Origin of the sequence: Streptomyces sp. NPDC085946, assembly GCF_044540485.1 — a bacterium.
Classification (GTDB): Bacteria; Actinomycetota; Actinomycetes; order Streptomycetales; family Streptomycetaceae; genus Streptomyces.
Map to the genome: position 1 here is coordinate 1 of NZ_JBITSF010000038.1, position 48,680 is coordinate 48,680.

The window sequence follows — 48,680 nt, forward strand, 5'->3', positions numbered from 1 at the left end:
CGGGGAGGACTGAATGCACGCTGTGTTGGGGGGGGGGGGGGCGCGGGGGGGGGGGGGGGGGGGGGGGCCGGGGGGGGGGGGGGGGGGGGGGTGCCCCCCCCCCCCCCCCCCCCCCCCGCCGGACCGGCACGGCGACGGAGCTGCGGCCGGTGGCCTACGGCACCACCGGCCCGCGCCGTTCGCGGGCTCCGCCCGCCGGACTCATCGGCCGGGTCCCTCCCGGGTGAGCGCCTTCGCCCGTTCGTCACCGCTGCCGCTGCCGCTGCCGCTGCCGCTGCCGCTGCCGCGTCGCGGAGTGCCCGGCTCCGTGCCGCGCGGGGCGGAGCCGCGGACGTCGAGCTCGATGGCCAGCGGGGTGGCGGTGAAGACCGACGAGTAGGTGCCCACCGCGAGCCCGATCAGCAGGGCGAGGGCGAAGTCGGTGAGGGAGTCCCCGCCCAGCACGGCCAGCGCGGTGAGGACGAACGCGGCCCCGGTGCCGGTGTTGACGGTGCGCGGGAGCGTCTGAAGGATCGCCCGGTCGGCGACCCGGGCCGGCGGAGCCCCGCGGTCCCGCCGCCACAGCTCACGGATGCGGTCGAAGACCACGACCGAGTCGTTCACGGAGTAGCCGATCACGGTGAGGAGCGCGGCCAGGAACACCCCGTCGACGGGCTTGCCCAGCCAGGCGAAGACCCCGGTGAGGATCACCACGTCGTGCACCAGGGCGCCCACCGCCGCCGTGCCGAACATCCAGCGGAACCGGACGGCGAGATACAGCAGTTGCGCTCCCAGGGCCAGGCCGAGCGCGATCAGGGCGTTGCGGCGCAGCTCCTCGCCGAGGCTCGGGCCGATCAGCTCGTCGCGGACCTTCTCCGCCCCGCCGCCGAGGTCGCCGACGGCTTCGGCGACCTCGGCGGCCTCGGCGTCGCTCAGCTCCGCGGTGCGCACCGTCAGCCCGTTGTCCCCGGAGGACTGGACGACGGCCTGGGGGAAGCCCGCGTCGGCCAGGGCGGCGCGCGCCCGGTCGGGATCGACGGGCCGGGTCGTGGAGTACTCGATCAGCCGGCCCCCGGTGAACTCCACGCCGAAGTCCAGGCCGCGCACCGCGATGCCCGAGGCGGCGAGGACGAGCACACCGGCGGAGACCGCGAGCCAGCGGCGCGGGCGGCGCATCAACCGGGGGTCGCGGCGGGTGAGATGGTCGCGAACCCGGCCGGTGGAGGCGATGCCGGTGGAGCGGGGCCGGCGGTGCACCCAGCGGCGGTCCACGGCGTACTCGGCGAGCACGCGGGTGACGACCAGCGTGCTGATCATGGAGGCGAGGACACCGATGCCCAGGGTCACGCCGAAGCCGCGCACCGGGCCGGAGGCGAGCAGGAAGAGCAGCACCGCCGCGATCAGCGTGGTGATGTTGGAATCGGCGATGGCGCTGAACGCGCCCCTGAACCCGGCGGTCAGGGCGGAGCGGCCGCTGGGCCGGTCGCGGGCGGCGTACTCCTCGCGGGCGCGCTCGAAGACCAGGACGTTGGCGTCCACCGCCATGCCGATCGTCAGCACGAAGCCGGCCAGGCCCGGCAGGGTGAGCGTGGCGCCGAGGGCGGCCAGGGCGGCGTAGGAGATCAGGCCGTAGCAGACCAGCGCGACCGTGGCCAGGATGCCCAGGAGCCGGTAGACGACGACGATGAACACCGCGGTCAGGGCCGTGCCGACGACGGCCGCCCAGGTGCTCGCGGCGATGGCCTCGGCGCCCAGGGTCGGGCCGACGGTCCGCTGCTCCACCGTCTCGACCGGCACGGGCAGGGCGCCGCCGCGGACCAGCAGGGCGAGTTCACGGGCCTCGTCGCTGCTGAAGGACCCGGTGATCCGGGTGGAGCCGCCGGTGATGCCGGCGCCGCAGGAGACGGACGGGTCGACCTGCGGGGAGGAGACGATCCTGTCGTCCAGCACGATCGCGACCCGGCGCTGCGGGTCGCCCGCCGGGTGGCAGGCGGCCTCGCCGGTCAGCCGGGCCCAGCCCGCGTCGTCCTCGAAGTCGACGGTGACGTGCCAGCCGGCACCGCTCTGCGGATCGAGGCGTGCCTCGGCGCCCTCGACGTCCCGGCCGGTGAGGGACGCGGCACCCAGGCGGAGCCGCTCACCGGACTCGTCGGGAAGCAGGCGCTCGCCCTCGGTCTTCGGCTTGCCGGAGCCGGAGCCGGAGTCGGAGTCGGAGCCGGAGTCGGAGTCGGAGCCGGAGTCGGAGCCGGAGTCGAGGACCGGGTGGACGGAGAGCTGTGCGGTGCGGCCGAGGACGTCGGCGGCCTTGCGCGGGTCCTGGACGCCGGGCAGCTCGACGATGATCCGGTCGTCCCCGGAACGGACGAGGGTGGGTTCGGAGACGCCGAGCGCGTCGATGCGGCCGCGCAGGACCTCCAGGGTGCGGTCGGTGGCCTCCCCGTCGGGCTCGGTGGTGGTGGAGCGGGTCTCCAGCACGATCTGGGTGCCGCCGCGCAGGTCCAGACCCAGGCGGACGGGGACGGTGGCGGCGATGTACAGCGACAGGGCGATCACGGCGAGCGCGAACAGGGCCCTGAGGCGGGCGGGACGTTTCACGAATGCCTCCGGCAGGCACGCCGCGGCCGGGAGGCGCGCGGCGGGGAAGAGATGGGACGGGGCTCAGGTGCCGGAGGCCGGGGGAGGAGCCCGCCCGAGATCGGACGGCGTGTGCGCGGTGCCGGCCTGTGCATGCCCGGCCCTGGGGGCGGGCAGCGCCGGCCGGTGCGGCCCGCACGGGGTGCACGCGGGGGTGAGGAGCAGCTGATCACTGGGAGCCGAGCGCTCGCCACCGTCCCGGTGCGGCTGGACGAGGAGGGTGCGCACGCCGACGCGGGCGTCGTCGGTGCGCGGGTGGGTGTCGGCGGAGCGGAAGGCGGGGGGCGGATCCGTACCCGGGGCGGGGGCGGGCACGGCCGTGACGGCGTACGGGCCCGGGAGGGAGGAGGAGGACGGGGCCGTGGGGTCGGCGAGGGCGGGGGCGGCCGGGACGCGGGCCGCCGGGGCGGTCCGGTCCGGGCTCGTGAGGAGGGCCGAGGCGGGGCGCGGCCACGGCGGGGAGGACGTCGTGAGGCCGGGTGCCGCGAGGCCGGGCGTCCGGCCGGCCGGGCCGGTGCCCCCGTCGCCGGTGGAGCCGAGGCCGAGGGCCAGCAGGACGGCGGCCAGGGCGGCGACGGCCGCCACGGCGTACAGCACGGGCGAGGCGGCAGGGCCCGGCCGCTCACGGCCGGGGACCCGGTGGAACCGCCACCGGGGAGGTGCGGCCCGTCCCGGCAGGCGGGCACCGGCCCCGTGCCGAGCCCCGCGCGCGTGCGGGCGCGTCTCGTGCGGGGGCCGGGGCGCGTGGTCGTGCCGGCCGGTCGTCAAGGTTCCACCAGACCCGCGCGGATGGCGTAGCGGGTCAGGTCCAGACGGTCGCGCAGGCCGAGTTTGTGCAGGAGGTTCTCGCGGTGGCGCTGCACCGTCTTGACGCTGATGAACAGCAGCTCGGCGATCTCCTTCGAGGAGTGCCCCTCGGCGACCAGCTTCAGCACCTCCTCCTCGCGCGGGGTCAGCAACCGCTCGGGCACCTCCTCGCCGTGCCGCACCCGGTCCAGGTAGGCGCGGATCAGCGCGGTCACCGCCCCCGGGTACAGGAACGGCTCGTCCCGCATCGCGGCCCGGCACGCCGCGACCAGATCGCGGTCGGCGACGGACTTCAGGACGTAGCCGCTCGCCCCTGCCTTGAGCGCCTGGAACAGGTACTGCTCGTTGTCGTGCATCGTCAGCATCAGGATGCGCAGGCCCGGCCGCAGCCCGGCCAGTTCGCGCGCGGCCTGGAGCCCGGTCATGCGCGGCATGGCGATGTCCAGCACCGCAAGGTCGACCTCGTGGGCGCGCGCCATGGCGATCGCCTCCGCGCCGTCGCCGGCCTCGGCGACCACCTCCAGGTCCGGCTCCCCGTCGAGGATCAGCCGCACCCCGCGCCGTACCAGCGCGTGGTCGTCGGCGAGCAGGATCCGGATCGTGGCCGGGTGGCGGGCGTCGTGGTTCATGACTGCTTCCTGAGGGCGGGCACGGTCAGCCGGATCCGGGTACCGGCGGGCGTCGCGGGCGAGATGTCCAGGGCGGCCCCGACGAACAGGGCGCGTTCGCGCATGCCGCGGATCCCGGCGCCCTCACGGGCGGCCCCCATGCCGCGGCCGTCGTCGCCCACCTCCAGGACGACGGAGCCGTCGCCGCGCCGCAGGCTCACCTCGACGCACCGCGCCTCGGCGTGCCGGGCGACGTTGGTCAGCCCTTCCTGCGCCACCCGGTAGATCACGAGTTCCGCCCCGTGGTCCAGCGGGGGCAGGTCGGCGTCGAAGCGGCGCACCACCCGCAGCCCGGTGTGCGTGGCGAACTCGGTGGCGAGCGAGGTGACCGCGCTGACCAGGCCGAGATCGTCCAGTACGCCCGGACGCAGGCGGCGCACCAGCCGGCGGACCTCGTCCAGGCTCTCCCGGGTGATCTCCTGCGCCTGCCGGAGCTCACCGCGCAGCGGATCGGACGCCTCGTCCGAGGCCCGCTTCAGCGCCAGCAGGATCGCGGTCATGCTCTGCCCGACCTCGTCGTGCAGCTCCTGCGCGATACGGCGGCGCTCCGCCTCCTGCGCGAGCAGGGCGCGGGCACTGCTCGCGGCGCGCTCCTTCTCCAGCCGCTCCAGCATGGCGTTGAACGTGCTGACCAGCTCGGCGACTTCGCCGCCCCCGCGCACCGGGAGCCGCTGCCCCGGGCGCAGCAGGTCGACGGTGGTCATCAGCCGGGTCACCCGGTCCAGCGGGGCGAGGCCGATCCGCAGCAGGGCCGCGTTGGCGACCAGCATCACACCCAGGCCGCCCACCAGGATGACCGCCTCGGTCAGCAGCACGGGGACGGACACGGTCACCGGAGCCCACAACAGCAGCGCGGTGGCCGTGCCCAGCACCACCGCGTTGAGCCCGAAGATCCGCCAGTACAAGGACACGGAGGTCGCGCCTTCCTCTCACTCGTCTGCCTCTACTGTCGGTCACCGCGGCGCCCGGCGCGGCCGCGGACCCCTCGGTCCTGGCGGACAGCGGCCAGCGTGCACGGTGTCCGGCCCCCGCGTCGATGGGCCCTGACCCCCATTTCCGGCGGTCCGCCGCCCCATGCCGTACGGACTGGGTCCCCGGACCCGGCACAGATGGGTACCGCGCCCGATGGGCCCGGGGCGGGGCGGCGACGAGGGTGGGAGCACCACCCGTCCGTCACCCAGGAGGACCCCGTGTCGCCCGACGCGCCCCGCACCGCACCGCGCCCCGCCCACCCGGTCGCCGACGAGGTCCGCCGGCGGCTCGAACACGCCCGCACGACCCGGCTGGCGCAGCTCAAGGCGCTCGACGAGACCGGGAGCGGTCCCGACGACCACCTGGTGTCCCACCAGAAGGACGCCATCGAGCGCGTCCTCACGGAGATCGACGCGGCCTTCGCGCGCCTCGACGACGGCACCTACGGCACCTGCCTGGGCTGCTCCAAGCCCGTGCCGCCGGAGCGGCTGGAGATCCTGCCGCACACCCGGCACTGCGTCGCCTGCCGGCGCCGCGCGGCCTGAGCCCGCCCGTCCCGTACTCCTCCCGCTCTGCCCAAGGGGTGAAGGTGTGACCCACCGGACCATCGGTGAGCGCGGCACGGCCCTCACGTCCGAGGACCTCGCCGCGCTGCGCGAGAACCTGCACGAGCAGCGGCTGTTCCGCGAGGAGCAGCTGCGGCAGATCGCCGCCGACTCCCCGTACCGTCCCGGCGGTCCGCACGAGCCGCAGGCCGCCGCCCGGATCGAGGTCGGGGTGAGACTCGCCGCGTCCGCCCGCATGGTGCTCGCCGACGTCGAGGCGGCGCTCGCCCGCATGGACGCGGGTGCCTACGGCGACTGCCACCTGTGCCGGCGGCCCGTCGAACGCGAGCGCCTGCTGGTCATTCCGCAGGCCCGCTACTGCGGCCGCTGCCAGCAGGTCAGGGAGGCCGGCCGATGACCACGATCCGGTGCCCGCGCCGCGCGTGGACCCGGCACATCTCCTGTCCGCTGTGCCGGGGGAGCTCCGGCGTCGCGATCGACCTGGGCAGCGCCCGCACGCGCGCCTGGATCGCCGGCCGGGGCATGGTCCTCGACGTGCCCACCGTGACCTTCCCGGGCACCGGTGCGGTCCGTCCCGTCCGGCGCGGCGCCGTCGTCGACACCTCCGGCACCGCCCGCATGCTCGACCGGCTGCTCGGCCACCGGCTGCCCCGGTCCGGGCGTCCCCTGGTGGTGCTGACGGCGCCGGTGCTGGACGGGCTCGCCTTCCGGACCGCGGCCCGCACCGCCGTGGAGGTGCTGCTCGTCGAGGGCGCGGTGACCGACGCCCGGTGCGCCGCCCTGGGCACCGGGGACCTGTCCGACGGCACGGCGCCGGGGCGGCTGACCGACGCGGTGGCCGCCATGGTGACGGCGATGCTGCGGCAGGACCGCACCGCCCGCACCCGCTCCGCCCTGCGCCGGGGCGTCCTGCTGTCCGGCGGCGGCGCCCTGCGCCCGGACGTCACCCGTGCCCTTCCCGGCCGGCTCGGCTGCCCGGTCCGGCCGGTGCCGTCCCCGCACACCGCCGCCGTCCGGGGCGCCGCCGGGCTCCTCGCCGCGGCCCGCCGCCACCCGTCCGTCACCGGAACGCTCTGACCCCTCGGCACCCGGCCCGGCACCGGAAAGGAGCCTCACGTGGCGGGCGAGACACCTCCGGCGCAGCCGGCTCCCGGACCGCCCCCGCGCCCCCTGCTGTGGCGCTGGCGGCGCAATCCCCTGCGCCGCCGCACCGACGTGCTCCAGGCCTGGATCGGTCTCGGGGTGCTGCTCGCCGTCGCGGCCGTGGGGCCGGTGGCCGCCGTCCTCGTGGGCGACGCCGCCCACCGTCACTACCGGGACACCGCGCACCATCAGGCCCGGACCCGGCACCCGACGACCGCGACCCTCGTCCGGGACGCCCCGCGCCATCCGGAGCCGGGGTCCGAGGAGGAGAAGAAGACGCGCTACCCGGTCGAGGCCCGCTTCACCACCCGTGAGGGACGGATCCGCACCACCAGGACCGAGGTCCGGCCGGGCCTGCCCGCCGGAAGCCCCGTACGCGTCTGGGTCACCTCCGGCGGCGAGGCCACCGGTCCGCCGCTGACCCGGGAGCAGGTGCGCCGCCGCAGCATGGGCTGGGCCCTGCTCACCGCGATCGGCGTCGCCCTCACCGGCGCCGCCGCCCACGGCCTGGCCGGTCTCGTCCTGCGCCGCCGCAACCTCGCCGACTGGGACCGGGCGTGGGCGAGGACGGCGCCCCGGTGGACGACGCCGACGTGAGCGCGACCGGGCGTCCCGGCCGCGCCGGACGCCCGCGGGGCACGGAGCAGGAGAGGCCGGGCTGCCGGTGGTGGGCGTGGACGACCGCGAACGGCCTGCACGAGCAGCCGAAGACGAACGCCACCGGGACCGCCGGGACCATGGCGGGCGTGCCCGGACGAGACGCTCCCGGGGAACGGCGCGGGACGCGACCGCGGGCCCGCATCCGCGGCACGTGCGTCGCGCACGGTCTGCCGCAGGTGCGTGGCCGCGCGGTCGGGTCCGCCGGCGCCGCGGCGCGTCAGGGCGCCGGCTGTCCGCGGCGGCTGGAGGCGAGCGGGTCGCCGGCCTTGCGGACGACGCCGGCGATCCAGGCCATGGCCTCGGGCACGTCGTAGTTGCCGGCGTGCGGCTGGTTCCAGGCGAGCCGGTAGTCCAGGTCCTCGACCTGCCGGTCGGCGGCCAGCGCCCGGTCGAGGTTGACCGAGACGGTGAACGCGGTGTCCCGGTCGCGGGTGCCGTGGCGGACGTACCAGTTCGGGGCGGTGTCGGCGGCGGTGCCGATGAAGTCCATCGGGTTGATCAGGTGGACCTGGTCGTCGACGGTGGTGCTCTTCCTGCGGGTGTACTGGTCCCAGGTCAGCCCGGTGTCGTCGAGGCCGCTGCCGTCGCCCGGCACGTCGTTGTGGTTCCAGCTGTACTCGGTGTAGTTCATGTACTTCTGGGTCGGCGGGCCGAAAAGGTTGGTCTCGGTGCGGCTGGTGGTGTTCCCGTTGACACCTACGGCGTCGAAGGCGGGGGTCGTCTTGAGGGCGGCCTGGGTGGCGACGAAGGCGAGGTACTTCGCCATGTCGAGGGACCGCACCGTACCGGTGGTGGTGTCGACGTCGATCCAGTCGTTGACGTACGACTTGGTGGTGCCCCCCGCCGTGATCTGAAAGGTGCCGCCCAGCGGCGGGATCGTGTGGGCGGGATCCGCCTTCAGGTAGGCCTCGGCGGAGCGGACGACCTCCTTCCTGATGGTGTCGAGCATGGTCGCGGCCGTGAGCGGGGAGCCGTCGGGGTTGCGCAGCCCGAGGCTCTTCTCGTAGGCCGCGAACCGGGCCGCTATCTCTGCGGCTGCTCCGGGCGAGGGGTTCTGTCCGGTGGTGTCGCGGGTGGCGAGGACGGTGTACAGCCACTCGTAGGCCGCATCGGCGTTGCCGAGGTCGGTGATCGGGCAGTAGGCGTTGACGGCGAAGACGTCGTCGCGCAGGGTGCTGCGGCCCTTGGCGTCGATGCCGGCGGCGCCGATCGCGGCGAGGTACGGGTCGTACTCGGCGCTGTTGCCGGAAGCGCCCAGGATCGATGCCAGTGCGCCGCCGCCGCTGGTGCCGTTGACGACGATCCGCTCCGCGCTGCCGGGCATCGCGGCGTCGTTGAGGCGCAGGTAGCGGACGGCGGCCTTGGCGTCGACCACCGCCGCGGGGGCCTTGCCGGGGGCGGAGCCGTCGGCGCCGACCAGTCCGCGGCTGCGGCTGGCGACGTCGACGAAGACGTAACCCGCCTTCAGGGCCGCGCCGACGTTGCTCGTCGAACTGTTGTAGGAAGTGCCGGCGGTCACGCTCGCCCTGAGGTAACTGGCCATCCAGCCGCCGTTGTTCACCGCGAAGTACACCGGCGCCCGCTGGTCGCCGAAGGCGCTCTCGGGGACGAACACGTTCATGCTCTGGTAGCCGCAGGCGGTGTCGGGGATCGTGGTGCTCCCGCCGCCGGGGCCGCCGGACTGCTGCGCCGCCGCGGCGACCGGGTCCGCGACGTAGCAGATCTCCTTGTACCAGCGCACGTTCACCGGCCGGCCGTCCACGGTGACGGTGATCGTGGTGTAGGAGGCGGAGTCGAAGTCCAGTACGGAGTCCTGGGGATCCGCGGCAGGGCCACGGCTCTGCGAGGGAGCCGCGCCCGACGCGGTGGCTGCGGCGGAGGCCGGGACCGCGACGGCCGTGAGGGCGAGGGAGCCCGCGAGCGCCATGCCTCTCAGGAGGTGTGTGCGGATCACGGTGCGTCCTGACCGCGTGGTGGCCGAATGGGTGAGTGCGTCGCGTCCGAAGGACGCGGTGAGCCGCGGCATGGGTCTCCCCTCATCGAGCAACGAGTGCTTCGCTCAAGGCCCCGGAGTCGAGGCGTGACGCACGCTACAAGATTGTTAACAATATGCACAGCAATCTCGCGGACATTTTCGGATCGACGCGGCCGGGCGGGGGAGCGGTGCGTCGGGCGCCGGGAGGTACTGGCTCCGGCGTGGTGCCGGGTATCGCCGGAATGCGCTCCTCGCCCGCGCGAGTGGCCACTTGGGACGGGGCGGCGGTGCCGAGGGCTCGGGTGGAGACGGCGAACCGCACGTGCTCGATCGCGGGGCGGCGGCCGGTGGGGTGGGCGCCGACGCCGGGAGCGACCCGAAGGGTCCGGCGCCGGGAGCGGTCCTCTCCCGTGTCGGTCGCGCCCCGCCCCGTGCACGGCTCGGCGAGCCACCCCCACGCAGGACGCGGTGCGAGAACCCCGCGGTGCGCGGACCGGTGGTCAGGGTCCCGGAGTCCGCGTCACTCGCCGGAACCGGTGGCCAGGGCCCCGGAATCCGCGCCGCTCGCCGGAACCGGCATCGGCGGCAGGGCGATCCGACGGCACGGCCGGGTCGGCCGGGCCGGTCGGTCGTCACGGCGGGAACGCGGGAAAAGGTCCCATTGCCGGATGGGAGGTGCGTCTCCGGACGCTGCGTTCACATGTCCTGCCGAATGAACTTTCGGTATTCGCGCACTGTATGGCTAATATCAAGCCACCAACCGCTACTGTCTGGCGCGTTCTCGTCACAGGTGCGGCTGAACAGTGACGAGGAGAGTGTCCTGCGCGTGAGCGGATTGAGCAGGGTCGGACGGCGCGGAACGGACAGCGCGCGGGCCGGCCGCCGACGGACGGACCCGAAGGGCAAGCAGCCGTGGACGACCGGCGGACGCCGCCTGCCGCTGCGCACGGTGCTGCTGGTGCTGCTGCTCGTACCGAGCGTGGCGCTGGTCGGACTGTGGGGCCTGGCCACGTACCAACTGGGCGACGAGTACCGGAAGCAGGCCGCCCAGCACAACCTCAAGACGACCGTGGGCCCCCGCAACGCGGAGCTGTTCAACGCCCTGCAGCGGGAACGGAGGCTGACCCAGGAGGTGCTGGCCTCGCCCCGGGCGTCCCGGACCGCCCTGATCCGGCAGCGCACGGTCACCGACCGCGCCCTGCGGGCCTTCGAGCCGCTGGCCTCCGCGGACACCAGCGACGGCCAGCACGGCCTGGCCGCCGCGATCTCCCGGACCGTGCAGGTGGCCGGCCGGATCGTGCAGGAGCGCCGCGCGGTGGACGCCGGGACCGCCGACGTGGACCGGGCGTTCGCTTACTACACCGAGGCCGTCGAAGCCAGCACCGAGGTCTTCGCGGCGATCTCCCGCGGCATCAACGGTGAGGTGACCGGCCTGTCACAGGTCCTGTTCGACCTGAACGGGGTCGTGGACATGATCGGCCGCGAGGACGCGGTGCTGGCCCGCGGCTGGGCGTCGGGCCGGCTGTCCCCCGAGGAGTACGACCTGATCACCGACGCCGTCGGCACCCACGAGTACCTGCTCGCGTCGCGCGTGGCGCCGAACCTCAACGCCGAGGAGAAGCGGCTGTACACGGCGATGACCAAGAGCAAGGAGTGGAAGACACGGGTCGCGCTGGAGGAGCAGTTCCAGGCCACCGACGGCGAGGACGTCTCGCTGTCGCCCGCCCGCGCCAAGGAGTGGCGGGCCGCGGCGGACGCCTCGGTCGCCCGCCTCCAGGAGCTCCTCGGCGTGCACAGCCAGGTCTCCAACGCCGCCGGCGCCGCCGGCGTGCAGAGGCTGGAGCTGTTCCTGTACTCCGCCTCCGCCCTGGGCCTGCTCGCGGTCGCCCTGGTCGTGCTGGTGACCTGGCGGCTGACCACGCTCCTGCGCCGGCGCGTCCTGGCCGTACGCGACCAGGCGCAGGACCTGGGACAGCGGCTGCCGCAGGTGGTCGCCCGGCTCGAACAGGGCGAGGACGTGGACGTGGACGCCGAGGTGCCGGTGCTCGAACCGGCACCGGACGAGTTCGGCGAGCTGAGCCGGGCGCTGAACCTGGCCAGCCGCAGCGCGGTGCACACCGCGGTGCGCCAGGCCGAGCAGCACCGCGGCTTCGAGCGACTGCTGCAGCGCATCGCGCGCCGCACCCAGCTGCTGATCGGCCTGCAGCTGAAGAAGCTGGACGAGCTGGAGCGCCGGCACGAGGACCCGCAGCTGCTGGAGGGCCTGTTCGACCTGGACCACCTCACCGCCCGGCTGCGCCGCTACGAGGAGAACCTGGTGATCCTCGGCGGAGGCCAGCCGCGTCGTCGCTGGCGCAAGCCGGTGCCGCTGCTGGACGTCCTGCGCGCCGCGCAGGGCGAGGTCCAGGACTACCGGCGCATCGCGATCGACGTCGAGGGCCGGCCGTGGATCTCCGAGCGGGCGGTGGGACCGCTGATCCACATCCTGGCCGAGCTGATGGAGAACGCGACCGCGTTCTCCAAGCCGCCGGCCCCGGTGGAGATCAAGGCGGCGCCGGTCAGCCGCGGCGTCGTGGTGGAGATAGAGGACCGCGGACTGGGCATGGAGGCCGAGCAGTACGAGGCCGCCAACGCCCTGATGCAGGCGCCCCCGCAGATGGACGTGATGACCCGCGCCGACGACGTGCGCCTGGGCCTGTACGTGGTGGCCCGTCTGTCGGCGGGCCTGGGCCTGCAGGTGGAGCTGCGGCCGTCGGCGTTCGGTGGCACCCGCGTCATCGTCCTCGTCCCGCAGGCCCTCGTGGCCGAGCGGCCCCGATCGGTCCCGGACACGGCCGACGGCCCGTCGCCGGACGACGCCGGCGCCCCTGTCCCCGCGCCGCGCCGGCACGCCGACCCCGGTCCCGCGGACGGCTCTCTCCGCCCCGCGGACGGTTCCCCCCGCACGGACGGCCCGGACGACCTGCCGGTGCGGTCACGGGGACAGGCGATGGCCGACGTCACCGCACCGGCGCCGGACCCCGCGGCTCAGCAGCCCCCGCCGGACCCGCAGGCCGGACCCGCGCCGCTGCCCCGTCGGACGCGCCAGGCCAGCCTGGTGGCCGAACTGCGCGCGCCGGCTCCGCAGGACCCCCCGGCCTCCCCGGCCCCGACCGGTGCCCCGGCCCGCTCCGGCGCCACCATCGGCGCCTTCCAGCGGCAGTCCCGCAAGAACCGCACCGTCGGTACGCGGCCGTCCGCGCCCAGCACCGACCAGCCCGAACCGCTCACGACGGAAGACCGAGGATGACTCAGCGAACCATCGCCACCGACGCAGACCTGGACTGGCTCCTCGACGGGCTGGTCGACCAGATCGCCGGCACCCGGCACGCCATCGTGCTGTCCGACGACGGCCTGGTGATCAGCAGCTCGAAGACCATCGAGCGTTCCGACGCCGAGCGTCTGGCCGCGATCGCCACCGGCCAGCAGAGCCTGGCACGCGGCGTCGGACAGCTCTTCCGGGGCGGCCCGGTCCACCAGGTCATCGTCGAGCTGGCCGACCTGTGGCTGTTCGTCACCGCGGCCGGTCGGGGCACCCACCTGGCCGTGATCGCCTCCCAGGAGGTCGACGCCGAAGTGATGGCGGTCGCCATGCACACCCTGGTCCAGCAGGTGGGCCAGAAGCTCGGCACCGACGCGCGTACCCCGCAGTCCGACTCCTCTCCGCCCGCCGGTCCCGGGGCCGGCGCATGAGGCACTGGACGGAGGAGCAGGAAGACGACGCCGACGAACCGCTCGTCCGCCCCTACACCATCACCGGCGGCCGTACCACCGCCGACCGCGACGACCTGACCCTGATCACCCTGATCACGGCACGGACCACGTCCGGCACGGACGCCGCGGCCGACCGGCACGCACTGCAGCCCGAACACCGCACCGTCCTGCGCCTGTGCGCGCGGGGGCCCGTCGCGGTGGCCGAGATCGCCGCCGAGCTGGACCTGCCGGTGTCGGTGACCAAGATCCTCATCGGTGACCTGATCGACGCGGGCCGAGTACGGGCCCGGCCACCCCTGGCCTTCGCGCACAACGGCACCCTCCCCGACATGACGATCCTTGAGGCGGTGAGAGATGGGCTCCGCGGGCTCTGATCCGGCACAGACGGCCCAGGCCGTGAAGATCCTGATCGCCGGTGGCTTCGGCGTGGGCAAGACCACCCTGGTCGGCGCGGTCAGCGAGGTCACCCCCCTGCACACCGAGGAGTACCTGACCCGTGCCAGCGTCGGCGTGGACGACCTGGTCGGCATCGGCGCCAAGACCACCACCACCGTCGCCCTGGACTTCGGGCGGATCACCATCAGCGACGAACTGGTGGTCTACCTGTTCGGCACCCCCGGCCAGGAACGCTTCTGGTTCATGTGGAACGACTTGGTGCACGGCGCTCTGGGAGCGGTGGTACTGGTCGACACCCGCCGTCTGGAGGTCAGTTTCGCCTCCATCGACTTCTTCGAGAGCCGCGGCATCCCGTTCGTCGTCGCGGTCAACTGCTTCCACAACGTCCGCGACCGCACGTCCGAGGAAGTCCGCACCGCCCTGGACCTGGACCCCCAGGTTCCCCTGGTGCTGTGCGACGCACGCGAACGGGCCGAGGGGAAGGACGTCCTGCTCGCCCTGATCGAACACCTCATGGCCCGCCACTCCGCTCCCCGGCCGACCGTGTGATCCCGGTCTGTCCCGCTCCTTCCCGGAGCGGGACGGACCGGGGTCCCAGCGGTTCGCCGGGACCCCACCGGGCCCGCGAGAACAGCCCTCCGGTCATGTGACGGCCGGGGCCGGCACGCCCTGCGGTGGTTCCCCCGCTCAGGGGCCGGAGCGTGACGCCGGGCACCGCGTCAAGGGCGGCCGGAAGAGGAAAACCGCGCCGCCCCCCCATATTTCTGGGATTGGCCCGGTCCGGCGGGACTGCCAGCCTTGTCGGTGCCGGCCGCCGCTCTCGCGAACGGCTGGCACCGACACCTGTGGTTCCGTCGACGACCTGGGGGAACAGCATGGCTCCGCTGCGCAGCAGGCCCGCCGCCACCACGGGCGACCCCGCCCTCCCGGCGGCCTTCCCCGGCGCCTCACCGACGCGGGCCGCTCCGGCGGAGGCGCGGCACCCCGCCGCCGCACGGACCGTTCCCACCAATGCCGCCGGCACCGTCAGCACCTGCGACGACCGCCGCCCGATCGCCGGGGGGAACCCTCAGCGGGGCGTGCGCCCGACTCCGCGACCGCACCGGCGAGGCACGCCGGAAGCGGTCCGCCGACCGGATCCGCGCCAGGGCCGGCGGCGGCACGGGGCGGGGACGGTTCCGGGACCGCCGCGGGGACTCCCGGGGCGACCAGCACCGGAGAGCCGCCTGATGCTCTCCGCCGCGGGCCGCCTCCTCTACGCGCGGGCGGCACGCGGGAGCGGGTGAGGCGGGCACCGGCGCCCGCACGCGGACCGGGCGGAGCCGCCGTGCGCCCCACCCAGGTGCCGGCACCGGTGCTCCGGCCGGTGCGGGCCTCCCCGCCGCCGGACCGGACGCCCGCGGAAACTCCGCGATCGTCTCGTACCCCTTCCAGGCCCGTCGCGGCGCCTCCACCGGAACGCGGTGCCCGTGACACCCCTCGCTCCGCCCGTCGGAAGGGCCGGAACAGCCGCGGAGGACGGCGGAGCCGACCACACGCCGGCAAGTTTGTGCGGCCCGTGGGAACGTGCGGGTCCGCTCCCGCTCCGGCCCACCTGTCCGGTCACACCTCAGCCACCCAACAGTCCGGGGGACACATGACCCGCAACGGCCCCGCTCAGATCGTCTGGGACATCACGTACACCTGCCCGCTGCGCTGCGTGCACTGCTACTCCGAATCCGGACGCCGCTCGGCGAGGCAGCTCGACCTCGACGGGATGCTGCGGGTCGCCGACGGGCTCATCGAGCTCGGGCCCGACAGCATCGCGCTGGCGGGCGGCGAACCCCTCCTGGTCAAGGGGGTGTTCGAGGTGGCGGAACGGCTGACGCAGGCCGGCATCGACGTCATCCTCTACACCAGCGGCTGGTCGTTGGAGCCGTGGATGGTCGAGCCCGTCGCCCGTCTGTTCTCCCGGGTCAGCGTCAGCGTCGACGGCGGCACCCCCGAGACGCACGACCGGATCCGCGGCCGGGCCGGCGCGTACGACCGCGCCATGCGGGCCCTCGGCCTGCTGGAGGAGGGGGCCCGCCACCGCCGCGTGACACGGGGACGGAACCCCTGGCTCGGCATCGACTACGTCGTCGTCCGCACCAACTTCCCGCAGATGGCCCGGCTGTGCACCACCGTCGCGGACCGCTTCCCGGAACTCGGGTTCGTCTTCTTCGGGGCGGCCGTGCCCGCCGGGTTGGCCAGCCGCACCGGATTCCAGGACCACGAGCTGATCTCCGACGCGCAGGCCGGGGAACTTGCCGAGGGCGGGCTCGCCGCCCGGCTGCAGACGCTCGTACCCGACACCCTCACCGTGCGCACCACGGACAACGCCTTTCTCTGGAGGTACGACGTCGCCGTCGCCGAGGGCGGCGGCTTCCACGCCCTCCAGGTGGAGCCCGACGGCGCGGTGCGCGCCATGCCGATCTACGAGGGCACGGTGGGCAGCCTGCTGACGGACCCGCCCGCCGAGCTGTGGCGGCGGGCGGTCGCCCGCTGGAGCGACCCGTACGTCGTCGAGACCCTCGCCCCGGTACGGACCATGGCCGGCTGGGCGGAGGCCACCCGCGCCCTGGACCGGCGTTTCGCCGCCCCGGAGGACCTGGCGCGCGTCGAGCGCCGCCCCGCCTACGCGGCGCCCCGCCGCTGACCCGGGTGAGGGGGAACCCGATGGACTCCTCGGACCGTTCCGGCGGGACCGGCCCCGACCGGCTGCTGACCGACATCGTGCGGGCACGACTCGACCACCACGCCGACGGGACCCGCTGGCGGGTGAGCACCGGCGGCGGGTTCTGGTGCCGGGTGAGCCCCGCGGACCGTCCGCTGCGCCCCCAGGGGTGGAAGCTGCACCTCTCCGCCACACCGCTGTCCGCACCGTACGTCCTGGCCCGTGCCGCCGACGTCCTGATCCCCGACCGCTTCGCCTTCAAGTTCGCCGCGACCGTGGATGGGGTGCGCGAACTGGTCTCCCGGCACGCCGACCGCGGCAGCGGCGGCAAGTTCCTCACCGTCTACCCCGAGTGCGACGACGACCGGCTCCGCGAACTCGCCGAAGCACTGCACCGGGCCACCCGGGGCCTCCCCGGACCCGGCATCCTTTCGGACCGGCGGTACCGCCCCGACAGCCTCGTCCACTACCGCTACGGAGCCTTCGGCGGCGTACCCGTGCTGGGGAACGACGGCACCTACGAGACTCTTCTGATCGCTCCGGACGGGTCCCTCGCACCGGACCACCGCAAGGCCTGGTTCAGCCCACCGCCGTGGGCGCCGCGCGATCCCTTCCGGTCCGCCGGCCCGGAGGCGCCCTCAGCCCCGGACACCCCCGCACCCGCTCCGCGCCCCGGCCCCGTCCTCCTCGACGGGCGGTACCTGGTCCGGGAGGTCATCCGGCACTCGTTCCACGGCGGGGTGTACCGCGGCACCGACCGCCGCACCGGCACCGACGTCGTCGTCAAGCAGGCCCGGCCGCACACCGGTGCCGAACTGACCGGGAGCGACGTCCGCGACCTGCGGCGGCACGAGGCCCGGATGCTGGAACTGCTGGAGCCGACCGGGCTGAGCGCCCGCCCCCTGGGGCTGTTCGAGCAGCAAGGGGACCTGTTCCTGGTCCAGGAAGCCGTACCCGGTGTCTCCCTGCGCCGGTGGGTGCTCCAGAACATCACCCTGCACGGCGGCACATGGGGCCCCGCCCCGCAGGATGCCCGGCGACTGGCACGCGGGCTGGCCGCGCTCATGGCGGCGGCGCACGCCTGGGGCCTGGTGCTGCGGGACTTCAACCCCAGCAACGTGATGGTCACCCCGGACGGCTCCGTCCGGCTGATCGACCTGGAGCTGGTGGCGCGGCCGGGCGAGCACGTCGGCCGCGCCGGCACCCCCGGGTACGCCGCACCCGAACAGCGCGACGCCCCCGCCCACGGACCCGCACCGGGTCCGCCGGCCGACCTCCACGGTCTGGGCGCCACCCTCTTCCACCTGGCCACCGGCCTGGACCCGCTCCTGCCCGCCGACGACCCGCCGGTCCGCACGACGGAGGACCGGATCGGGGCGTGGCTGGAGCGGCTCGCCGTCGGGAACCCGGCGGCCGGCCAGTTCGGGGAGCTGATCCCGGAGCTGTTGCGCGAGGACCCCGCGCGGAGGCCCCCGCTGGAGGAGGTCTCGGCCCGCCTCGCCGAACCCCCGCGGCCGCACCCGGCTCACGGACGGCGAGCCCCGCGAGCGGCCGGCCACACCGAGGCCGTGCTGACCGGACCGGACCTGAAACCCCTCATCACCGACGCCGTCGAGCACCTCCTCGCGACGATGGACCCGCGGAACACGGACCGGCTCTGGCCCTCCGGAAAGTTCGGCGCCACCACCGACCCGTTCGCGGTGCAGCACGGAGCGGCCGGAATCCTGGGGGTCCTCGTGCGCGCGTACGAGGCGGAGCCGGACCCGGCGCTGCGGCAGGCGGTGGCCGCGGCCGCGGGGTGGATCGGCGGGCACGTGACGCGTGAACCGCGCTCGCTGCCCGGTCTGCACTTCGGACGGTCCGGCACCGCATGGGCACTGCTGGACGCCGGACGGGCCCTGGACGCCCCGGAGTTGGGCCGGCTGGCCCGCGACCTGGCCTTCCGCGTCCCGACGTCCTGCCCCAACCCCGACGTCTGCCACGGCACCTCCGGGGCCGGACTGACCCAGCTGAGGTTCTGGGAGGCCACCGGCGAGGCCGCCTTCCTGGACCGGGCCCGCCAGGCGGCCGACGCGGTCACCGCCGGAGCCGAACACCGCGACGACGGCATCCGCTGGCCCGTCCCGGCCGGCCACCCGTCGGCCCTCGCCGGCGTGAGCCACTACGGCTTCGCCCACGGAGTGGCCGGCGTGGGCGCGTTCCTGCTGGCGGCGGCACGCGCCACCGGGGACGGCGGGTACGCCGAACAGGCCGACGCCGCGGCCCGGACCCTGGCGGACGTGGCCCAGGTCGACGACGGCGCCGCCCACTGGCCGACGGCCGACACCGGCCGGCGGTACAAGACCCACTGGTGCAGCGGCTCCTCGGGGGTCGGCACCTTCCTCCTGCGGTACTGGCAGACCCGAGGCGGACAGCGGTACCTGGACCTGGCGGTCCAGGCGGCGGAAGCGGTGTTCCGGGCACGGCGGCACGCCTCGCCCGCCCAGTGCCACGGCCTGGCCGGCGACGGGGACTTCCTCCTCGACCTCGCCGAGGCCACCGGCGAGGACCACTACCGCGACGCGGCCGGCCGGCTGGCCGCCTGCATCCACCACCGGCACGCCCTGCGCGACGGACGGCGCCTCGCCCCGGACGAGACCGGCACGGCCGTGGTCGCCGACTACGCCACCGGACTCAGCGGCGTCCTCGCCTTCCACCTCCGCCTCCGACACGGCGGGCCGCGCCTGTGGCAGCCCGGCTCGCTGACCGGTCACCTCCCGGCGGCCGCCCCCTGACCCCGTGCCGCCGCGGGCCGCCCGCGACGGCACGGCCATCCGCACCCGCCCTACCGGAGGAGGGAGGTGAACATCATGGAGACCGAACTCGAGTCCGGCGTGGACGCCCTGCAGCTGCTTGAGGAGGAGGAAGCCGACCTCGGCCTGTTCCCGTGCACGGTGACGACGACGTGTGACCTCAACACCGTCTGAGATGCCCGGCGACTCCGGTCCGTCCGCCGCACCCGGCGGGCGGACCGGAGTGCGCCGTCCCCGCCCGGATCAGTCGCCCACGCCTCGATGCGCGTCCCGGTGCTCCCCCTCGGCGAAGCGGTCCAGCCCGAGCACGGCGAGCAGTTGCAGCTTCTCGTGGCTCTCGGTCCGCGGCGGAGCGGTCAGCACGAGGAGGGTCTGGGACTGGTCCTCGGTGAACAGGGCCTGGCAGTCCAGTTCGAGCGCGCCGAGTTCGGGATGGATGAGCGTCTTGTGGTCCTCGAAGCGTTGTGCCACCTCGTGCCGCTCCCACAGCTCGGCGAACTCCCCGCTGGTCTTCTGCAGGGTGCGCACGAGCTCGCCGGCCCGGGACCGTGGGCCCCGCAGCCCGTGGGCGGCGCGCAGGCTCGCGACCTGGGCGCGGCTGTGGCGGTCGCGGTCGGCCTCGGGGTAGCGCGATCGCTCCACGGGATCGGTGAACCAGCGGTAGACCGCGCTGCGGGCGAGACCCGTGTGACCCGATGCGTCGCCGAGCAGGGCGGCGGCCATCCTGTTCTGCACGAGGGTCTCCCCGAGGTCGGACAGGATGCACGCCGGAGTGTCGTCGAGGCGGTCCAGCACGCGGAGCAGCGCGGGAGCGACGTGCGCCGACGACGACAGCGGCACCGGGGCGTTGTGCCCGGCGACCCGGTACAGGTAGGTGCGCTCGTCGCCGGTCAGCCGCAGCGCCCGGGCGAGCGACGCGAGCATGTGCTCGCTCGGCTGCGGGCCGCGTCGCTGCTCCAGCCGCGTGTAGTAGTCGGTCGACATCACGGCGAGGGAGGCGACCTCCTCGCGTCGCAGGCCCGGGGCCCTGCGGCGCGCGCCGGAGGGCAGCCCGACGTCCTCGGGCTGGAGCGCCTCGCGGCGGCGGCGCAGGAAGTCGGCCAGTGCTGCACGGTCCATGAGATCGATTGTCGCCCGGTCACGGCGGGCGAGCCAGGGATCGCCGATCCCCCGACAACCGGTCTCTGCACCCGCGGCACGGAACCGGTGACAGTCGAAGCATGGACATCACCGGAAACACCGTCTTCATCCCCGGCGCCACCAGCGGCATCGGTCTCGCCCTCGCCCTCGAACTGCACACCAGGGGCAACACCGTCATCGTCGGCGGCCGGCGGACCGAGCTGCTGGAACGGATCGCGGCCGAGCACCCCGGCATCGGCACGGTGCGGATCGACACCACGGACGCCGCGAGCATCGCCTCCGCCGCGAAGGAGGTCCTGGCGAACCACCCCGCCCTCAACGTCCTCGTCACGATGGCCGGCGTGATGAACGTCGAGGACTGGCGCGATCCCGCCTCGTTCCTCGCCTCCGCGGAGTCCACGGTGACGACGAACGTGCTCGGCCCGATCCGGCTCATCGCCGCGTTCGTGGAGCACCTGCTGGCGCAGCCGGACGCCACGATCATGACCGTCTCCTCGGGCCTCGCGTTCGCGCCGCTGAAGGCCACCCCGAGCTACAACGCGTCGAAGGCGGCGATCCACATGCTCAGCGAGTCCGTCCGGCTGCAGTTCGCCGGCACCTCGGTGAAGGTCGTGGAACTCGTGCCGCCGGCCGTGCGCACCGCCCTCCTGCCCGGGCACGAGGACAATGAACTCGCCATGCCGCTGGAGGAGTTCGTGGCCGAGACCGTCGCTCTGCTGGAGGCGCAGCCCGACGCGAAGGAGATCCAGGTCGAGCGGGTGAAGTTCCTGCGCTACGGCGAGGCCCGCGGCGACTACGACCGGGTCGTCGCGACGCTCAACGCCTCCGACCCGCACGGGAAGTAATCCGGCGGAGCCTGCCCTCCGAGATCCCCCCGGCCGCCGGCCGCCGGCCGCTGCCGCCGACGACAAGCCCGCGCTGCCGGGCGTCGGCAGGGCGGCCCCGGAGGGCGCGCCGTACGTCAACAGCACACGGCCGGAGCCGGACGTCCCGGCCCGGGTACGGGAGCCCGGCTGGAGCTCGGACTGCGGGTCACTGTTCGCCCGGCCCTCTTCCGGCGGACCGCCGCCGTCCCGCCCCGGGGCTCCCACGGCTGGAGCCTGTCTCTTGGATCAGTCTGACTCCGCCTTGGCGCTGACGTCCGTGTGAGCGGGCCGATGGGCTGCGCGACACCCTTAGGCTCGTCCCATGACAGAGTCGCCCCTCACCGAAGCCGAGATCGTCGAGGCCGAACGGGAACTCGGTGTTTCCTCTCCCGAGGAGTACCGGGTGTATCTGCGCGAGGTGAGCGCAGGCGGGGAACTCTTCCGGCTTGAGCGGACCGGGCGCGGGTGGTGGTGGGCCGGGAACGATGAGGGGCGACGCGAGCTGCTGGCTACCCCCTTTCCGCATCCCGACTCCTACGCCGGGGCCGACGACGAACTGATGGCGCGTGAGCCACAGCCTGAGGCGTTCGAGGACGACGCCGCGTACCGGGAGGCCCGGCGTGCCTGGGACGACGAGGCCGACAGGTTCGAGGACCTGAAGACGGCCGGTGCGGTCGTCATCCAGGAGCACGGCTGCGGCTTCTCCACCTTGTTGGTTCTGACCGGCTCTCTGGCAGGCACGGTTTGGTGGGACGGACGGGCTACCTGTGACCTGATCGTCCCCCTGTCCATGGACCACGTCGGCGGCGCCCGGCCCGTTCGATTCGGGGAGTGGTTGAACCACGGTTCCTGGGCTCTTTTGCCGCCTGGCTGGGGACCGTCAGTTCCACCGAATCCTGTTGTTCACCGTTGAGTTCTGTCTGTCTGGTCAGCGTCGGCTCCAGATGAGCATGCCTGCGAGGCGGAGTGCGGCCGGGTAGGTGATCGCGAGCTTGTCGGTTCGTGTGGCCAGGCCGCGCCGTTGCTTGAGGCGGTTGACGCAGCGCTCCACGGTGCCGCGTTGTTTGTATGCCTCGCTGTCGAAGCGGGGCGGCCGGCCGGCCGATCGGCCTCGCCGCAGGCGGTGGCCGACTTGGTCGGGCGGCACGCGGATGCGCGACATCACCGTCTCAAAGGCGGGTGCATCACCTGCCTGGCCAGCAGTGACGGTGAAGGCGAGCAGCCGTGCGCGGCCGTCTGCGGCCAGGTGGACCTTGGTGCCTCAGCCCGCGGCGGGAGCGTCCGAGCGCGTGATCGGCGGGCTCGCCGGAGTAGGTCACCCCCTTTTGAGTGCTCCGGCGGCGTGCTGGTGCGCCCGGACGACCGTGGAGTCCACCGACACCGTCCCCTTCACCGCCGACGGCCTCTTCGCGGCGGCGAGAGGCGAGGGTGGGACGAGCCCCGGGACGGGGCGCACCGCGCGCGGGAGGCACCGGACACGACCGGGCCGTCCACGGCGGTCACGGGCGGCGCACGAGGGTGCGCCGCCCGCGGTGGCAGCGGCGCAGGGGGAGCAGGGCAGCGACGGCGAGGCCGGAGGCCCGGGCGGTGGACAGGCCGATGAGCCGGTAGCCGACGAGGTGGCACGGAAGCCGCCCGCCCTTGGTGTCGTCCGGGTCGCGCAGCAGGCCGACGCCTATGTGCTGGGCGCGGGCGAAGAACTGCGGGACGGCGTCGACGCCGGCCCGCGGGTTGCCGACGCGGCGAGATGGCCCGCGGCGCCGCGCTCCCCGAGGACCGACGCTCCCCGAGGGCCGGCGCCTTTCGTGCGCGAGCCGGCGGAGCGGCCGCGTGCGCCCCTGCAAGCCCGGGGGAGTGATGCAGGCCACAACGACACACTGTCCGATCGGTCAGTTCTGACCGATCGGACAGTTATGGTGGGGGCATGGCACGCTCCGCCTCCGCCATGCGCGGTCAGATCCTGGAGTCGGCACTGCGGCTGTTCGCCGTGCACGGCTTCCGCGGCACCTCGTTGCAGGACATCGCCTCCGACGCGGGCTGCTCGAAGGCGTCGCTCCTCTACCACTTCGCAGGCAAGGAAAAGATCCTCACCGAGCTGCTCACCCCGGCCCGGGACGCCCTCGCCACGCTGCTCGACCGCGTGGCCGGGCTGGAGGGCGGCCGGCTGGTGGAGGAGACCGTCGTCGGATACGTCGACCTGACGCTGCGGTTCCGCCGCGAGATCCGGCTCCTCTTCGAGGACATCGCCGAGATGTCCTGCCACCAGGACCTCGACGTCATGGAGCTGGCGGACGGGCTGCTGGACGCGCTGGCCGGCCGCTCGCGGCAGGCACCGGCCCGGGTGGCGGCGTGGATGGTGCTGGGCGCCGTCTTCATCACCGGTGCCTCCGAGGACGAGGTGGCGCCGGACGAGGTGCTGCGCGCCGAAATGATCCGCAGTGCGCTGCGGGCCCTTGACCACACCCCCAGTTGATCCCCCAGTTGACCCCCTAACGGAAAGACCCCTCCTCCATGGCGACCTTGCTGTACCGGCTCGGGCGGTTCTCCTTCCGCAGAAGAGGCCGAATAGCCGCGGTCTGGCTGCTCCTGCTGACCCTGCTGGGTGTCGGAGCCGCCACCCTGATGAGCCCGACCAGCGACAAGTTCTCCATGCCGGGCACCGAGTCCCAGCGGGCGCTGGACGACCTCGACCGGCAGTTCCCGCAGGCCGGCGGAGCCACCGGCACCATCGTCGTCGCCGCGCCCGAGGGCGAGAAGCTGCGCCCGGCCGTGGTGGCGCCCGTGGTGAAGGAGGCCTCCGAGCTCGACGGCGTCACCGCCGCCATGGACCCGTTCCGGACCGGCGCCGTCTCCCAGGACGGCCGCTACGCCCTGATCCAGGTGCAGTTCGACAAGGCCGCCGACGAGGTCACCGACGCGCAGAAGTCGGCCTACGAGGCCGTCGGCGCCGACGTCGAGGGCCTGCGGGTCGAACACGGCGGCGAGGTCATGGGCGGTGAGGTGGAGGTCGGCTCCACCGAGGCCCTCGGCGTCCTGGTCGCCGCGGTCGTCCTGGTCGTCACCTTCGGCTCGCTGGTCGCCGCCGGCATGACCCTGCTGAACGCGCTGGTCGGCGTCGCGGTCGGCATGGCCGGTCTCTTCTCCCTGACCAGTGTCATCGAACTGACCTCCACCGCCCCCATCCTGGCGCTGATGCTGGGCCTGGCGGTCGGCATCGACTACTCGCTCTTCATCACCTCCCGCTACCGCCAGTACCTCACCGAGGGCCTCCGGCCCGAGGAGGCCGCCGGCCGCGCGACCGGCACCGCCGGCTCCGCCGTCGTCTTCGCCGGTGCCACCGTCGTCATCGCCCTGGCCGGTCTCTCCGTCGTCGGCGTCCCCTTCCTGAGCGTGATGGGCCTGGCCGCGGCGGGCACCGTCGCCGTCGCCGTACTGGTCGCCCTCACCCTGCTGCCGGCCTTCCTCTCCTTCGCGGGCAAGAAGATCCTGCCGCGCAAGCAGCGTCACGCGGACGGGCACGCCGCCGAGGACCGCACCGGCGCCGAGGGCTTCGGCTTCACCTGGGGCCGGCTCGTCACCAAGCTGCGCGTCCCGCTCCTGGTCGTCGGCGTCCTCGGACTGGGCGCGCTCGCCCTCCCGGCCCAGGACATGCGCATAGCCCTGCCGGACGCGGGCACCGCCGCCGAGGGATCCCCCGCCCGCCAGGCGTACGACCTGACCTCCGAGGGCTTCGGCGAGGGCTTCAACGGCCGTCTCATCGCCGTCGTCAACGGCGAGGACGCACCGTCCACCCGGGCGGCCGCCGAGAAGGCCACCGCCCTCATCAAGGACACCGACGGCATCCTGACCGTGGCCCCGCCGCAGCTGAACGAGCAGGGCACCACCGCCCTGCTGACCGTCATCCCCGAGGCCGGCCCGACCGCCGTCGCCACCGAGGACGCCGTCCACGACATCCGCGACCGGGTCGCGGACATCGAGGGCGCCGACATCGCCCTCACCGGCGCGACCGCCCTGGGCATCGACGTCTCGGAGAAGCTCGCCGACGCCCTGCCGGTGTATCTGCTCCTGGTGGTGGGCCTGTCCATCCTGCTGCTCATGCTGGTCTTCCGGTCGGTCCTGGTACCGCTGAAGGCAGCCCTGGGCTTCCTGCTCACCGTGGGCGCGACCTTCGGCATCACCGTCGCCATCTTCCAGGAGGGCCACCTCGCCGGCCTGGTGGGCGTCGACACCCCCGGCCCGCTGGTGAGCTTCCTGCCGATCCTGCTCATCGGCATCCTGTTCGGCCTCGCCATGGACTACGAGGTCTTCCTCGTCTCCCGCATGCGCGAGGACTTCGTCCACGGCGCCGACCCGCAGGCGGCCACGGTCAGCGGCATGGGGCACAACGCCCGCGTCGTCACGGCCGCCGCGCTCATCATGACGTCCGTGTTCGCGGGCTTCGTCCTGATGGACGACCCGATCATCAAATCCATCGGGTTCGCCCTCGCCGTCGGCGTGGTCATCGACGCCTTCGTCGTCCGCATGACGCTGGTCCCGGCGGTGATGTCGCTGCTCGGCCGTGCCGCGTGGTGGCTGCCCAAGGCCGTCGACAAGGCCCTGCCCGACCTCGACATCGAGGGCGAGAAACTGAACCGGCAGCTGGCCGGGGAAGCACGCGACGAAACCCTCGTCTCGGCCTGACCCGCACACCGGCCGGACCGGATCACCCGGCGGACGGGACCTGCACCACGGTCCCGTCCGCACGCCCCGGGACCGGCCCGGACCGGGGTTCGGAGGCGTACCGCCCGGGGCGCGGCATGCGGTCCCGCGGGCCCCGGCCGGCCCCCGCTGCCGGGCCACGGGCCGGAGCGCCGCCCCGGCACGGTCCTCGACGCGTCCCACGCCCACGCCGTCGCGCACGGGTACGACCCCCCGGAGGGCCGAGGCACCCCGCGAGCACCGAGTACGGCCCCACGCCGACCGGCGGGGGAGGGCGAACGGCCTCCGCCGCGATACCGGCCGGCAGGACGCCGACCGCCGACGCTGCGCCTCGCCCGCGCCGGGCCGGCTCGACCGGGCCGGCGGTCTCGTCCGTCCCACCCCGACCGCCCGGTGAAGGCGCCGCCGCCGGCAGCCCCGGCCGATCCCGGCGGCGGGCCCGCACCGCCCTCCGCCCCACCACCCCGCACCGGCCGGTCGCCCACTACGACGCTCCGAGCAGCCTCGTGCCGCGGCTGGTGCGGTGGGAACACCCCCCAGGCGCGGGCGCCGTGATGCCGGCCTCCAGGGAAGGGGCGGGTTGCGCACCTGGGATCATGAGCGCGTGTCCGAGGAGTCGAACTCGATGTCCGGTCTGTGGCCGCTCGTGCCGCCCAGTGCCACCGACTGGTTGCGGGAGCTGTGCGGCGACGGCATGACCGGGTTCATGCCTCCGGCGATGCCCGACGCGGTGTGGGTGCTCAACGCCATGTACGAGCACGAGCGGGGGCCGACCGACATGTCGTTCCACGAGTACCACCAGGCATGTCCGGCGGAGGGGAGCACCCTGCCCCGCACCGTCGCGGGCATCGACCTCGATGCCGTGGGCGTCGCCACGGGAGGAGGGCTGGGCCGCGCCCGGCACCCGGGCCCCGGTTGGCGGCGGCTGCGCTGGGCCGAGCTCGCCCGGCGAACCGGCGACCCGGCCGTGCCCGACGGCCGGATGCCCTCCTGCCGCTGCTTCCCCTCGGTCAAGAAGGAGGGCAGCTGGCCGCTGGGCATGCTCCCGCCGACCGAGGGGAGCCTGGACCGCGAGACCTGGAACCGGCTGATCGCCGTCCTCACCCGGTACGGTCCCGCGGGTCCGGACACCCGCTGCCTGGCCTACTACAACCCGCTGGTGCTCGGAGCCGTCGACTTCGACCACCTCCACGTGCGCGCGGGTCGCCTCGGCGACGCCGAGGTCCTCTACGACCGGTCCGAGGCCGACTTCAGCCCGTCCAACCTCTGGGCCGATGACCGCTCATGGGTCTTGTGCACCGACTACGACCTGTGGGCCACCAAGGTCGCCGGACCGCCGGCCCTCATCGACGCGTTGCTGGACGACCCCGAGATCGAGGCGGTCCGTCTGCCCTGGGCGCACTGACGACGAGCCGTTCCCTTCCCCGGCCAGGAGCGGGCGCATCGCAGGACGGCGTCGCGCCGGGACCGGACGGCCCTCCGCGATCCTGTGCGTGCGCCTCCCGAACTGTCGGAACGAACCACCGGACCGGACGGCCCGGCGGAGCAGCCGGCCCGGAAGGCACGGGTCTTCGCGTCCGGTCCGGGGCGCGGCCGGATCCCGGTACGGCGCTTCCGTTTCCGGTGACGGGGCCGTGCCTCGGCGCAGGGCGCCGGCCGGTCCTGCGCCGTGTCCGGCCCGCGGCTCAGCCGGCCGCCAGGACCTCCACGCCGAGCGCCGCGACCTGCTCGACGACCGTGTCGCGGGGATCGGCGTCGGTGATCAGTCCGCTGACCTTCTCCCACGGCAGGACGCGGTACTGCGAGGCCGTGCCGATCTTCTCGGAGGAGGCGAGGACGTAGGTGTCCGCGGCCCGCGCGGACAGGGCGCGCTTCATCGCCGCCTCCTCGGCGTCCCCCGTGGTCAGTCCCGCCTCGGGGTGCACACCGGTGACGCCGAGCAGGCAGAGGTCGGCGGAGACGTTCTGCGCGGCCTCGACCGCGGCGGCGCCGCAGGTGACCGCCGAGTGCTTGAAGACCCGCCCCCCGAGCAGGAAGAGCTCCGCCCGCGGATGGCCGAGCAGGGCCGCGGCGATCGTCGGGCTGTGCGTGATCACTGTGCAGTCGAGGTCCTTCGGGAGAGCGCGCGCGACGGCGAGGGCGGTGGTGCCGCCGTCGAGAATCAGCGAGCCCCCCGGCCGCACCAGGCCGGCGGCCACCGAGGCGACCTTCCGCTTGCCGTCCGGGGCCACCTCCTGCCGCGCGTCGTAGTCCGCCACCGCGGGGGACGCGGGCAGCGCTCCGCCGTACACCCGCTGGCACAGCCCTTCGGCGGCGAGCTCGCGCAGGTCGCGCCGCACGCTGTCCTCGGAGATCCCCAGCTCGGCGGCGACGTCCTTGGCCACGATCTTTCCGGTACGGGCGAGCAGATCGAGCAGGTGCTCGCGTCGTTCAGCGGCCAGCATTCACGTTCCTTCCTGTTCTTTCCTGTTTCTGCATGTATCTTAGCGGCCATGACCGACAAGCCCCTGCTGATCCTGATCGCAGGCCCCTACCGCTCCGGCACCGGCGGCGACCCGCAGGCCATGGCCGCCAACCTCGCCCGCCTCGAAGCCGCGGCCTGGCCGGTCTTCGCGGCCGGCCATCTCCCCGTGATCGGCGAATGGATCGCGCTGCCCGTCCTCCGGTCCGCGGGCGCGGGCCCCACCGACCCCCTCGCCGACCGGGTGCTCTACCCGGCCGCCGACCGCCTGCTCACCCACTGCGACGCCGTGCTGCGCCTGCCCGGCGAGTCCGCCGGCGCCGACCAGGACGTCGCCACCGCCCGCCGCCGCGGCCTGCCCGTCTACCACGACGTGACCGAGATCCCCCGCCGCACCCCGCAGGAGACCGCGCGATGAGCCGCCCGGGCATCGACACGCCCGACCACCGCGGACGCACCGGCCTCGACCGGGCCGGACGCGACCTCGACCGCAACCCCGACGTCGTGGTCCGCGACGTCGAACTCACCTCCCGGGGCTGGCACGTCCTGCGCCGCACCACCTTCGACTACCGCCGACGCGACGGACGGTGGGAGACCCAGCAGCGCGAGACCTACGACCGCGGCAACGGCGCCGTCGTCCTGCCCTACGACACCGCACGCGGCTGCGTTCTGCTCACCCGGCAGTTCCGCTACCCGGCCTACGTGAACGACCACCCCGACGGCATGCTCATCGAGGCCGCGGCAGGACTGCTCGACGCGGACGACCCGCACACCGCGATCCGACGGGAGAGCGCCGAAGAACTCGGCGTCACCCTCGGCCCGCTCACCCCCGTCCTCGACGCCTACATGAGCCCCGGCTCGGTCACCGAACGCCTCCACTTCTTCGCCGCCCCCTACACCCCGGCCGACCGGACCGGCACCGGCGGCGGACTGGAGGAGGACGGCGAGGACATCGAGGTCCTCGAACTGCCTTTCACCGAGGTCCTCGCCATGACCCGCGACGGACGCATTACCGACGGCAAGACCGTCCTGCTCCTGCAATGGGCGGCCCTGGACGGGCCCTTCGCCCGGCAGCACCGGTGAAACCGGCTCTCCCGGACACGTCCGGGGACGCGAAGGGTTCACTTCCCGGGGCGGCCCGGGCGTTCCCCGAAGGGGCGAACCCCCGCTGCCCGTCGGTGTGAGTGACGGCCGCGCGTCTCGCGGCCCGACCCGCGGGGGCGGCCGGCGCGCCGCACCCCTGCGTTCGGCCTCCGCGGCAGCCGGCGTCGACGAGTACGCCACCCGCGAGGGCCGCTCCTGCGGCACCGCCCCGATGGGCGTCGAACCCCGTCGCCCGGTCGATCCGCTCCGGACCAGGACGCAACGAGTCCGGCCGCCCGGCTTGCCCAGCGGCCCGGCGTCGAGGCCGTCCGCCGGGGCCGCGCCCCGTTCTCCGCCGAGGGTGCCACGGCCGGAGCGCCGCGAACGGCCCAGGCCGCGGACGGTGGCATCCCTTACGGCCTCTCGCCGGGGGACCGCGCCGAGTTGCCCGGCGTCATCGAGCAGGCCGCGGAGGTCTGCCGGGCCTTCGTCGCCGCCCGGGTGGCCGACGGTGACACCGGCTATCTCCGGGCGCCGGCCGAGCGCGGTGGACGGGAACGCCGGGACCGTATGCGGACCTGGCTGGTGGACCACCGCGAGACGTTCACGGCTGCCCTGCTGAACCGACCGGCCCGGACGGTCGAGGACGACCTCACGGGGGCGTTCGCGGTGCCGCATCCGTCCTCGGTGACCCGGAGAAGACCGCGACCGCCTGTCCGGCCGGGCTGCGGAGCGCGGACCCCTTCCTCTGATCCGCTGGTGGCGCGAGGCACGCGAGGCAGAGGCGCGTCGTCGGCCGGGTGTGGATCGCCGGATGGGCCTGCCGGCCCACGCGGGCCGGATGCCGCGCCCGAGGATCCGCGAGGCGGGAGGTCGGGCCGTTCGTTCCTCCTGGTGAGTCGTTCGGGCGTGGTCGTGCCGGGCACCTGGAGGCCATGACCGACGACGCAAGCCGCATCCGGCTGGTGCAGACCGTGCTCGACAGCACCGACGCCCGCAAGCTCGCCGAGTTCTACCGGTCCCTGCTGGGACTCGACTACGCCGAGGGGGACGAGCCGCCCCCGGCCGGACAGCCGGACGAGCGCGGCAGGGACTGGCTCGTACTGCGCGACCCCGACGGCGGTCCGCAGCTCGCCGTCCAGCAGGTGACGCACCTGCGCGAACCGGACTGGCCCGACGGCCCGGTGCCCCAGCAGATGCACCTCGACCTGAGCGTCACCTCACTGGAGGAGCTGCGGAACCAGCACGAGCGCGTGCTCGCCCTCGGCGGCAGCCTGCTCAGCAACCGGGACCGGCCGGACCCCGACGACCGAGAGCGCTTCCGTGTCTACCGGGATCCCGAGGGTCACCCGTTCTGCATCTTCGTCGCGGAGCGGAACGAGTAGCCCGCGGGCGCACCGTACGTACGAGGTGGTGAGCGGCCCTTTCCCGTCAGAACGGCAGGGGTTGCCACCGGTCGGGACCGGCGTACACGGTCGGCCACACCGGTGCGGCCGGTTCCGCCGGCGGCGACGGCCTCGTGCGGGTCGCCCGGGCCGTGGCCGACGGACGGAAGCCGGACGGCGTCATCTGCCGGGACGAGGCCTGGAGGGAGCAGACCGCCCGGGTGGCCGCCTTGCTCGGACTGGCCGGAGGGGACCGGCGGTGCGCCGAGCGCTGCCGGGACAAGCACCGCACCCGCGTAACTCTTCACGCGGGCCGGGCACCGGCGCGCTCGGTGCTCGTCTCCGGCCGCGAGAAGAGGCCTTCGCTGTGGCCGGGACATCGGCTCTCCGGTCGTCCTCGAGCCACAGGCCCTGGCCGGTAGCCTCGGCGTGACACGGGCCGGCTCGCCCGCCGGCCTGGCGGAGGCCGTCGCGTTCACGGGCGCGAGCGGCGAGTCGGCTCCCTGCCTTCCGGCACACGAGCGCGACATCCTGGTCGAGCAGTTCGCTCAGGGACCGGAGGCCGGAGACCGGCGTCGACGGCGTGGTCCGCCACGGCAAGGTGACCCCGGTCCGCCCCGCCCGCAAGGAGGTCGGCTTCGAGCCCCGCTTCGAGGAGACCGGGCACGTCGTCGCCATGGACGGCGGCCCGGACCTCGCGCTCGCCGCCGCTGACGTCGCCTGCGGCGGCCCTCCCGGACCGCACGCGACCGCCGGCCGCCGCCAGGTCACCGCCGTCCGCTTCTCCCGCCCGCCCAGGACAGATCCGGCTCCAGGAGGCCCGTCCGCTGCCCGCCACCCACCCGGGCGACGTCACCGGAGTCGGCCACCGCGCCGGCTACGACAACCCTCGCAGTTCAGCCGCGAGTACCACCGCCAGTTCGGCGTGCTCCCGAGCCGGGCCGCGGCCCGCCTGCGGAGCACCGGACGTACCCCTGCGGACGTCCTGCCCCGAGCGGGGCTGCACCACGGAGGAGGATCGTGCGACGCGCTCCCCTTCCCCTCGCGGGAGGGACTGACGGACGCGGGAAAAACTCTTGATCTTTTTTCGAGGGACACGGCAACCTCCCCGCGCCCGGCGGCGACCAAGGGGCGCAACGGGGGTTCGGAACGTGTCGAACGAGAGAGATCACGTGAGCGAGAACGCAGCCCCGCGCCGGTCGCGGCGCAGGAGCACCGCAGGTCGTAGGACCGTCATGGTCGCCGTGCTGGCCACGGCGCTGACCGGCGGCGCGGTCGTCACCGGCGTACTGATGTCGGCCTCCGCGTCCGGTCCGGGCGCGGGGACCTACCGGCTCGTCAACGGGGCCGACGGCACCTGTCTGACGGCCCCGGTCGGCGGCACCCAGCCGGGCGCCACCACGTGCGACGGATCGGCCGGCCAGGTATGGAAGCTGGCCGAGTCCGCCGGCGGCTTCACCGTCACCAACGGCGCGCTGTGCCTCGGCGTGAAGGACGGCTCGGCTTCCGCGGGCAAGGCCGTCGAGCACCAGACCTGTGACGGCGGCGCTTCCCAGGTGTGGAAGCCGGCCGCGGTCGGGGAGGCCCACCAGTTGGTCAACGCGCACAGCGACAAGTGCCTCAACCTCAAGGGCGGCCTGGCCCAGCAGAACTCCTGCGACAAGGCCGCCACCAAGACCTGGACGCTCGCCGCCGCCTCCGCCGCACCGACGACGCCGACCCTCTCGGCGACCTCCCGGCCCGCCTCGCCGTCGGCGTCCGCCCCCTCGGCGTCCGCCACCTCGGCCGTCCCCTCGGCGACCGCGACCGGGCCCGCCACGCCCACCGCGTCGGCGACCTCCGCGCTCGGCGCCTGGCCGACCCCGTCCGGCCAGCAGGCCGTGACCTCCACCATCGAGGTCTCCGGCACCTACGACGGCTCCCTGAAGCGCTTCTACGGCTCCGGCGCGCTCGGCAGCGACGACCAGGGCGAGGGCCAGGACCCGCTGTTCACGCTGGCCGACGGCGCCGTGCTGAAGAACGTGGTGCTGGGCACCCCGGCCGCCGACGGCGTGCACTGCCTGGGCAGCTGCACCCTGCAGAACGTGTGGTGGGAGAACGTCGGCGAGGACGCCGCCAGCTTCAAGGGCAAGTCGGCCTCCGCGACGTACCTCGTCAGCGGCGGCGGAGCCAAGGGCGCGGACGACAAGGTCTTCCAGCACAACGGCGCGGGCACGCTGACCATCAAGGACTTCCAGGTCTCCGACTTCGGCAAGCTCTACCGCTCCTGCGGCAACTGCTCCACCCAGTACAAGCGCGCCGTGGTCATCAGCAACGTCAAGGTGACCGCTCCCGGCAAGGTGCTCGCCGGCATCAACACCAACTACGGCGACACCGCGACCATCTCGGGTCTGCAGATCGTCGGCGACAGCGGCAAGAAGATCAAGATCTGCGAGCGCTTCAAGGGCAACGACACCGGCGCCGAGCCCACCTCGCTGGGCAGCGGCCCCGACGGCACCTCCTGCCGCTACACCGCCTCGGACGTCACCTACTCCTGACCCCGGGCGGGAGCCGGGCGGTGAACACCGTCACCCCCGGCTCGCTCGCCGGCCCGACCGTCCCCCGTGCGCCCGCAGCAGCGAGTACGCCACCGACAGGCCCGGCCCGTCCGGCCTGCCGACGGCCGCCTGCGCGGCGGCCAGGGCTTCGACTCGGGCAGGCGCCCAGATGCGCGGCGGGGACCGTCTTCTGCTCGGAGGGCATCGGCTTGCCGGTGCGCCGTAGGACCGGTGCGGGGCTGTGCCGGCAGCATCCACACCCGTCAGGGGTACGCGGACGGCTCGACCGGCTACAGCTACGTGTGGAGCCGCAGTTACGGCGACTGAAACCTGTGGGTGGGCCTCTGACGACTGACTGACTGCTCAGTCGGCACGACGACGCGGGCGCGGTGGAGTGACGCCGGGCGTCGGCTTCGGAGGGCACTGGGGCCGGCGCCCGCTCGGCGTCCGCTGCACCGCACCGGTACGACGCGGAGCAAGAACGAGGCGAAGCGGCACGGCACCGTGGTGAGGGAACGCGGCCACCTCCGCTTCAGTAGGCTGATCCGGCACGAGCTCGACCGCACGAACGTCGATGCCCTGCACGGCAGCGCACTCCGAACGGGGCGCCGAGGGCCCGAGGCCGCGTACAGCCGCCCCTGCCGGACACGGCCGCGCTCCGGCGAGGAACACGCGCCCGGCGGTCGCGGTTGTACGAAAAGGGGTAAAGCCCGACTCCTTGCCTCTGTGGCAAAAAGTTTGTCTTTGAGGTAAGGGTTCGCCTTAATGGACACATGAGCCCTTATGAGCCGGGCAGGGCTGACGGCCTGCCGGTGGTCGCACCGCACCTTCGCGCACTGCGACGCCGCGCCTCCCTCACCCTGGAAGCCGCGGCTCGCTCCGCCGGTCTGTCGCCCGCGCACCTGTCCCGCATGGAAACCGGGCAACGGCAGCCCTCACTGCCGACCCTGCTCGCACTGGCCCGTGTCTACGGGACCACCGTCTCCGACCTGCTGCTCGAACGAGCCGTCGGCCGGGACGCCGTGATGAGTTCCGCCGAGATGCAGCCGACCCGGTCGGGCGGCTGGACCTACCGGCAGGCCGGCGCTCCCGGCCGGAGTCTGCAGGCGCTGCGGGTCCACGTCCCGTACGGAGCCCAGAGCGACATCGTGCGCTCGCATCCGGGCGAGGAATGGCTGTACGTCCTCAGAGGACAGCTGCGACTTCACCTCGCAGACGCCGTGCACCCCCTGCCGGCGGGCGACAGTGCCCACTTCGACTCGCTGACCCCCCACCGCCTCGTCGCGGACGACCCCGACGGGGTCGACCTGCTTTTCGTCCACACCTTGCTGCAAAACCCCGGCGCGGCCCCGTGCCTCGGCTCGGCAGCCGAACGCGTCGTCTAAGGAGACCTGCCATGTCCAGCTTCGAAGAGAAGTTCCCGCGCTCCCTGTGGGTGCGTCTCGTCATCTACCTCGTTGTCGGCCACCTCTTCGCCGCCTTCATCTGGCTGCTTTTCGAGATGGGCGCCAAATAGAGCAGGCACCCGCCACCGCCGCTGCACAGACCCCGACGTCCCGGAATCGAGGGGACTCCAGCGGATGCCCGCCGCCGACGCCGGACAGCCACCGGCCATGACGTGCGCACCGCCGGCAGGCGTCGGCCGCCCGGCCCAGGAAGGACCAGATCGTCCCGCCGCCCTGTCTTTTCTCGCGATCCTGGGTGCGGCGGAGGTGAGCGCGGTGCCCGAGGCGGCAGCGGTGAGACCGGCGGTGGTGGGGGTGCGGCCGGCCATGTCCAGGGAGCGAGGGCCGCAGGGCCGGGTCGCGCGGCCCGGCCCGCTCCGGGCGCCGCTCGCGCGGGCGTTGGTGCGATGGGGGGCGCAGGCGGCGCCGAAGGCGGGGCCCGGAGCGTGCCCTCCGCGGTGAGGCGGCATCCGGGGCTACGGAGACTTCCGCGAAAACCCGTTGGGGGGACCACGGCGGCCCTTGCCAGCCTCCCGGAGGCCGTGCGAGAGAACAGGGAGGTGGTGCCCGTGAACGCAGGATCGACATGGGTGCTCCCCTCCGGGATCATGGTCGGGCGACAGGTCGTCCGGGAGTGCCCCAAGGCGGAGCCCCGGCTGGTGGCCCGGACCCGGTACACCGCGGCACGCGGCTACGCGGTGGCCGGCATCGACGCCGTAGGGTGCGGCGGCCGCTCCCTTTCCGCCGACGAACAGGCCCGCGCCGACCTCCGGCGGGCGATGCGGGCCGGCGAACCGGACGACGGGATCCTCGAGTCCCTCATCGGCCCGCTGGTCGACAACGCGGCCCCGGAAGGGCAGACCACTCTGGACGCCCTCCTTGAACTGCCCGAGACCGGCGGCCCGGTCGGGTGCTCCGGAGGATGAACCGCCCTCGGCGTTCGGCTGGCGGTGGCCGAGCCGCGCATCGCGGCCGCCGGTTTCTTCGCCGGGGGTACGTGCCCCGCGCCCGGCGCGAAAAGGCCCGGCGGGTCACCGTTCCGCTGCTGTTCCTGCTGCGGTGGGACGACGAGGGCAATCCCCGGCAGCGGGCCCTGGACCTGTTCGACGCCTTCGGCAGCGAGGAGAAGACCCTGCACGCCGATCCGGGAGGACACACCGGCACCCCGTGGTTCGAGCTGGAGGACGGGTGCCGGTTCTTGGACCGGCACCTGAAGTGAGGCCGGGCCGTCCGCCGGCCGGTCCTCCTCGACGACCTCGCCGACCCTGCCCGCCCACGCGGCGGACGGCCCCCGCCGGTGACCCGACCGATCCAGCTGCACCGCTCGCTCGGCACACCCGGAGCCGACCGCTCGTACGCGACCATTCGTAGTTGACCGATCGTTCTTGAATCGCCTAGGGTCGCCGTATGGCCAGGAGCAAGGAATTCGATCCGGACGCCGTGCTGCAGTCGGCCCTCGAACTGTTCTGGCGGCGGGGGTACGAGGCGACGTCCATGGCGGACCTCGTCGACCACCTCGGCATCGGGCGCGCGAGCATCTACGCCACCTTCGGCAACAAGCGCGACCTGTACCTCAAGGCGCTCGACCGGTACGGCGAGTCCCACAACCCCCTGCTCCTTCGCGAACTGTCGCAGCCCGGACCGGCGTTGCCGGCGGTGCGGGCGGTCGTCCGGCGGTTCGCGGGCGAGGCCGCGGACGAGGCCCGCCGGTCGGCCGGGTGTTTCGTGACCAACACGGCGGCCGAACTGGCACCGCACGACAGCGCGGCGGCCCGGCGCGTGGAGTTGAGCTGGGAGCACCTGGAGACCTTGCTGCACTCGGCGCTGCTGCGCGCCCAGGCGCAGGGCGAGCTTCCCGAGGGGCGCGATCCGCGGGCGCTGGCCCGGATGCTGCTGGTGCTGATGCAGGGCCTGCGGGTGGTGGGCAAGGCCTCCACCGACCCGGCACGGGTGCGGGAGGCCGCCGAGCAGGCGCTCGCCCTGCTGGACTGAGAGCCGGTACGCGGACGTCCGGCCGCCGGGAGGCGGCCGTTTTCGCCGCCCTAATACTTGACCGATCGATCCAGAAAGGGGAGGGCTCATGCCCCCGGTCGATGCCGCACCGGCTCCCTCCGGGCCGGTGCGCGACACCCGTCCGTCCTTCGCCCTGCTCGGCTCCTTACAGGTCACCCTGATCTTCACGCTGGCCGCCGTCGCCGTGCCCCTGCCCGAGATCGGCCGCTGCTTCGGACTGGCGCGCGAGGAACTGATCTTGCTGAGCGCGGCGTACGGGCTCACCTTCGCCGGGCTGCTGCTGTTCGGGGGCCGCCTCGCCGACCGGTACGGCGGGCGGCGGACCCTGCTCGCCGGGCTGCTGCTGTTCGGCGCGGCCTCGGCCGCCGTCCCGCTCGCCCCCGGATACGCCACGCTGCTCACCGCCCGGTTCGCGCAGGGCGCCGGTGCCGCGCTGGTCGCGCCCGCCGCGATGGCCGTGCTGCGCACGCTGTTCCCCGAACCGCCCGCTTACCGGCGTGCGGTGGCGGCCTGGGGCGGGCTGTCGGTGCTCGGTGCCACGGCGGGCACCCTGCTCTCCGGCGTCGTCTCCGCGCTGCTGTCCTGGCGCTGGGCCCTGGCCGCACCGCTCGCGGTCACGGCCTCGGCCCTGCCCCTGGTGCCGCGTCTGCTCCCGGCCGACGGCCCACGGGTCCGTGCCGCCCGCCGCCCCCGCCCGGACGTGCCCGGCGCGCTGCTCGCGACGGCCGGGATCGTGTCCGTCAGCTACGGACTCGTCCTCACCGACGCCCGGCCCTGGACCTCGGGGCGGGTGCTCGGCCCGTTGCTGGCGGGCGGCGTGCTGCTCGCCGTGTTCGTGGGGGTGGAGCGGCGCGCGGCCGATCCGCTGCTGCCGCCGGGTTTCCTGCGGGACGGGCGCCGGGCGCTGGGACTCGTCGCCACCGCGCTGACGGCGGCCGGGACCAGCACCGTCTTCGTACTGCTCTCGCTCCACCTCCAGCAGGAGCGCAACTGGTCGGCGCTGTGCGCCTCGGCGGCGTTCGTCCCGTTCGCCGCGGCGCTGCTCGTCTCCGGCCGGGCGGCGGGGAGGCTCGTCGCACGGTACGGGCCCGCCGCGGTCACCGGCGGGGGACTGGCCGCGGGCGCCGCCGGGCTCGGACTGCTCGCCCTCACCGGACTCGACGACGGCGTCCCCTACGGCTACGGCGTCCTGCCCGGCCTGGTACTGCTGCCCGCCGGAGCCGCCGCCGCGTTCGCCGGAGCGGCGGTGCTGGCCACCGACCGGGTGCCCGCGGCACGCACCGGGCTGGCCGGCGGGGTGCACAACACCGCGATGGAGGTGGGGCCGACCGTCGTCTTCGCCCTGCTGCTGGCCACCGGCGGCGACCGGGCGAGCCTCGCCTCGGCGGCCGGGCTCTTCGCACTCGCCGCCCCGCTGTTGCGCCTCGCGCGTTCCTGACCGCTGTCTCCCGTGAAGCAAACCCTTCCGTCCGAAAGGCAGTTCACCATGTCCCATGCACGTTTCACCGCTCGCACCGTCCTGGTCACCGGCGCCGGGTCGGGCATCGGCCGGGCCGTCGCCCTGGCGTTCGCGGCCGAGGGGGCCCGGGTCGTCGTGGCCGGGCGCGGCCGGGCGGCGCTCGACGAGACGGCCGCCCTGATCGGGGCGGCCGGTGGCACGACGCTCGCGCACACCGCCGACGTGAGCCGCGCCGACGACGTGGCCGCGCTGGTGCGGGCCGCCGTCGACCGGTTCGGCTCGCTCGACGTGGCCGTCAACAACGCGGGCGTCTTCCGGGGCGGGCCGCTGCCCGAGATGGGGGAGGAGGACTGGCGGACCCTGCTGGACGTCAACGTCACCGGCGTCTTCCTCGCCATGGCGGCCGAGGTCCGGCAGATGCGCACCCAGCCGGGCGGCGGCGCGATCGTCAACATCGCCTCCAACCTGGGCGTCCACCAGCAGGTGAACGGCGCCACCGCCTACGCGGCGACCAAGGCGGCCGTCGCCTCGCTCACCCGGGGCGCCGCCCTGGAGCACATCGGTGAGGGCGTCCGGATCAACGCGGTCAGCCCCGGGGCGTCCGACACGGCCATGTCGCTCCGGCCCGGCGAGACCGAGGAGGAGCGGGCCGTGCGGATGAAGGAGGAGTCGCCGCTGGGCCGGGTGGCGTCGACGGAGGAGGTGGCGCAGGCGGTGCTGTACCTGGCCTCCGACGCCGCGGCCTCCCTGGTGGGCACCGACCTCGTCGTCGACGGCGGTGCCTCTCTCTAGTTCGCTGACCGCACGGGTTCACCGGCACGTCCGGTCCGGTGGAGAAACCCGGATGCGTCAGGATCACTCGTCTGCGGGAGTCGCGGGCTGTGGACCGTGCTGATCCGGTGTTCCGGCGTGCGGACGACCCTGACGCGGCCGGCATGGCCGATGTGCGGCTGCGGTCCTTCACCGCCGCGCTGCCGACCGTGCGCCGCGCGCACGGCGGGCACCGAAGGGACCCGGTCGGTCGTGCCGCGCGGCGACCGGCCGGGGTCCCGGGGACGTCTGGCGTCCGGGCCGGCCTCCGCTTGCCGGGACACGTGCTTTCCGCTGCTCCGGAAGCGTGACGGCCACCCGAGGGGTAATGTCCGACAAGGCCGCATTCGTGACAGGCCGGGCCGGCCCACGGGCGTGCCCGGACCGCACCGTGCGGCTGCCGGTTCCGCCACCCCGATCGAGCGATGCAAGCCGGAAGGATCCGCCATGGGCACGGTCACCACGAGCGACGGCACGAGCATCTTCTACAAGGACTGGGGACCACGCGACGCCCAGCCGGTCGTCTTCCACCACGGCTGGCCGCTCAGCGCCGACGACTGGGACAACCAGATGCTGTTCTTCCTCGCCCGGGGCTACCGCGTCGTCGCCCACGACCGGCGAGGTCACGGCCGCTCCTCCCAGACCGCGACCGGCCATGAGATGGACACCTACGCCGCCGACGTCGCGGCTCTGGCCGACGCCCTCGACCTGCGGGGAGCCGTCCACATCGGCCACTCGACCGGCGGCGGCGAAGTCGCGCGCTACGTCGCACGCGCCGAGCCCGGCCGGGTCGTCAAGGCGATCCTCGTCGGCGCCGTCCCGCCCCTCATGCTGCGGACGCCGGCCAACCCGGGCGGTCTCCCGATCGAAGTCTTCGACGGGTTCCGCGCCGCTCTCGCCGCCAACCGCGCGCAGTTCTACGTCGACGTGCCGTCCGGCCCGTTCTACGGATTCAACCGCCCCGGGGCAGAGGTGTCGCAGGGCGTGATCGACAACTGGTGGCGGCAGGGCATGCAAGGCGCGGCCGTCGCCCACTACGAGTGCATCAAGGCGTTCTCGGAAACCGACTTCACCGAGGACCTCAAGAAGATCGAGGTCCCGGTGCTCGTCGTGCACGGCACCGACGACCAGATCGTGCCCTACGAGAACTCGGCACCCCTGTCCGTCGAGCTCCTGCGGAACGGCCGGCTGAAGACCTACGAAGGACTGCCGCACGGCATGCTCACGACGCACCCCGACGTCGTCGACCCCGACCTGCTGGCGTTCGTGGAGGAGTAGGCGCGCCTCCGTCGGCGGCTCGGTGGGCAGTGCGCCCCCGTACAGACGGAGGGCTGAAGCACCCGTGGCGGGCCGTCGACGGCTGCCCGCGTGGCCGAACCCGGACCCGTCGCCCGGCCACCCGCGCCGATACCGGCCGATGCGGGCCGATCGGCACCGTCGCACTCGGCCGGCGCGACGCGGAGCGTCGGAGCGTCCCAGCCGTGTCCGCCCGGCCCCCGGCGGGTTAGGGCCCGTTCGATGAGGGGTAGTCGGTCGCCCTGCGCGGGACGGGCCGGGCGGCGCGTGCCGTGTGGCGAAGCGCGGGGCGAGCGGCGAGACTGGGGCGAGCGGCGCCTGACGATGGGTGGGCCATGCACAGCGTTGAGGAAACGATCGAGGTCGCGGTCCCGGTGCGCACCGCGTACAACCAGTGGACGCAGTTCAAGAGCTTCCCCCGGTTCATGACCACGGTGAGGAAGGTCGACCAGATCAAACCGTCCCTCACCTCGTGGACCCTCGCCCTCGGGCCCCTGCGGGGCGTCTTCGAGGCCGAGATCGTGGAGCAGAAGCCCGACTCCCACCTGGTCTGGCGCAGTCTCGGGCAGCGGCCCGCGCACCGCGGTCAGGTGTCGTTCGAGCCCGTGGCGACGGACCGTACGGCGGTCACCGTACGGATGGAGGTCGCCCCGCGCGGCGCCACCGGCCTGCTCGCCGGCGTGCCCGGGCTGGCCGGCCGTGTCGTACGCGGAGAGCTGCGCGGCTTCAAGGAGTACATCGAAGGGCTGGGGGAGGAGAGCGGCGCCTGGAGGGGCACCATCCACAACGGCCGCCTGCGGCGCACGGAAGAGGAACGACAGACGAGCGGGGTGCCCTGCTGGCCGGTCGGCTGATGCCCGCAACAGCGTGAGCGAGAGGCGATCCGATGAAGAACGCGCCCGGCGAGGAGCCGGACGAGGCGCTGACCGTGACTCCTCCCAAGGAGTGGGCCGCGGGCGTGCCCGCGGTGGTGCACGCCGTGGAGTACTCCCTGGAGGAGACCTCCGCCCGCCGCGCCGGCCGGACGCTGCTGACCATGAACCAGGTGGACGGCATCGACTGCCCCGGCTGCGCGTGGGCGGACCCCGCCCCGGGCCACCGGCACCGCAACGAGTACTGCGAGAACGGCGCCAAGCACATCAACGACGAGGCGACGACCCGGCGCGTCACCGCCGACTTCTTCCGCAGGCACCCGGTCTCCGAGCTGGCCCGGCGGTCCGACGCCTGGCTCAACCAGCAGGGCCGGCTGACCGAGCCGATGGTCAAACGGCCCGGTTCGGACTTCTACGAGCCGATCAGCTGGAACGACGCCCTCGGGCTGATGGCCGAGGAGCTGACCTCGCTCGACTCGCCCGACCAGGCCGTCTTCTACACCTCCGGCAGAGCCAGCAACGAGGCCGCGTTCGTGCTGCAGCTGTTCGCCCGGGCACTGGGCACCAACAACCTGCCCGACTGCAGCAACATGTGCCACGAGTCCAGCGGCTACGCCCTGCACGAGACACTCGGCACGGGCAAGGGCACCGTCAGCCTCCACGACCTGCACCACGCCGACCTGATCTTCCTGGTGGGGCAGAACCCCGGGTCCAACCATCCGCGGCAGCTGTCCGCGCTGGAGCAGGCCAAGCTGAACGGCGCCCGCGTCATCGCGGTCAACCCGCTGCCGGAGGCAGGCCTGCGCCGGTTCAAGAACCCGCAGAAGCCACGCGGGGTGGTCGGACAGGGCGTCCGCATCGCCGACCGGTTCCTGCACATCCGCGCCGGTGGCGACCTGGCCCTCTTCCAGGGGATCAACCGGCTGCTGCTGGAGGCCGAGGACGCCCGGCCGGGCAAGGTCCTGGACCACGACTTCATCCGTACCGACACCGCCGGCTTCGACGAGTTCGCCGAGCACATCCGCGGCGTCGACTGGGACGACGTCCTCGCCGCGACCGGCCTGACCCGCGAGGAGATCGAGCAGGTCCGCGACGAGGTGCTGGCGAGCGAACGCGTCGTCGTCTGCTGGGCCATGGGCATCACCCAGCACAAACACGCGGTCCCCACCATCCGGGAGATCGTCAACTTCCTGCTGCTGCGCGGGAACGTCGGCAGGGCCGGCACCGGCGCCTGCCCGGTGCGCGGACACAGCAACGTGCAAGGGGACCGCACGATGGGCATCTGGGAACGGATGCCGGACTCCTTCCTCGACGCCCTGCAGCGGGAGTTCGGCTTCGACCCGCCGCGCGCCCACGGGCTGGACTCGGTCAACGCGATCAAGGCCATGCGCGAAGGCCGCGTCAGGTTCTTCCTCGGCCTGGCCGGCAACTTCGTGCGGGCCGCTCCCGACAGCACGGTCACCGAGCAGGCGGTGCGCACCTGCCGGCTGACCGCCCACATCTCCACCAAGCTCAACCGGTCCCACACCGTGTGCGGCGAGACCGCGCTCATCCTGCCCACCCTGGGCCGCACCGAGCGGGACGTGCAGGCGAGCGGGGAGCAGTTCGTGACCGTGGAGAACTCGATGAGCGAGGTGCACACCTCCCGCGGGCGGCTCCGGCCGGCCTCCCCACTGCTGCTCAGCGAGGTCGCCATCCTGAGCCGGCTCGCCCGCCGCGTCCTCGGCGGTACGCCGGACATCCCCTGGGAGCGGTTCGAGGCCGACTACGGGGCGATCCGCGACCGCATCTCCCGCGTCGTCCCGGGGCTGCACGACTACAACCGGCGCGTGACGCGCCCCGGTGGCATCCCGCTGACCAATCCGGTCAACGAGGGTGTGTACGCCAACGGAGTCGGCAGGGCCCTGTTCACCCGCAACGCGGGCGAGAGGCCGCGTGTCCCGGAAAGGCACCTGCTGCTGCAGAGCATGCGCTCCCACGACCAGTGGAACACCGTCCCCTACACGAGCGACGATCGCTACCGGGGCATCCACGGCAGCCGCCGGGTGGTGCTCGTCAACCCGGACGACATGGCCGAACTCGGCCTGGCCGACCGGCAGAACGTCGACCTGGTCAGCGTCTGGGCCGACGACGTCGAGCGCCGCGCCGAAGACTTCCACGTGGTCCCGTACCCGACGGCGCGCGGCTGCGCCGCCGCGTACTACCCCGAGACCAACCTGCTGGTGCCCCTGGAGAGCGTGTCGGAGGGCAGCAACCAGCCGACGTACAAGGGCATCGTGGTCCGCCTGGAACCCGCGGCGCCCCGGCAGGGCAGCGCCGAGGACCCCCCGGACTGACCCGTCCGCCGGCCGACCACGCGCCCCCGGCCCCGTCCGCGCCCGAGGACCGTCCCGCATGACCGCCCGGGGCGCGGCGGGTCCGCTCGGCGGGTCGGGCGAGCGTGATCAGTCGGCGGTGGTCCTCGCTCCAGAGGTCTTCGTCCGCGTCCGGCAGGAGCAGGACCCGGTCGGGGCACAGTGCGTCGACGGTGCCCCGTCGTGGGTGACCATGACGAAGGGCGCCGGAGCAGGAGCCGACGGCTGCCAGGATCCCGTCGCGGGACGCGGGCCGAGGTCGTCGGTCGGTTCGTCGAGCGGCAGGGCGCCGTCGTGCCCGGCGAACAGGATGCGCGCCGGTTCCACCCGGCGCTTCTGCTCCCGGACAGGACGCCGACCGGCTCGCCCATGACCCGTCCCGGCAGGACCGGCCCGGCCGCGACACGGGCGGCCTCGGCCTCGGCCGCGTGACCGCCGCCCGCCTGGAAGACGGCTTCGGCGCGGGCGTGGGCGTTCCTGGCCTGCTCCAGCCGCGCGGCTTCACCGGCTTGGGACATCGCCCTCTCCGCCGTGCGCGGAGCACGCGGCGCGCTGTCGAGGCCGCGGGCCGACAGGATGCGGCCGGTGACCGTGACCGGGTGGCCGGCTCACGGGAATTCCCTCCCCGGTTCCGCCGCCGGCCGGTCCGGTGACGACGTCTCGCCGCGGTGAGCAGGCGGCGACGCCCGCCGTGCCCCTGCGGGCACGTCGCGTGCGGTACACCGACCGGGAGCCGGTGCCGCAGGGACGTGTGAGCCCGCGTCCGACCCGGGTGGCGTTCGGATGCGAGCCGGCCTTCGAGTGCCTCTGCCTGGGATGCCCTGACAGGTGTCAGGGACCGGCCGCCGTCTCCCGCTCCTACCGTGGTGTCCCGACCGCGGAGACCGGTGGCCGCGGGCGAGCCGGGCTTCGGATGCGGCGAAGGTCGCAGCGTGGGGGGAGACGACATGGGACGCGGGTGCACCGGCTTGGTGGCGGCGCTGGCCGCGGTCGTGGTCGCCGTCACCGGGTGCGGCCGGGCGCAGGAGCCGCAGCGCACTCCTGCGCCGTCTTCCTCGGCCGCGGCCCCGCGCCCGCTGACCGATGCCGAGCACCTGCGGATCTCCGACGCCCGGCAGGTGCTGATGGAACGGTGCATGAGACGGCAGGGTTTCAAGTTCTGGCCGGCGCAACGCCTTTCCCTGGAGGAGAGCCGCACGCTCGGCTACGCGACGGAAGACGTCACCTGGGCGCGCAAGCACGGCTACGGCAGCCGCATACGGACCGAGGAGGACCGCGCGCGGCGCACGAACCCCAACCTCGCCTATCGCAGGACGCTGTCCTCGGAGCGGCGCAGCGCGTACGACGCCGCGCTGGACGGAGGGCTCGAGGCGCCCATGGTCTCGGCGGAGTTGCCGGGCGGCGGGAAGGTGCGCAAACGGATCGGAGGGTGCGCGGCCGAAGCCGAACGGGTCCTCTACGGCGACCCGGGCGCCTGGTTCAGACTCGACAAGACGACGGCGGGCCTTAGACCGATGTACGTGCCGCGGGTGATGGGCGACAAGAGGTTCACCGAGGCCCTCGCGAGCTGGGCCCGGTGCATGGCACGGGCGGGCCACCCGTACGCCGATCCGCAGGAGGCCCGCAGCGCCGCCCTCGCGCGGGCCGCGGGGAGCGGGACGGACGAGGCGTTCACGGTGGAGAGGGAGATCGCCGTCTCCGACGCCGTCTGCACCCGCACGTCCTCCCTCCGGACGGTCGGCCGGCAACTGGAAGCCCATTACCTGGGCGAACTGCGGGACGAGTACGGAAAGGCCCTCGACGACCACGCCCGGGTGCAGCGGGAAGCGCTGCGCCGCGCCGAGCGGCTCGCTGCCCCGCGGACCTGACCACGTCACTTCGGACTTCCGCGGCGACCTGCCGCGGACGAGCAAGCCCCGACGCTTCGTGAAGGAAGAGAATCATGCGCAGACTGGGCACGTTTTTGGGGGCCGTCGGCCTGGCGGCGGCCGGCGTCGTACTGCCGGCCACGGCCGCTCATGCCGGACCTGGATGTGACGCCAAGTGGCCCGGACGCGACGGCTACGTCCGCGCCTGGGACGGCTACGACTGCCAGGGCACCCTCCTCGGGGCGACCGTGGGCGACGACGCCCACTGGGGCGACGGCGAAGGCGCCTTCACCTGGGACAAGATGGACCGGGCATCGTCCGTCATGAACAGCGGCTACTACGGCGGCCGGGACGTCGTGGCCTTCTACTACATGGAGTACCACGACTACGAGCGCGGGTATGCCTGCCTGGCTCCGGGGGAGCTGTACGTGGACGACCTCTCCCGCAACCGGTTCCACAACCAGGTGGAGGGCTCCGTGGACAACAACATCCGGTCCCACAGGTGGGTCACCGCCTCCGAGTGCGCCGCGGGCAGCTGGATGAGCTGACGCGACGACCGGCGCCCCCGGCGGAACGGCGGCCGGGGGCCCGGCACCGACCGGCTGATCCGGCTGCTGCCGGGCCCGCCGCGGCCCGGTGCGGCCGGAGCTCCTGACGACACGGCGGTCCGTGCCCTCCGGCCGGGTGGCTCGGTTCCTTGGGGGTGAGGAAGCGGACCCCCGATCGCGGCCGGTGGACGACGAGTCGTGGGCGCGGATCGAGCCGTTGCCGCCGGTGCGGCGGCGTCGGGACCGGCGCCCGGGCCGGAAGGCACCGGATGACCGCAGGGCGCTGCGCGGCATCCTCCTCGTCCTCCGCACCGGCATCCCGCTCGCAGCGGCGTCGGGCGGTGGGAACCGCAACGACGTCACCCGGCTCATGCCGCTGCCGGCGGCGGTCCCGCGCCGATCCGCGTTCCTCCGGGGCTTTCGGGCCACCGACTGCGACACCAGCACACAGCGACCGCTTGCTTGCGCGACCGGCGGGCGGGGGCGGGATTCGCAGGGGATGGAAAGGTCTGCTCCGGACGCGTTCCCCCCTCATTCCTCAGGGATGTGATCAAGCCACTGTTGCGCCACCCGAATGGCTCGGCAGGACCTACAGTGTGCGGGTGAGCGAGCAGAACTCCGAACTCATCGCCGGCCGGTACCAGCTGGTCGAACGCATCGGCCAGGGCGGCATGGGCCGGGTCTGGCGTGGCTTGGACCGGCAGCTCTTCGGACGTGAGGTCGCCGTCAAGGAGATCGTCTTCCCGCCGGGAATGGACGACGGCGACCGTGCCACGCTGATCGGTCGCTTCACCGGCGAGGCCCGCGCGGCGGTCGTTCTCAGCCACCCCGGGATCATCACGATCCACGACGTCGTGGAGCACCGCGGCGCCCCCGTGATCGTCATGGAGTTCGTCCGCGGGCAGTCCCTGGCCGCCGCCGTCCGCGAACAGGGCAGGCTGCCCGTGCGGCGGGTGGCCGAAATCGGTGCCGCCGTCCTCGACGCCCTCGCCGAGGCGCACGGGGCGCGGATCGTCCATCGCGACATCAAGCCGGACAACGTGCTCCTGACCAAGGACCGGGTCGTCCTCACCGACTTCGGCATCGCGCACCTCGCGGACGCCACGACCAAGCTCAGCCACAGCGGGATCGTCATCGGCACGCCGCAGTACATGCCCCCGGAGCAGTTGGAGGGGAAGCGGCCGACTCCCGCCAACGACCTGTGGGCGCTCGGCGCCACCCTGTACCACGCCGTCGAGGGGCAGCCGCCGTTCGAGGCGGACGGGCTGCACGCCCTGGCCGTGGCCGTCTTCACCCGCCCGCACCGGCCGCCGGTCCACGCCGGACCGCTCGCGCCCGTCCTGGAGGCGCTGCTCACCAAGGACCCGCAACAGCGGGCGGACGCCGCCGAGGCCGCCAGGATGCTGGCGTCGGTGCTCCGCTCCTTCCCGGCCCGGGACGACGCGGACGCCGCCCGGGAGCCGGGACGAGAGCCTGAGCGCGGACCCGCGCCCGGACCGGCGCCGGACGCCGCGACGCAGCAGGCGCCACCCGCCGAGCCCTCCGCGCCCCCGGCGCCGCGGACGCCCCCGGCACCGCGGACGCCCACGGTCCTGGACTCCGAGGCGGCCTCGGCCGACCCCCGGCGCCCCGGTCCGAACCGGTCGGCCGGCCCGCCGCCGGGACCCGCGCCCACGCCCGTTCCCCCGACCGGGGACCTGGCGTCGCTGCGAGCGACGGTCGAGGCGAAAGCGGGCGCACACGAGCCCGCACGGGCGCGCGCCCTCACCCGGCGTTCCGTGGTCCTGAGCGCGGCGCTGGCCACCCTCATGGCCGGTTCCGCGCTGACCTGGACCCTTTCCCACCAGGACGAGACACTTCCCGGCGGTGGTGCGGCCGGCGGCGGCGCCGACGCCTCCGCCGCCACGGTGGTGATCGGCGTGGACGCACCGCTCAGCGGCGGTCTGGCGGAGATGGGCCTCGGCGTGCGGAACTCCGCCGACCTGGCGGTCAGGACCGCGAACGAGAGGAGGACGGTCCCCGGTGTGAAGTTCGAGATCAAGGCCTTGGACGACGCGGCCGACCCCGCCAAGGGCCGGGCGAACGCCGCCGGCTTCGTGTCCGACGCGAAGGTGCTGGGCGTGGTCGGGCCGCTCACCTCCGGCGTGGCCCGGACCCTGGTGGCGCCCCTGGCCGAAGCGGACCTCGTCAACGTCTCACCGGGCAACACCGACCCCGCGCTGACGCTGGGCTCCGACTGGGCCGCGGGCTCCAAGTCCCGTCCGTACGACACGTACTTCCGCACCGTGGCCACGGACGCGGACCAGGGGCCGTTCGCCGCCCGGTACCTCCACGCCGAGGCAGGGAAGGACAAGCTGTACGTCATCGACGACAAGAGCGCCTACGGCACCGGCCTCGCCTCCGGTGTCACGGCCGAGTTCGAGGAGCTCGGCGGGAACGTGGTCGGCACGGAGCACGTCGATCCCGGGCAGAGCGAGTTTCCCGGCCTCGCCGCGGACATCCGGGCCTCGGGTGCCGAGGCCGTCTTCTTCGGCGGCTACTACGACACCGCCGGGGCGCTCTCCCGCCGGCTCGAGCAGGCCGGGGTCGGCATCCCCTTGATGGGCGGCGACGGCATCTTCGACCAGCAGTTCCTCGCCTTCGGCCCGAAGACCGACGGTGACCTCGCCGTCAACATCGGCGTGCCCGCCGAACACCAGGCGGGCGGGGCGGACTTCCTCGCCCGGTACCGCGAGGCGGGGTATCCGCAGCCGGCCGGCTGGTACGGGCCCTATGCCTACGACGCGGCCTGGAGCCTCATCGAGG

Annotated in this window: 41 protein-coding genes and 5 pseudogenes; 36 read left to right on the forward strand and 10 right to left on the reverse strand. The window is 73.9% G+C overall.

What is annotated here, in order from left to right:
* Window positions 1-201: 201 nt before the first annotated feature.
* The 4 genes from secD to ACIF8T_RS37785 form a co-directional block, all read right to left on the reverse strand.
* Entirely contained in the window at window positions 202-2,574 is a 2,373-nt protein-coding gene (secD, locus tag ACIF8T_RS37770) for a protein translocase subunit SecD (protein WP_400041683.1), read from the reverse strand.
* A 63-nt stretch (window positions 2,575-2,637) separates the two neighbouring features.
* Window positions 2,638-3,210, reverse strand: coding sequence for a hypothetical protein (locus ACIF8T_RS37775; protein ID WP_400041685.1), 573 nt, complete (start codon window positions 3,208-3,210; stop codon window positions 2,638-2,640).
* A 167-nt stretch (window positions 3,211-3,377) separates the two neighbouring features.
* Window positions 3,378-4,049, reverse strand: coding sequence for a response regulator (locus ACIF8T_RS37780; RefSeq protein WP_400041687.1), 672 nt, complete (start codon window positions 4,047-4,049; stop codon window positions 3,378-3,380).
* Window positions 4,046-4,999, reverse strand: coding sequence for a HAMP domain-containing sensor histidine kinase (locus ACIF8T_RS37785; protein WP_400041689.1), 954 nt, complete (start codon window positions 4,997-4,999; stop codon window positions 4,046-4,048). The genes ACIF8T_RS37780 and ACIF8T_RS37785 overlap by 4 nt, the downstream gene beginning before the upstream one ends.
* A gap of 279 nt (window positions 5,000-5,278) precedes the next feature.
* Between ACIF8T_RS37785 and ACIF8T_RS37790 the strand changes: the two genes are divergently transcribed.
* Genes ACIF8T_RS37790 through ACIF8T_RS37805 form a run of 4 tightly spaced genes read left to right on the forward strand, consistent with a single transcriptional unit; the run spans window position 5,279 to window position 7,366 of the window.
* Entirely contained in the window at window positions 5,279-5,605 is a 327-nt protein-coding gene (locus tag ACIF8T_RS37790) for a TraR/DksA family transcriptional regulator (protein WP_400041691.1), read from the forward strand.
* Window positions 5,606-5,651: 46 nt separating this feature from the next.
* A complete protein-coding gene (locus tag ACIF8T_RS37795; RefSeq protein ID WP_400041693.1) occupies window positions 5,652-6,023 on the forward strand; it encodes a TraR/DksA family transcriptional regulator in 372 nt (123 codons plus the stop codon).
* The gene (locus ACIF8T_RS37800) at window positions 6,020-6,703 is read left to right on the forward strand and encodes a hypothetical protein (protein WP_400041695.1); all 684 of its coding nucleotides are present in this window, start codon (window positions 6,020-6,022) and stop codon (window positions 6,701-6,703) included. The genes ACIF8T_RS37795 and ACIF8T_RS37800 overlap by 4 nt, the downstream gene beginning before the upstream one ends.
* A gap of 39 nt (window positions 6,704-6,742) precedes the next feature.
* Window positions 6,743-7,366 (forward strand): hypothetical protein, encoded by a 624-nt coding sequence (locus ACIF8T_RS37805; RefSeq protein ID WP_400041697.1) that lies wholly within the window; start codon window positions 6,743-6,745, stop codon window positions 7,364-7,366.
* Between the two features lie 280 nt (window positions 7,367-7,646).
* On the opposite strand, the gene ACIF8T_RS37810 is transcribed toward ACIF8T_RS37805, so the two are convergent.
* Window positions 7,647-9,383, reverse strand: coding sequence for a subtype B tannase (locus ACIF8T_RS37810; RefSeq protein ID WP_400041698.1), 1,737 nt, complete (start codon window positions 9,381-9,383; stop codon window positions 7,647-7,649).
* Between the two features lie 847 nt (window positions 9,384-10,230).
* Here ACIF8T_RS37810 and ACIF8T_RS37815 point away from each other — a divergent pair.
* From ACIF8T_RS37815 to ACIF8T_RS37845, 7 genes are all read left to right on the forward strand, one after another.
* A complete protein-coding gene (locus tag ACIF8T_RS37815) occupies window positions 10,231-12,693 on the forward strand; it encodes a nitrate- and nitrite sensing domain-containing protein (RefSeq protein WP_400041700.1) in 2,463 nt (820 codons plus the stop codon).
* Window positions 12,690-13,136 carry a roadblock/LC7 domain-containing protein gene (locus tag ACIF8T_RS37820; protein WP_400041701.1) on the forward strand — a complete coding sequence of 149 codons (447 nt, stop codon included), beginning with the start codon at window positions 12,690-12,692 and terminating at the stop codon, window positions 13,134-13,136. The genes ACIF8T_RS37815 and ACIF8T_RS37820 overlap by 4 nt, the downstream gene beginning before the upstream one ends.
* The gene (locus ACIF8T_RS37825) at window positions 13,133-13,531 is read left to right on the forward strand and encodes a DUF742 domain-containing protein (RefSeq protein WP_400041702.1); all 399 of its coding nucleotides are present in this window, start codon (window positions 13,133-13,135) and stop codon (window positions 13,529-13,531) included. Before ACIF8T_RS37820 ends, ACIF8T_RS37825 begins: the two co-directional genes overlap by 4 nt.
* Window positions 13,512-14,102 carry a GTP-binding protein gene (locus ACIF8T_RS37830; protein ID WP_400041704.1) on the forward strand — a complete coding sequence of 197 codons (591 nt, stop codon included), beginning with the start codon at window positions 13,512-13,514 and terminating at the stop codon, window positions 14,100-14,102. The genes ACIF8T_RS37825 and ACIF8T_RS37830 overlap by 20 nt, the downstream gene beginning before the upstream one ends.
* A 1,087-nt stretch (window positions 14,103-15,189) precedes the next feature.
* Window positions 15,190-16,230 (forward strand): radical SAM protein, encoded by a 1,041-nt coding sequence (locus ACIF8T_RS37835; protein WP_400041705.1) that lies wholly within the window; start codon window positions 15,190-15,192, stop codon window positions 16,228-16,230.
* A 20-nt stretch (window positions 16,231-16,250) separates the two neighbouring features.
* Window positions 16,251-19,022, forward strand: a complete 2,772-nt coding sequence (gene lanL, locus ACIF8T_RS37840) for a class IV lanthionine synthetase LanL (RefSeq protein ID WP_400041707.1) — start codon at window positions 16,251-16,253, stop codon at window positions 19,020-19,022.
* Between the two features lie 75 nt (window positions 19,023-19,097).
* Window positions 19,098-19,214: an ALQxL family class IV lanthipeptide gene (locus ACIF8T_RS37845; protein WP_400041709.1), complete on the forward strand. Its 117-nt coding sequence runs from the start codon at window positions 19,098-19,100 to the stop codon at window positions 19,212-19,214.
* Window positions 19,215-19,283: 69 nt separating this feature from the next.
* Here the strand turns inward: ACIF8T_RS37845 and ACIF8T_RS37850 are convergent, their stop codons facing one another.
* Entirely contained in the window at window positions 19,284-20,159 is an 876-nt protein-coding gene (locus ACIF8T_RS37850) for a helix-turn-helix transcriptional regulator (protein WP_400041711.1), read from the reverse strand.
* Window positions 20,160-20,260: 101 nt separating this feature from the next.
* Between ACIF8T_RS37850 and ACIF8T_RS37855 the strand changes: the two genes are divergently transcribed.
* Window positions 20,261-21,025, forward strand: a complete 765-nt coding sequence (locus ACIF8T_RS37855) for an SDR family oxidoreductase (RefSeq protein WP_400041712.1) — start codon at window positions 20,261-20,263, stop codon at window positions 21,023-21,025.
* 343 nt (window positions 21,026-21,368) lie between these two features.
* Window positions 21,369-21,959, forward strand: coding sequence for an SMI1/KNR4 family protein (locus ACIF8T_RS37860; RefSeq protein ID WP_400041714.1), 591 nt, complete (start codon window positions 21,369-21,371; stop codon window positions 21,957-21,959).
* Window positions 21,960-21,974: 15 nt separating this feature from the next.
* On the opposite strand, the pseudogene ACIF8T_RS37865 reads toward ACIF8T_RS37860, so the two are convergent.
* Window positions 21,975-22,466 (reverse strand): annotated as a pseudogene (locus ACIF8T_RS37865) (transposase); the annotation flags it as partial.
* Window positions 22,467-22,545: 79 nt separating this feature from the next.
* Window positions 22,546-22,890, reverse strand: a complete 345-nt coding sequence (locus ACIF8T_RS37870) for a hypothetical protein (protein ID WP_400041715.1) — start codon at window positions 22,888-22,890, stop codon at window positions 22,546-22,548.
* Between the two features lie 80 nt (window positions 22,891-22,970).
* Here ACIF8T_RS37870 and ACIF8T_RS37875 point away from each other — a divergent pair, with 80 nt between their 5' ends.
* From ACIF8T_RS37875 to ACIF8T_RS37885, 3 genes are all read left to right on the forward strand, one after another.
* Window positions 22,971-23,519 carry a TetR/AcrR family transcriptional regulator gene (locus ACIF8T_RS37875; RefSeq protein WP_400041717.1) on the forward strand — a complete coding sequence of 183 codons (549 nt, stop codon included), beginning with the start codon at window positions 22,971-22,973 and terminating at the stop codon, window positions 23,517-23,519.
* Between the two features lie 38 nt (window positions 23,520-23,557).
* Entirely contained in the window at window positions 23,558-25,726 is a 2,169-nt protein-coding gene (locus ACIF8T_RS37880) for an MMPL family transporter (protein ID WP_400041719.1), read from the forward strand.
* Between the two features lie 622 nt (window positions 25,727-26,348).
* Window positions 26,349-27,149 carry a hypothetical protein gene (locus ACIF8T_RS37885; RefSeq protein ID WP_400041721.1) on the forward strand — a complete coding sequence of 267 codons (801 nt, stop codon included), beginning with the start codon at window positions 26,349-26,351 and terminating at the stop codon, window positions 27,147-27,149.
* A 280-nt stretch (window positions 27,150-27,429) separates the two neighbouring features.
* Here the strand turns inward: ACIF8T_RS37885 and ACIF8T_RS37890 are convergent, their stop codons facing one another.
* Window positions 27,430-28,188, reverse strand: a complete 759-nt coding sequence (locus ACIF8T_RS37890; protein WP_400041722.1) for a DeoR/GlpR family DNA-binding transcription regulator — start codon at window positions 28,186-28,188, stop codon at window positions 27,430-27,432.
* Between the two features lie 48 nt (window positions 28,189-28,236).
* Here ACIF8T_RS37890 and ACIF8T_RS37895 point away from each other — a divergent pair, with 48 nt between their 5' ends.
* The 16 genes and pseudogenes from ACIF8T_RS37895 to ACIF8T_RS37970 all read left to right on the forward strand — a co-directional run bounded on the left by ACIF8T_RS37895 (window position 28,237) and on the right by ACIF8T_RS37970 (window position 43,441).
* A complete protein-coding gene (locus tag ACIF8T_RS37895) occupies window positions 28,237-28,623 on the forward strand; it encodes a DUF4406 domain-containing protein (protein ID WP_400041724.1) in 387 nt (128 codons plus the stop codon).
* Window positions 28,620-29,288: an NUDIX domain-containing protein gene (locus tag ACIF8T_RS37900; RefSeq protein WP_400041725.1), complete on the forward strand. Its 669-nt coding sequence runs from the start codon at window positions 28,620-28,622 to the stop codon at window positions 29,286-29,288. The genes ACIF8T_RS37895 and ACIF8T_RS37900 overlap by 4 nt, the downstream gene beginning before the upstream one ends.
* Window positions 29,289-29,684: 396 nt before the next feature.
* Window positions 29,685-29,912, forward strand: a pseudogene (locus ACIF8T_RS37905) (aminoglycoside phosphotransferase family protein); the annotation flags it as partial.
* A gap of 311 nt (window positions 29,913-30,223) precedes the next feature.
* Window positions 30,224-30,673: a VOC family protein gene (locus ACIF8T_RS37910; RefSeq protein ID WP_400041727.1), complete on the forward strand. Its 450-nt coding sequence runs from the start codon at window positions 30,224-30,226 to the stop codon at window positions 30,671-30,673.
* An 800-nt stretch (window positions 30,674-31,473) separates the two neighbouring features.
* Window positions 31,474-31,664: pseudogene (locus ACIF8T_RS37915) on the forward strand (AraC family transcriptional regulator); the annotation flags it as partial.
* 301 nt (window positions 31,665-31,965) lie between these two features.
* Window positions 31,966-32,319 (forward strand): annotated as a pseudogene (locus ACIF8T_RS37920) (RICIN domain-containing protein); the annotation flags it as partial.
* Window positions 32,311-33,210 carry a pectate lyase gene (locus ACIF8T_RS37925; protein ID WP_400041749.1) on the forward strand — a complete coding sequence of 300 codons (900 nt, stop codon included), beginning with the start codon at window positions 32,311-32,313 and terminating at the stop codon, window positions 33,208-33,210. The pseudogene ACIF8T_RS37920 and the gene ACIF8T_RS37925, both read left to right, overlap by 9 nt.
* Window positions 33,211-33,983: 773 nt before the next feature.
* Window positions 33,984-34,595: a helix-turn-helix domain-containing protein gene (locus ACIF8T_RS37930; protein WP_400041729.1), complete on the forward strand. Its 612-nt coding sequence runs from the start codon at window positions 33,984-33,986 to the stop codon at window positions 34,593-34,595.
* An 11-nt stretch (window positions 34,596-34,606) separates the two neighbouring features.
* On the forward strand, window positions 34,607-34,726 hold the full coding sequence (locus ACIF8T_RS37935; protein ID WP_400041731.1) for a DUF6126 family protein: 120 nt from the start codon (window positions 34,607-34,609) through the stop codon (window positions 34,724-34,726).
* A gap of 471 nt (window positions 34,727-35,197) precedes the next feature.
* Window positions 35,198-35,874 (forward strand): annotated as a pseudogene (locus ACIF8T_RS37940) (alpha/beta hydrolase).
* A gap of 188 nt (window positions 35,875-36,062) precedes the next feature.
* Window positions 36,063-36,647: a TetR/AcrR family transcriptional regulator gene (locus ACIF8T_RS37945; RefSeq protein WP_400041733.1), complete on the forward strand. Its 585-nt coding sequence runs from the start codon at window positions 36,063-36,065 to the stop codon at window positions 36,645-36,647.
* 88 nt (window positions 36,648-36,735) lie between these two features.
* The gene (locus tag ACIF8T_RS37950) at window positions 36,736-38,106 is read left to right on the forward strand and encodes an MFS transporter (protein ID WP_400041734.1); all 1,371 of its coding nucleotides are present in this window, start codon (window positions 36,736-36,738) and stop codon (window positions 38,104-38,106) included.
* A gap of 48 nt (window positions 38,107-38,154) precedes the next feature.
* Complete coding sequence (locus tag ACIF8T_RS37955) at window positions 38,155-38,919, forward strand: SDR family NAD(P)-dependent oxidoreductase (RefSeq protein ID WP_400041735.1); 765 nt, start codon at window positions 38,155-38,157, stop codon at window positions 38,917-38,919.
* 465 nt (window positions 38,920-39,384) lie between these two features.
* Window positions 39,385-40,215, forward strand: coding sequence for an alpha/beta fold hydrolase (locus ACIF8T_RS37960; protein ID WP_400041737.1), 831 nt, complete (start codon window positions 39,385-39,387; stop codon window positions 40,213-40,215).
* Between the two features lie 353 nt (window positions 40,216-40,568).
* Window positions 40,569-41,087, forward strand: coding sequence for an SRPBCC family protein (locus tag ACIF8T_RS37965; protein WP_400041738.1), 519 nt, complete (start codon window positions 40,569-40,571; stop codon window positions 41,085-41,087).
* Window positions 41,088-41,119: 32 nt separating this feature from the next.
* Window positions 41,120-43,441, forward strand: a complete 2,322-nt coding sequence (locus tag ACIF8T_RS37970) for an FdhF/YdeP family oxidoreductase (RefSeq protein WP_400041739.1) — start codon at window positions 41,120-41,122, stop codon at window positions 43,439-43,441.
* Window positions 43,442-43,549: 108 nt separating this feature from the next.
* On the opposite strand, the gene ACIF8T_RS37975 is transcribed toward ACIF8T_RS37970, so the two are convergent.
* Complete coding sequence (locus ACIF8T_RS37975; protein WP_400041740.1) at window positions 43,550-43,786, reverse strand: hypothetical protein; 237 nt, start codon at window positions 43,784-43,786, stop codon at window positions 43,550-43,552.
* Between the two features lie 620 nt (window positions 43,787-44,406).
* Here ACIF8T_RS37975 and ACIF8T_RS37980 point away from each other — a divergent pair.
* From ACIF8T_RS37980 to ACIF8T_RS37995, 4 genes are all read left to right on the forward strand, one after another.
* Window positions 44,407-45,327: a hypothetical protein gene (locus ACIF8T_RS37980; RefSeq protein ID WP_400041742.1), complete on the forward strand. Its 921-nt coding sequence runs from the start codon at window positions 44,407-44,409 to the stop codon at window positions 45,325-45,327.
* 74 nt (window positions 45,328-45,401) lie between these two features.
* Window positions 45,402-45,875 carry a hypothetical protein gene (locus ACIF8T_RS37985; RefSeq protein WP_400041743.1) on the forward strand — a complete coding sequence of 158 codons (474 nt, stop codon included), beginning with the start codon at window positions 45,402-45,404 and terminating at the stop codon, window positions 45,873-45,875.
* Between the two features lie 184 nt (window positions 45,876-46,059).
* Window positions 46,060-46,425, forward strand: coding sequence for a transposase (locus ACIF8T_RS37990; protein ID WP_400041745.1), 366 nt, complete (start codon window positions 46,060-46,062; stop codon window positions 46,423-46,425).
* A gap of 52 nt (window positions 46,426-46,477) precedes the next feature.
* Window positions 46,478-48,680 (forward strand): bifunctional serine/threonine-protein kinase/ABC transporter substrate-binding protein (locus tag ACIF8T_RS37995; protein WP_400041747.1); only part of this gene is annotated, 2,203 nt, incomplete at its 3' end.

Coding starts and splice junctions, on each gene's coding strand:
- ACIF8T_RS37780 (WP_400041687.1), bottom strand. CDS start 4,049: ATGAACCACGACGCCCGCCACCCGGCCACGATCCGGATCCTGCTCGCC.
- ACIF8T_RS37800 (WP_400041695.1), top strand. CDS start 6,020: ATGACCACGATCCGGTGCCCGCGCCGCGCGTGGACCCGGCACATCTCC.
- ACIF8T_RS37820 (WP_400041701.1), top strand. CDS start 12,690: ATGACTCAGCGAACCATCGCCACCGACGCAGACCTGGACTGGCTCCTC.
- ACIF8T_RS37825 (WP_400041702.1), top strand. CDS start 13,133: ATGAGGCACTGGACGGAGGAGCAGGAAGACGACGCCGACGAACCGCTC.
- ACIF8T_RS37830 (WP_400041704.1), top strand. CDS start 13,512: ATGGGCTCCGCGGGCTCTGATCCGGCACAGACGGCCCAGGCCGTGAAG.
- ACIF8T_RS37835 (WP_400041705.1), top strand. CDS start 15,190: ATGACCCGCAACGGCCCCGCTCAGATCGTCTGGGACATCACGTACACC.
- lanL (WP_400041707.1), top strand. CDS start 16,251: ATGGACTCCTCGGACCGTTCCGGCGGGACCGGCCCCGACCGGCTGCTG.
- ACIF8T_RS37845 (WP_400041709.1), top strand. CDS start 19,098: ATGGAGACCGAACTCGAGTCCGGCGTGGACGCCCTGCAGCTGCTTGAG.
- ACIF8T_RS37850 (WP_400041711.1), bottom strand. CDS start 20,159: ATGGACCGTGCAGCACTGGCCGACTTCCTGCGCCGCCGCCGCGAGGCG.
- ACIF8T_RS37855 (WP_400041712.1), top strand. CDS start 20,261: ATGGACATCACCGGAAACACCGTCTTCATCCCCGGCGCCACCAGCGGC.
- ACIF8T_RS37860 (WP_400041714.1), top strand. CDS start 21,369: ATGACAGAGTCGCCCCTCACCGAAGCCGAGATCGTCGAGGCCGAACGG.
- ACIF8T_RS37875 (WP_400041717.1), top strand. CDS start 22,971: ATGGCACGCTCCGCCTCCGCCATGCGCGGTCAGATCCTGGAGTCGGCA.
- ACIF8T_RS37880 (WP_400041719.1), top strand. CDS start 23,558: ATGGCGACCTTGCTGTACCGGCTCGGGCGGTTCTCCTTCCGCAGAAGA.
- ACIF8T_RS37890 (WP_400041722.1), bottom strand. CDS start 28,188: ATGCTGGCCGCTGAACGACGCGAGCACCTGCTCGATCTGCTCGCCCGT.
- ACIF8T_RS37895 (WP_400041724.1), top strand. CDS start 28,237: ATGACCGACAAGCCCCTGCTGATCCTGATCGCAGGCCCCTACCGCTCC.
- ACIF8T_RS37900 (WP_400041725.1), top strand. CDS start 28,620: ATGAGCCGCCCGGGCATCGACACGCCCGACCACCGCGGACGCACCGGC.
- ACIF8T_RS37910 (WP_400041727.1), top strand. CDS start 30,224: ATGACCGACGACGCAAGCCGCATCCGGCTGGTGCAGACCGTGCTCGAC.
- ACIF8T_RS37930 (WP_400041729.1), top strand. CDS start 33,984: ATGAGCCCTTATGAGCCGGGCAGGGCTGACGGCCTGCCGGTGGTCGCA.
- ACIF8T_RS37935 (WP_400041731.1), top strand. CDS start 34,607: ATGTCCAGCTTCGAAGAGAAGTTCCCGCGCTCCCTGTGGGTGCGTCTC.
- ACIF8T_RS37945 (WP_400041733.1), top strand. CDS start 36,063: ATGGCCAGGAGCAAGGAATTCGATCCGGACGCCGTGCTGCAGTCGGCC.
- ACIF8T_RS37950 (WP_400041734.1), top strand. CDS start 36,736: ATGCCCCCGGTCGATGCCGCACCGGCTCCCTCCGGGCCGGTGCGCGAC.
- ACIF8T_RS37955 (WP_400041735.1), top strand. CDS start 38,155: ATGTCCCATGCACGTTTCACCGCTCGCACCGTCCTGGTCACCGGCGCC.
- ACIF8T_RS37960 (WP_400041737.1), top strand. CDS start 39,385: ATGGGCACGGTCACCACGAGCGACGGCACGAGCATCTTCTACAAGGAC.
- ACIF8T_RS37965 (WP_400041738.1), top strand. CDS start 40,569: ATGCACAGCGTTGAGGAAACGATCGAGGTCGCGGTCCCGGTGCGCACC.
- ACIF8T_RS37970 (WP_400041739.1), top strand. CDS start 41,120: ATGAAGAACGCGCCCGGCGAGGAGCCGGACGAGGCGCTGACCGTGACT.
- ACIF8T_RS37980 (WP_400041742.1), top strand. CDS start 44,407: ATGGGACGCGGGTGCACCGGCTTGGTGGCGGCGCTGGCCGCGGTCGTG.
- ACIF8T_RS37985 (WP_400041743.1), top strand. CDS start 45,402: ATGCGCAGACTGGGCACGTTTTTGGGGGCCGTCGGCCTGGCGGCGGCC.